Source organism: Myceligenerans indicum (assembly GCF_016742955.1).
Taxonomy (GTDB): domain Bacteria; phylum Actinomycetota; class Actinomycetes; order Actinomycetales; family Cellulomonadaceae; genus Myceligenerans; species Myceligenerans indicum.
In genome coordinates this window covers 1-57671 of record NZ_JABBYC010000001.1, presented here as the reverse complement: position 1 = coordinate 57671, position 57671 = coordinate 1, and the positions used below count along the sequence as shown (strand labels likewise).

49 protein-coding genes (1 of these 49 running past the window's edge) are annotated in these 57671 nt (G+C 72.4%); 20 read left to right on the top strand and 29 right to left on the bottom strand.

The features are described from left to right. The 5 genes in view from HGK34_RS00245 to HGK34_RS00225 are tightly spaced (each overlapping or abutting the next) and all read right to left on the bottom strand, a layout consistent with a single transcriptional unit that may run on beyond the window. Positions 1–1001, bottom strand: partial view of a hypothetical protein gene (locus HGK34_RS00245; protein WP_201844559.1) — the 5' portion only. Its footprint begins 436 nt before the window's first position; the window shows 1001 of its 1437 coding nt (coding positions 1–1001); it begins with the start codon at positions 999–1001; the stop codon falls past the left edge of the window. Then, positions 998–2002 (bottom strand): glycosyltransferase, encoded by a 1005-nt coding sequence (locus HGK34_RS00240; protein WP_201844558.1) that lies wholly within the window; start codon positions 2000–2002, stop codon positions 998–1000. The genes HGK34_RS00245 and HGK34_RS00240 overlap by 4 nt, the downstream gene beginning before the upstream one ends. Continuing rightward, positions 1999–2952 carry a glycosyltransferase family 2 protein gene (locus HGK34_RS00235; protein ID WP_201844557.1) on the bottom strand — a complete coding sequence of 318 codons (954 nt, stop codon included), beginning with the start codon at positions 2950–2952 and terminating at the stop codon, positions 1999–2001. The genes HGK34_RS00240 and HGK34_RS00235 overlap by 4 nt, the downstream gene beginning before the upstream one ends. Next, positions 2949–4685: a hypothetical protein gene (locus HGK34_RS00230; RefSeq protein WP_201844556.1), complete on the bottom strand. Its 1737-nt coding sequence runs from the start codon at positions 4683–4685 to the stop codon at positions 2949–2951. Before HGK34_RS00230 ends, HGK34_RS00235 begins: the two co-directional genes overlap by 4 nt. Next, on the bottom strand, positions 4682–5392 hold the full coding sequence (locus HGK34_RS00225; protein WP_201844555.1) for a hypothetical protein: 711 nt from the start codon (positions 5390–5392) through the stop codon (positions 4682–4684). The genes HGK34_RS00230 and HGK34_RS00225 overlap by 4 nt, the downstream gene beginning before the upstream one ends. Before the next feature lie 103 nt (positions 5393–5495). Here HGK34_RS00225 and HGK34_RS00220 point away from each other — a divergent pair, with 103 nt between their 5' ends. The 4 genes from HGK34_RS00220 to HGK34_RS00205 are packed head-to-tail and all read left to right on the top strand — an operon-like array spanning position 5496 to position 10324. Further along, the gene (locus HGK34_RS00220; RefSeq protein WP_201844554.1) at positions 5496–6488 is read left to right on the top strand and encodes a glycosyltransferase family 2 protein; all 993 of its coding nucleotides are present in this window, start codon (positions 5496–5498) and stop codon (positions 6486–6488) included. Further along, on the top strand, positions 6475–7836 hold the full coding sequence (locus tag HGK34_RS00215; RefSeq protein WP_201844553.1) for a tyrosine-protein kinase domain-containing protein: 1362 nt from the start codon (positions 6475–6477) through the stop codon (positions 7834–7836). Before HGK34_RS00220 ends, HGK34_RS00215 begins: the two co-directional genes overlap by 14 nt. Further along, positions 7833–9338: a lipopolysaccharide biosynthesis protein gene (locus HGK34_RS00210; RefSeq protein WP_201844552.1), complete on the top strand. Its 1506-nt coding sequence runs from the start codon at positions 7833–7835 to the stop codon at positions 9336–9338. The genes HGK34_RS00215 and HGK34_RS00210 overlap by 4 nt, the downstream gene beginning before the upstream one ends. Next, positions 9335–10324 (top strand): phosphotransferase family protein, encoded by a 990-nt coding sequence (locus tag HGK34_RS00205; RefSeq protein ID WP_201844551.1) that lies wholly within the window; start codon positions 9335–9337, stop codon positions 10322–10324. Before HGK34_RS00210 ends, HGK34_RS00205 begins: the two co-directional genes overlap by 4 nt. A gap of 4 nt (positions 10325–10328) precedes the next feature. Here the strand turns inward: HGK34_RS00205 and HGK34_RS00200 are convergent, their stop codons facing one another. The 5 genes from HGK34_RS00200 to HGK34_RS00180 form a co-directional block, all read right to left on the bottom strand. Next, the gene (locus HGK34_RS00200; RefSeq protein ID WP_201844550.1) at positions 10329–11210 is read right to left on the bottom strand and encodes a sulfotransferase domain-containing protein; all 882 of its coding nucleotides are present in this window, start codon (positions 11208–11210) and stop codon (positions 10329–10331) included. Beyond that, entirely contained in the window at positions 11207–12355 is a 1149-nt protein-coding gene (locus HGK34_RS00195; protein WP_201844896.1) for a DUF1972 domain-containing protein, read from the bottom strand. Before HGK34_RS00195 ends, HGK34_RS00200 begins: the two co-directional genes overlap by 4 nt. A 230-nt stretch (positions 12356–12585) precedes the next feature. Further along, positions 12586–13968, bottom strand: a complete 1383-nt coding sequence (gene cobA, locus HGK34_RS00190; protein ID WP_201844549.1) for a uroporphyrinogen-III C-methyltransferase — start codon at positions 13966–13968, stop codon at positions 12586–12588. Beyond that, positions 13961–14860 (bottom strand): phosphoadenylyl-sulfate reductase, encoded by a 900-nt coding sequence (locus tag HGK34_RS00185; RefSeq protein ID WP_201844548.1) that lies wholly within the window; start codon positions 14858–14860, stop codon positions 13961–13963. The genes cobA and HGK34_RS00185 overlap by 8 nt, the downstream gene beginning before the upstream one ends. After that, positions 14857–16557 carry a nitrite/sulfite reductase gene (locus tag HGK34_RS00180; protein ID WP_201844547.1) on the bottom strand — a complete coding sequence of 567 codons (1701 nt, stop codon included), beginning with the start codon at positions 16555–16557 and terminating at the stop codon, positions 14857–14859. Before HGK34_RS00180 ends, HGK34_RS00185 begins: the two co-directional genes overlap by 4 nt. 289 nt (positions 16558–16846) lie before the next feature. Here HGK34_RS00180 and HGK34_RS00175 point away from each other — a divergent pair, with 289 nt between their 5' ends. Next, on the top strand, positions 16847–17200 hold the full coding sequence (locus tag HGK34_RS00175; RefSeq protein WP_201844546.1) for a hypothetical protein: 354 nt from the start codon (positions 16847–16849) through the stop codon (positions 17198–17200). Positions 17201–17273: 73 nt separating this feature from the next. On the opposite strand, the gene HGK34_RS00170 is transcribed toward HGK34_RS00175, so the two are convergent. Together HGK34_RS00170 and HGK34_RS00165 are read right to left on the bottom strand one after the other, a co-directional pair. After that, positions 17274–18638, bottom strand: coding sequence for a serine hydrolase domain-containing protein (locus HGK34_RS00170; RefSeq protein ID WP_201844545.1), 1365 nt, complete (start codon positions 18636–18638; stop codon positions 17274–17276). Between the two features lie 142 nt (positions 18639–18780). Continuing rightward, positions 18781–20313, bottom strand: coding sequence for a sugar transferase (locus HGK34_RS00165; protein WP_307815588.1), 1533 nt, complete (start codon positions 20311–20313; stop codon positions 18781–18783). A 251-nt stretch (positions 20314–20564) separates the two neighbouring features. On the opposite strand from HGK34_RS00165, the gene HGK34_RS00160 reads away from it, so the two are divergent. Continuing rightward, a complete protein-coding gene (locus HGK34_RS00160) occupies positions 20565–21734 on the top strand; it encodes a glycosyltransferase family 4 protein (protein ID WP_201844544.1) in 1170 nt (389 codons plus the stop codon). A 37-nt stretch (positions 21735–21771) separates the two neighbouring features. Here the strand turns inward: HGK34_RS00160 and HGK34_RS00155 are convergent, their stop codons facing one another. The 4 genes from HGK34_RS00155 to HGK34_RS00140 form a co-directional block, all read right to left on the bottom strand. Next, positions 21772–22230, bottom strand: a complete 459-nt coding sequence (locus HGK34_RS00155) for a GNAT family N-acetyltransferase (RefSeq protein ID WP_201844543.1) — start codon at positions 22228–22230, stop codon at positions 21772–21774. Between the two features lie 115 nt (positions 22231–22345). Beyond that, positions 22346–22840 (bottom strand): DUF456 domain-containing protein, encoded by a 495-nt coding sequence (locus HGK34_RS00150; protein WP_201844542.1) that lies wholly within the window; start codon positions 22838–22840, stop codon positions 22346–22348. Positions 22841–22934: 94 nt separating this feature from the next. Continuing rightward, positions 22935–23624, bottom strand: a complete 690-nt coding sequence (locus tag HGK34_RS00145) for a LuxR C-terminal-related transcriptional regulator (protein ID WP_201844541.1) — start codon at positions 23622–23624, stop codon at positions 22935–22937. Next, a complete protein-coding gene (locus tag HGK34_RS00140; protein ID WP_201844540.1) occupies positions 23621–25075 on the bottom strand; it encodes an ATP-binding protein in 1455 nt (484 codons plus the stop codon). The genes HGK34_RS00145 and HGK34_RS00140 overlap by 4 nt, the downstream gene beginning before the upstream one ends. A gap of 135 nt (positions 25076–25210) precedes the next feature. On the opposite strand from HGK34_RS00140, the gene HGK34_RS00135 reads away from it, so the two are divergent. Both HGK34_RS00135 and HGK34_RS00130 read left to right on the top strand, forming a co-directional pair. Then, the gene (locus tag HGK34_RS00135; RefSeq protein ID WP_201844539.1) at positions 25211–26776 is read left to right on the top strand and encodes a PspC domain-containing protein; all 1566 of its coding nucleotides are present in this window, start codon (positions 25211–25213) and stop codon (positions 26774–26776) included. After that, on the top strand, positions 26773–27174 hold the full coding sequence (locus HGK34_RS00130) for a hypothetical protein (RefSeq protein ID WP_201844958.1): 402 nt from the start codon (positions 26773–26775) through the stop codon (positions 27172–27174). The genes HGK34_RS00135 and HGK34_RS00130 overlap by 4 nt, the downstream gene beginning before the upstream one ends. A gap of 125 nt (positions 27175–27299) precedes the next feature. On the opposite strand, the gene HGK34_RS00125 is transcribed toward HGK34_RS00130, so the two are convergent. The 4 genes from HGK34_RS00125 to HGK34_RS00110 all read right to left on the bottom strand — a co-directional run bounded on the left by HGK34_RS00125 (position 27300) and on the right by HGK34_RS00110 (position 30915). Then, positions 27300–27923, bottom strand: coding sequence for a prepilin peptidase (locus HGK34_RS00125; RefSeq protein ID WP_307815587.1), 624 nt, complete (start codon positions 27921–27923; stop codon positions 27300–27302). A gap of 42 nt (positions 27924–27965) precedes the next feature. Further along, on the bottom strand, positions 27966–29141 hold the full coding sequence (locus HGK34_RS00120) for a MalY/PatB family protein (RefSeq protein WP_201844893.1): 1176 nt from the start codon (positions 29139–29141) through the stop codon (positions 27966–27968). A 75-nt stretch (positions 29142–29216) separates the two neighbouring features. Further along, positions 29217–30368 (bottom strand): hypothetical protein, encoded by a 1152-nt coding sequence (locus HGK34_RS00115; RefSeq protein WP_201844538.1) that lies wholly within the window; start codon positions 30366–30368, stop codon positions 29217–29219. A gap of 133 nt (positions 30369–30501) precedes the next feature. Beyond that, positions 30502–30915: a DUF3817 domain-containing protein gene (locus tag HGK34_RS00110; protein WP_201844537.1), complete on the bottom strand. Its 414-nt coding sequence runs from the start codon at positions 30913–30915 to the stop codon at positions 30502–30504. Positions 30916–31173: 258 nt separating this feature from the next. On the opposite strand from HGK34_RS00110, the gene guaA reads away from it, so the two are divergent. From guaA to HGK34_RS00095, 3 genes are read left to right on the top strand one after another with little or no spacing between them, the layout of a single operon-like run. Beyond that, positions 31174–32775, top strand: coding sequence for a glutamine-hydrolyzing GMP synthase (guaA, locus tag HGK34_RS00105; RefSeq protein WP_307815585.1), 1602 nt, complete (start codon positions 31174–31176; stop codon positions 32773–32775). Positions 32776–32806: 31 nt separating this feature from the next. Then, positions 32807–33100, top strand: coding sequence for a hypothetical protein (locus HGK34_RS00100; RefSeq protein WP_201844536.1), 294 nt, complete (start codon positions 32807–32809; stop codon positions 33098–33100). A 24-nt stretch (positions 33101–33124) separates the two neighbouring features. Then, positions 33125–34411, top strand: a complete 1287-nt coding sequence (locus HGK34_RS00095; protein ID WP_201844535.1) for a glycosyltransferase family 4 protein — start codon at positions 33125–33127, stop codon at positions 34409–34411. Between the two features lie 10 nt (positions 34412–34421). Here the strand turns inward: HGK34_RS00095 and HGK34_RS00090 are convergent, their stop codons facing one another. After that, positions 34422–35279 (bottom strand): SURF1 family protein, encoded by an 858-nt coding sequence (locus HGK34_RS00090; protein ID WP_307815584.1) that lies wholly within the window; start codon positions 35277–35279, stop codon positions 34422–34424. 379 nt (positions 35280–35658) lie between these two features. Between HGK34_RS00090 and HGK34_RS00085 the strand changes: the two genes are divergently transcribed. The 3 genes from HGK34_RS00085 (at position 35659) to HGK34_RS00075 (ending at position 41782) form a co-directional block, all read left to right on the top strand. Next, positions 35659–38067 (top strand): phosphoketolase family protein, encoded by a 2409-nt coding sequence (locus HGK34_RS00085; protein WP_201844890.1) that lies wholly within the window; start codon positions 35659–35661, stop codon positions 38065–38067. A gap of 177 nt (positions 38068–38244) precedes the next feature. Further along, complete coding sequence (gene pta, locus HGK34_RS00080) at positions 38245–40356, top strand: phosphate acetyltransferase (RefSeq protein ID WP_201844534.1); 2112 nt, start codon at positions 38245–38247, stop codon at positions 40354–40356. A 166-nt stretch (positions 40357–40522) separates the two neighbouring features. Next, positions 40523–41782 (top strand): acetate/propionate family kinase, encoded by a 1260-nt coding sequence (locus HGK34_RS00075; RefSeq protein WP_201844533.1) that lies wholly within the window; start codon positions 40523–40525, stop codon positions 41780–41782. Positions 41783–42239: 457 nt separating this feature from the next. Here the strand turns inward: HGK34_RS00075 and HGK34_RS00070 are convergent, their stop codons facing one another. Beyond that, a complete protein-coding gene (locus HGK34_RS00070) occupies positions 42240–42881 on the bottom strand; it encodes a SanA/YdcF family protein (protein ID WP_307815583.1) in 642 nt (213 codons plus the stop codon). A 50-nt stretch (positions 42882–42931) separates the two neighbouring features. Here HGK34_RS00070 and HGK34_RS00065 point away from each other — a divergent pair, with 50 nt between their 5' ends. Further along, a complete protein-coding gene (locus tag HGK34_RS00065) occupies positions 42932–43843 on the top strand; it encodes a DUF4031 domain-containing protein (protein WP_201844532.1) in 912 nt (303 codons plus the stop codon). Positions 43844–44109: 266 nt separating this feature from the next. Here the strand turns inward: HGK34_RS00065 and HGK34_RS00060 are convergent, their stop codons facing one another. The 4 genes from HGK34_RS00060 to HGK34_RS00045 form a co-directional block, all read right to left on the bottom strand. Beyond that, complete coding sequence (locus tag HGK34_RS00060) at positions 44110–45732, bottom strand: succinic semialdehyde dehydrogenase (RefSeq protein WP_201844531.1); 1623 nt, start codon at positions 45730–45732, stop codon at positions 44110–44112. Between the two features lie 120 nt (positions 45733–45852). Next, positions 45853–47133 carry an MFS transporter gene (locus HGK34_RS00055; RefSeq protein WP_201844530.1) on the bottom strand — a complete coding sequence of 427 codons (1281 nt, stop codon included), beginning with the start codon at positions 47131–47133 and terminating at the stop codon, positions 45853–45855. After that, complete coding sequence (locus HGK34_RS00050) at positions 47130–47942, bottom strand: ArsR/SmtB family transcription factor (protein ID WP_201844529.1); 813 nt, start codon at positions 47940–47942, stop codon at positions 47130–47132. Before HGK34_RS00050 ends, HGK34_RS00055 begins: the two co-directional genes overlap by 4 nt. 222 nt (positions 47943–48164) lie before the next feature. Beyond that, entirely contained in the window at positions 48165–49289 is a 1125-nt protein-coding gene (locus tag HGK34_RS00045) for a GuaB3 family IMP dehydrogenase-related protein (RefSeq protein ID WP_201844528.1), read from the bottom strand. A gap of 268 nt (positions 49290–49557) precedes the next feature. Here HGK34_RS00045 and HGK34_RS00040 point away from each other — a divergent pair, with 268 nt between their 5' ends. Both HGK34_RS00040 and HGK34_RS00035 read left to right on the top strand, forming a co-directional pair. After that, positions 49558–50280: an exonuclease domain-containing protein gene (locus tag HGK34_RS00040; RefSeq protein WP_201844527.1), complete on the top strand. Its 723-nt coding sequence runs from the start codon at positions 49558–49560 to the stop codon at positions 50278–50280. 27 nt (positions 50281–50307) lie between these two features. Then, on the top strand, positions 50308–50751 hold the full coding sequence (locus tag HGK34_RS00035; RefSeq protein ID WP_201844526.1) for a GNAT family acetyltransferase: 444 nt from the start codon (positions 50308–50310) through the stop codon (positions 50749–50751). A 60-nt stretch (positions 50752–50811) separates the two neighbouring features. On the opposite strand, the gene guaB is transcribed toward HGK34_RS00035, so the two are convergent. Further along, positions 50812–52329 carry an IMP dehydrogenase gene (gene guaB, locus HGK34_RS00030; protein WP_201844525.1) on the bottom strand — a complete coding sequence of 506 codons (1518 nt, stop codon included), beginning with the start codon at positions 52327–52329 and terminating at the stop codon, positions 50812–50814. Positions 52330–52493: 164 nt separating this feature from the next. Beyond that, the gene (locus HGK34_RS00025; protein ID WP_244666273.1) at positions 52494–53681 is read right to left on the bottom strand and encodes a MerR family transcriptional regulator; all 1188 of its coding nucleotides are present in this window, start codon (positions 53679–53681) and stop codon (positions 52494–52496) included. 200 nt (positions 53682–53881) lie between these two features. Here HGK34_RS00025 and HGK34_RS00020 point away from each other — a divergent pair, with 200 nt between their 5' ends. Continuing rightward, positions 53882–54169: a WhiB family transcriptional regulator gene (locus tag HGK34_RS00020; RefSeq protein WP_201844523.1), complete on the top strand. Its 288-nt coding sequence runs from the start codon at positions 53882–53884 to the stop codon at positions 54167–54169. Between the two features lie 269 nt (positions 54170–54438). On the opposite strand, the gene groES is transcribed toward HGK34_RS00020, so the two are convergent. Further along, the gene (gene groES / locus HGK34_RS00015; RefSeq protein WP_201844522.1) at positions 54439–54735 is read right to left on the bottom strand and encodes a co-chaperone GroES; all 297 of its coding nucleotides are present in this window, start codon (positions 54733–54735) and stop codon (positions 54439–54441) included. Positions 54736–55064: 329 nt separating this feature from the next. On the opposite strand from groES, the gene HGK34_RS00010 reads away from it, so the two are divergent. Both HGK34_RS00010 and HGK34_RS00005 read left to right on the top strand, forming a co-directional pair. Then, positions 55065–56357 carry a class I SAM-dependent methyltransferase gene (locus HGK34_RS00010; protein WP_201844521.1) on the top strand — a complete coding sequence of 431 codons (1293 nt, stop codon included), beginning with the start codon at positions 55065–55067 and terminating at the stop codon, positions 56355–56357. Next, complete coding sequence (locus HGK34_RS00005; RefSeq protein WP_201844520.1) at positions 56354–57517, top strand: glutamate--cysteine ligase; 1164 nt, start codon at positions 56354–56356, stop codon at positions 57515–57517. The genes HGK34_RS00010 and HGK34_RS00005 overlap by 4 nt, the downstream gene beginning before the upstream one ends. Positions 57518–57671: the final 154 nt, after the last annotated feature.

The window sequence follows — 57671 nt, the reverse complement described above, 5'->3', positions numbered from 1 at the left end:
GGCCTGTGTGCGATCAGCGCCGCCGTCGCCCCCATCTCGGGACGCCCTGCCGCCAGGAGGTTCCCGCTCACCTCGATCTGCGCCGCGGTGCGCTGCGCCATCGCCGTCCCGAACGCCCCGTCGAGGATCAGGGACCTCGCACCGCCGTACGCCGCGAGCCCGGCGGCCACGACGGCGCCCACCGTCACGGCCGCGGAGCGGCGCAGCGACCGCTCGTCGATCCGTACCTGCCAGAGCACCACCGCGGCGGTGAGCAGCAGCATCGCGAAGGCGGAGCGTCCGTCGTCGAGTGCGAACAGCACTCCGAGGCCCACGCACGCGGCGGCCTGCGTCGTGCGTGGCACGCGCCGCCACACGCCCCGGCCTGGTCGCAGGCCCGGGATCAGCCACCCGAGCACGAGGACCGACACGCCGAGCCCCGCACCGAACTTGAAGCTCGCCTCCCCGCGCTGCACGACGTCGACGAGCATTCCCACGCCGTAGGCGACGGCGAGCCAGCGGACGCCCAGGTGCAGCCGCGCCCAGAGCAGCGCCCCGGCGCCGAGCACCAGCTCGGCCAGCCGTACGTAGTTCTCGCGCTCCAGCAACGGGTCGACGGCATGGCCGTGGCCGGCCAGCTCGGTCAGGACCGGGGCCGTGACCGCGCACAGCGCGCCCAGCCCCAGGAACGTCCCCGCCCAGCGGTACTTGGCCGCCGCAGAGAGCCACACGGGCGCGAGCACGATCGCGAGCAGCATGCCGACGGTCACGCCCGCCGCGACCACCAGACGCGAGCCCACGGCGACCGCCAGGATGAACGCGACGACGGTCGCGGCGCTCTCCCACTCGGGCGAGGGAGCCGCGCTCCGCCTGCGGCGGTGGACGGTCTCCCTGGTTTCTCCGGCGTCGGTCCTTCCGGCGTCGCCGACGGCGCCCACGTCCGCGATGGGGATGGGCTCCGTCACGGCGGCCCGGGCGGCGGCCCGGGCCGCACGAGCTCGCGCGGTGTTTTCTGTCGTCAAGCTGACACCCGTCGGTACACCTCGGCGTGGGCCGTTCCGATCTCGGACCACGTCCGGCCCCGGAACCGTACCGGATCCGACGGGACGGGCTCTGCCAGCGCCGCGGCGAGCGCCTCGGTGCCGAGCTCGCCCTGGTAGGTCCGGACCCAGCCCGGACCGGTCTCGTCCGCCAGATCACGGTTGACCGGGTTGTCGGGCACGAGTACGGGCCGTCCGAGGGACAGCGCCAGCAGGGCCGCGCCCGAGTTGTGCATGCGCCGGTAGGGCAGCACCACGACGTGCGCCTCGCAGATCTCGCGCACGAGGGCGTCGTCGGGCAGGAATCCGGGGCGCAGCACGATCCGGTCGTCGCGGTCGGCGACGTCGCGGACCTCGTCGAGCACGCGGTCGTCCTTCGCCGGGCCGACGACGTGCAGCGCGGCGGCGGGGTCGGTCAGGCCGCGGAAGGCCCGCACCAGGGTGTCGATGCCCTTGTACGGCCGGATCAGGCCGAAGTGCAGGGCGCGTCCCGGCTTTCCGGCGGGCATCGGGAGCCCTGCGTACGTCGAGGCGTGCTCCCCGAGCGGGATCACGGTGGTGTTCAGGTCGCGGCCGAACCTGGTGTGGCGGTTGAGCAGGACCAGTTCGTCGGTCCACCGCTCCATGAGTCGCAGCAGCCACCCTTCGGCGCCGGTGGCCGGTTCGTGCGGGGACTCGTTGTGCACGGTGCGGACGGTCCGCACGCCCCGCAGCCGCATCGCGGTGAGCGAGACGACCAGCAGTGCGGAGGCGCCGGCGGTCCGCAACGCGTTCCGGCGCCGGAACAGGGTCTCGGGCCAGTGCACGTGCAGCACGTCGACCTGCCCGAACAGCGCCCGGCGGCGGGAGAAGGTCACGGCCTCGACGTCGTCCGGGAGAGCCGCCATGAGTTCGGTGATGTACGGGTTGGTGGTGGCGCGGATCGCCTCGGCGGAGAACATCACGGTCTTCCGGCGGGAGGGACGACGGCGTGCGGCGGTCACGACAGCGTCCTGAGGGCCCTGGGCCTCCTCGCCGCCCGGGTGTATTCCGTGTACACGAGGCCGACGGCGCCGGTGATCATCCCCGCGCCGCGCGCCGTGGTGCGGATCCCGTGGGCCGGGCCCCGGCCGTCGATCACTCCGGCGGCGGCCCGCGCGAGCCCGCCCGCCACACGGATGATGCCCGCTCCCGCTCCGCGGGCCCGGGCGGCGAAGCGGCCGGGCGCGGTCTCGGCGAGCTGGACCTCGGCCCGGATGGTGCAGTTCCCGACCCGGTACGCCCGGCGTACCACCCACTTGCGGGTGAACCGCTGGACCGGCACCGGGTCCATCACCACGGCCTCGTCGCACCAGTACAGGGCGCCACCACGGGCGGTGATCCGGAGGGTCAGCTCGGTGTCCGAGCCACCTGTGAGCCCGAACGCCTCGTCGAACCGCAGACCCTGGTGGGCGAGCCAGCGCACGTCGAGCAGCAGGTTGTTGCTCGCCGCCACCTCGATGCGGCTTCCGCTGGGGTACCGCGGGCGGGTGAAGAAGCCGCCGGACTCGATCCACCTGTCCCTCCCCGGAAGGCTGGGGACCGCCGGCCCGGCGACGCCCGTCCCGCCGTAGCGTTCGTGCGCGGCCAGGAGGGTGGCGAGCCATCGTTCCCCCGGGGTCTCGTCGTCGTCCACGAAGACGATCAGTTCCGACCCGGAGGCGGCGACCTCGTCGAGCGCGCGGTTGCGCGCCGCCGCGATGCCCGGGGTCGGCTCGTGGACGTACCGCGCCGCCGCGCGGCCGTCGGTGGCGCGTTCGAACACGGGGCGTGCGGACTCCGTGACGTCGTTGTCGACCACCAGCAGCCCGGCACCGGCCGCCGACACGTGGGGCAGGAGCGCGGCGAGGGCGGTGGCGAGGCGGTCCGGGCGCCGGTATGTGAGGACCGCCACGGTCGCACGTGGCGCGGTCATCGGCCGCTCACCGCGACGTCGCTCCACCGGGACCATGCCTCGTTCCCCCACGGGTCGCGGGCGACGACGATGTACCGCTGGGTCGTGCCGGGCTCGGCCTCCGTGTCGGTGAAGGACATGGTTCCTCCCTCCCAGAAGCTGCCTGAGCGCTGCTGGACGCTGATGGCCGCGTCCGAGGTGGTCCCTCGGTAGAGCGAGTACGTGAGTGTCAGGTCGTCGCGGTCGTAGTTGGACGGCCAGGTCGCCTCGACCGTGCCGCTCCGGGGGGACCGCAGCGTCAGCGGGAACTTGGCTCCGCCGAGCCGGGGACCGTCGGCGTTGGCCGCGACGTCCCGCACGGCGAAGCGCACGAGCCCCTGCTGCGGATGGTTGTTGACGCTGGTGAACTCACCGCCGTACAGCAGGTAGTCACCGGCCGCCGTGACGCTCCACGGTCCCTGGCCCTGGCCCGTGTACGTGCCCGGGGTGAAATCCGGGAACCAGTTCAGGAGCTCGGGTCGCGGCGTGCCCGGGCTGTCCGGGTAACCGTGCTCGTCGTCGGCGACGTTCTCTCCCTCGACGGTCCGCGTGGTCGCCGTGCCGCGGTGGAACGTCTGCGGCTCCGTCTCGGGGAAGGCGCCGCTCGTGGCGCAGTCGTGCTTGTGGCTCGCCGTGAAGATCGCGCCCCGGAAGGGGACGATCGAGTACGTGTCGCCGTGGCAGTCCTCCAGCCACACGAGCCGGCCGGTGTCCCAGTCCGCCGCGAACGACCCTTCCGTGGAGCCCTTCTTCGACCAGTGGTAGGCCGTGCCGTAGAGGTAGTCGTCGTCGGTCGCCAGGGACAGCACGGCGGCGTAGGTGCCGGCGTTGCGCACGACATCGTTCAGGGGAAGCGGCAGCATCTCGCCGGTCGTGGCATCGAGCCGGGCCAGCCCGTAGCCCGGGTTCTGCGACCTGTTCACCGAGGTGAAGTTCCCGGAGATGACCACCTGGTCGCCGTCGGGCGAGAGGATCAGGTCCTGCACCGAGTGGTCGGCGACCCGCGCCTGGAACGGGCGCGTGGTCGCGCCGCTCGCCGCGTCGACGGCGGCCACCCGAACGCGCTCCTTGTTGTTCACCGAGGTGAAGGTGCCCCCGAGGTAGACGTCGTCGCCTGCCACGTCGATGGCGTTGACCAGGGCGTTCACGGACGGCCGGAATCCGGTGAGTGCTCCTGTGCCCGTGTTGAACGCCGCGGCGCGGTATCGCGTGGCGCCGTCGACCGACGTGAACCGGCCGGCGATGTACAGCCGGTTGCCGTCCGGCGATGCCGCCAGGTCCCTGACCTCTCCGTTGACCTGCGGAGCCCAGCCGTCGATCAGCTCCCCCGAGTCGAGGTCGTAGGCCAGCAGGTTGGTGCGCGGCACCTCCTGCGTACCCCGCGCCGCGCCCGCAGGGCGGGCCGACGTGAAGTCACCGCCCACGTACACGACGTCACCGACGACCACCTGCGCCCACACGACGCCGTCGATCTGCACGGTGGGCAGCGCGTCACTGCTCACGGGCGCGGCCTGCGCCGCTGCCACCGCGAGTCCCTGGTCCCGCATCGACCTCGACGGGGAGACCAGGCCGTCGAGTACCGATCCAAGGCCCACCAGCGAGCTGGAGATCGTGTCGTCGTCCGTATCCGCGGCGGCGGAAGCACCCACCCCCACGGACATGACGGCGAGGACGCCGGCCGCGACGGCGGCCAGCGCGGTGGGCGCGATTCTCATGGACTTACCTCTCCCTCGAACAGTGCGACATGCAGCTGCGGGTCCACGTCGATCTCGACGAGCACCTCCAGGGTCCTGTCGTCCGGGACGGCGAACTCGTAGGTCCCTGTCGTGGCTTCCCCTGCTGGCACGGAATCCGGGAGTTTGTTCTCCCCAGAACCGGAGAGTGAACTCGCCGGTATGCGATCGGGACCGTAGTACAGGTTCACGACGCTCGCACCAAGAGCGTGATATACGCCGGAATTGACCACTGTGACCTGAATACGGATCGCGGAGCCGGCGACCTCGCCCGGCATGGTCGCCTCCGCGACGGTCCGCTCGACGGTGGTGAGCTCCACGGCGAGGTCCTCGCCCACGCCGACGGCGTCGGCGGTGAGGGGAACGACCTCCGTGGTGGCCCGGCCTGCGACGACGGTGTCGTGCGCGTCGCCGCGCGCCGTGCCGCCGGAGGTCTGCTCGCCGGCATCGTCCGCATCGCGCTCGCCGCCCGAGGAACCGGGGTCGCCGGACTCCGGCGTGGCCGACGTGCCCGGCGAACCGCTCGCGGAGGACGAGGGCTCCGCACCGACCGGCGGCGCGGCGGGGCCGCAGGCCGTCAGCGCGGGTGAAAGCAGGAGCGACACCGCGAGAAGAACCGCGGCCTTTCCGGAGACCGTCCCGGTCCCGATTCCCGACCGTGGGCCTTTCGTCCGCCTCAAGGGTGTCATACGCCAAAGGTTATGGGCATGAGCGACGATATTCTCTCCACTGTCCCCCATTTCACCCGACCTACCACTCGCTCTCTCCCAGCGGTTCCGGCAGGATGCAACGGTGCCCACCACCCCCAGGCCTGCTGTCGTCGTGGTGAACTACGGATCGGTGCATCTCGCCGCCGCAGCCCTGCGACCGTTCGCGGGCACCCGCTGGACCCGCGTGCTCGTCGACTGCTGGAGCTCGGCGGCAGAACGCGACCGTGTCGTGGCCGCCGGCTCCGCCGACGGCTGGACCCTGGTGCTGCCCGAGACCAACCTGGGATTCGGCGCGGGAGCAGACGCCGGGATCCGTGCGGCCCTGGATGCGGGATGCGACCTCAGCCTGGTGCTCAACCCGGACGCCTCCGTCGGCCTCACCGCTGCCGAGGCCCTCGTGGCCGATGTGGCCGCCGACGACAGCCTGCTCGTCGCCCCGGCGGTCCGCACCCCGCAGGGCGGGGACTGGTTCACTGGCGCCGCCCTGGACCTGCGCCACGGCCGCACGCGAAACGGCCCGCCCGCAGGACCCGACGACGTCCCGTGGGTCTCCGGCGCCTGTTTCGCCGCGTCGGCCAGCCGGCTGATCGACGTCGGCGGGTTCAGCGGCGAGTACTTCCTGTACTGGGAGGACGTCGACCTCAGCGTGCGCTGGACGCGGTCCGGGGGACGACTCGCGGTGCGCGACGACCTCACCTGCGTGCACGACGTCGGCGGCACGCAGGACGGCACCACGCGCGCCGCGGACGCGGCGTCGACGAGCCGGGGCAAGTCACCGCTGTACCACTACTACAACACCCGCAACCGGCTGCTCTTCGCCGCACGGAACGTCGCCCGCGACCAATGGGGCGGCTGGCTTCGCGCCACGCCGGCGCACACGCGGGAGGTCCTGCTCCGCGGCGGACGCCGCGCCGTCGTGCGCCATCCGCTGCGTACGCTGTGGCCGGCTCTCCGCGGCACCGCGGCAGGACTCACATGTCTCCTGGCGGCCCGCCGTACGGCCCCTGGGGCCAGAAACGCGGCCGCCGTCCCGGCGTCCGCCGACAGGAAAGGCTTGATGGATGGAGCTCGCTGACTACGCAGCCACCCTGCGCAAGCACTGGGTGGTCCTCGTCGCGGCGATCCTGGTCGGCGGCCTCGCCGGCCTCGGATTCGCGCAGACCGTCGCGCCCCAGTACCGGGCGACCACGAGCGTCTTCGTGAGCCTGGAGCGCGGCGACACGGTCTCGGAGCTCATGCAGGGTGCGAACTACACGCAGAACCTGGTGACCTCCTACGCGTCGCTCGCCACGATGCCCACGGTGCTGAACCCCGTGATCACCGAGCTCGGTCTCGACACGACGCCGGGCGACCTGTCCGAACAGGTCGAGTCGATGGTCCCGCTGGACACCGCGATCATCGAGATCTCCGCCGAGGCGGCCGACCCGGTGCAGGCGGCGCAGGTGGCCAACGCCGTGGCCGAACACCTCTCGGAGACGGTGTCGGAGGTGTCGCCGTCGAACGCGAACGGGCGCAGCGCGGTCCGGCTGACGGAGGTCGCGACGGCCGAGCCTCCCGAGTACCCGTTCGCCCCGGACACCAGGCTCCTGACCGCGGGCGGAGCGGCGGCCGGGCTGGCGGTCGGAGCGCTGATCGCCGTGGGCCTGGCCTTGTTCGACACCCGCATCAGGACGGCGAAGGACCTCCCGGCGGACGAGGACCTGGCCGTTCTCGGCACGGTGCCACAGATCCGCAAGGGCGCCCCGGACCCGCACCTGATGGCCGAGTCGTACCGCCGCGTGCGGACCAACCTGGAGTTCCTCGACGTCGGGGCGCCGGTCCGGTCGTTCGTCGTGACGTCCTCGGTTCCCGACGAGGGCAAGACGACGACGGCGATCGGCCTGGCCCACGCCCTCGCCGAGCGCGGCTCACGGGTCCTGCTCGTCGACGCGGACCTGCGCCGGCCCTCGCTGGCCGACCGCCTCGGGCTCGAGGGCGCCGTCGGCCTGTCGACCGTCCTCATCGGCCGGGCCGACCTGGAGGACGTGGTCCAGCAGGTCGGACCGCCCCGCTTCGCCGTGCTCACGGCCGGCGACCTGCCGCCCAACCCCGGCCGGCTCATCGAGGCGGACTCCATGGAGCAACTCGTCCGCCAGGCCCGGTCCGCCTACGACGTGGTCATCTTCGACGTCCCGCCGCTGCTCCCCGTCACCGACGGTGCGCTGCTGGCTCGCCGCACCCAGGGCGCCGTCGTCGTCGCACGGGCGAGACGGGTACGCCGTGCCCAGCTGCACGACGCCCTCGCGTCGCTGGACGCGATCGGCGCGACCTGCCTGGGCCTGATCGCCACGGGCGTCTCCCGCAAGGACCACGACTTCGACTCCTACGCCGGCTACGGCGACGGCGGAGCCGTCAACCTCCAGTCCCGGTGGCACCGGACGTGACCGAGCAAGGCGTACGGAGACAGGAAGAGGCTCGTCAGGGCCTCGGGCGCCGCGCCGCACGCGGCGCCACCGTCACGGCGGCTTCCCAGGGTGCGCGCATCCTGTTGCAGGTCGCCGCGGTCGCAGTGCTGGCCCGGCTGGTGCCACCCACCGAGTACGGGCTCGTCGCCATGGTCGCGGCGGTCGTCGGGATCGGGGAGATCCTGCGCGACGCCGGCCTGTCGTCGGCGGCGATGCGCGCCCCCGACCTGACGAGGCAGCAGCGGGACAACCTGTTCTGGGTGAACGTCGCGATCGGAGCCGTGCTGTGCGTCGCCGGCATCACCGCGGCGCCGCTGATCGCCCGCCTGTTCGACGAGCCCGCACTGGTCGGCATCTGCCGGGCGCTGGCGTTCGTGTTCCTGATCAACGGCCTGGCCACGCAGCACAAGGCGGGGCTCGTGCGCGACATGCGATTCCGGACGCTCGCGATCGTGGAGGTGGCGGCACCGGTCGCAGCGCTGGGTGGCGCGATCGTGGTCGGGCTCGTCACGCACGACCACCGCGCGGTCGTGGTCCAGCAGGTGGCGACGGCCGGCGCGACACTCGTGGGCGTGTGGGTGGCGGGCGGCTGGCTGCCCGCACGGCCGCGGCGCGATGCGGGCATGCGGGGCTTCTTCCGCTTCGGCGGCGGCCTGCTGGCCTCCCAGCTCGTCGGCTACGGAGCCGACAACCTGGCCACGTTCGTCATCGGCCTCTCACTCGGCCCGGGCCCGCTCGGGCTGTACAACCGGGCGTACCAGCTCCTCATGCGTCCCTTGACCCAGCTCCGCCAGCCGTCCACGACGGTCGCGCTGCCGGTGCTCGCCCGGATCGCCGAGGACCGGTCCCGGTTCGACAGCATGCTGCTGCGCGGACAACAGGTGCTGGCACTACCCGTCGTCCTCGTGCTCGCCGTGGTCGTCGGCGCGTCCGGGTCGGTGGTCGGCGTCTTCCTCGGACCCGGATGGGAGCCCGCCGCGCCCCTGCTCGCGGCCTTCGCCGTGGCCGGCGGCTGCCAGACACTCGCCTACGTCGGGTACTGGACCTACCTGGCCCGCGGCCTGAGCGGCGCGCTGCTCGCGTATTCCATGGTGACGGCCGTCCTGAAGATCGCGGGCGTGCTGATCGGGAGCCTCTGGGGCGTGAACGGGATCGCCGCGGGGTTCGCGGCGTCGGCGGCCCTCGAGTGGCCCCTGTCCTTCTGGTGGCTGTCCCGCATCACCGCCTACCCGGGCGGGCGGCTCGCGCTGGGCGGACTGCGGATCCTGGCCCAGGCGGTCCCCGTCGGGGTCGCCGCGTGGCTCGCCACGTGGCTGGTGAACGGCGCGGGGACGGCGGCCCCCGCGGCCACCGGACTCGCCGTCGCGGTGCTGAGCGGCCTGCTGGTGTGGGGCGTGTGCCTGATGCTGGCCCCTGCTCTGCGGCGCGACGCCGGGTTGCTGATCGAGGTGCTGCGAGCGGTCAAGGAGAGGGCACGATGACGGGGCGCAGGCCACTGCTGCACGGCCGGCGGCCGAGGACCGAGCCGAGCGCCGGGCTGACCGCGACCGGCCGGGCAAGCCTGATCCGGCCGGCCATCGCCACGCGGAACGTCCTGATCCCGGGCGAGTCACGGCGAGGTGCGGCCGCCGGGGTCTCGCTGATCACACGGTCCCGCTGGTACGCCGTCGCGGCGCAGTGGTCACTGTGGGGTGCGGCCGCGGCCTTCGGGCCGCGCGCGGTGCCCGGCGAACGGGTCGTCTGGGAGATCCCCGCCGGCCCCGAGATCTGGACGGAGCTGCGAAGGGCACTGCCCGCGTTCGACGAGCTCGCGGTCTACGCCCGCCCGCAGGTGTCCCGCAGCGGGCTCGCCATGCTGCTCCTCCGCGGCTCCCGGCCGGTCGGCTTCCTGAAGCTGCGCGACGACCCGGCCGAGCTCGATCGGGAGGAACGCGCCCTGTCGGCGTTCCCGGGCGGGCGCGCGGAGACCTTCCGGGTGCCCCAGGTACTGGACCGGGGGGAGACGGCCGGGCTGCACTGGCTGCTCATCAGCGCGATGCCGCCGCGCCCCGCCGCCCCCGCGCGACGCACACCGGTCGGCCCGCTGCTGGCCGACCTCCGGCGCCACCTGGGCGGCGTGTTCGACCGCCCGAAGGGCGTCCCGGAACACTGGGAACCGATGCACGGCGACCTGACCGCGTGGAACCTGCGGCGCAACGGACGTGGCCTGCCGTGGCTCATCGACTGGGAGGACGCGGGATGGGCGCCGCCCGGCGCCGACCTGTTCTACTACCGGGCGTCGAACGTCGCCGCGTTCGGACGCCCGCCAGGTCGCGCCTCGATGCGGGGCACGGCGGCCGAGCCGGTTCCCGACGACGCCGAGGTGGCCGAGTTCTGGCTGGACCGGCTGAGCGCCCGCTCGGCCACGGACCATGACGCCGGTTTCACCGCTCGCCTCGCGGCCACTCTCAGCACGATCGGCAGCTGACCCGTCACCAGCCGAGCTTGCGGTCCAGGAGGTCCTCCAGGTCCTTGTTGAACGGGGCGTAGTGGTCCGTCAGCTCGCTCCGCGTCGCCGGGAGCAGGTCGCGGGCCGGGGCCGCGTTCCACTGCCGGGAGGCGGCCGCCGGAAGTGGCGCCGCGCCGATTCCCAGGAAGTTCGCCACCGCGTCGCAGGCCCGCTGCGGGTCCGCGTAGAAGTCCTCCGCGACCAGGACGTGCACCTGCTCGGCGGGAAAGTACCGCATCCAGCGCCGCAGGTGGGGGGCGTACTCCCCCTGCGCGCGGTACGACAGGTGCTCGTGCGCGTAGCTGCGGTAGCGCGGATCGGCCAGGATCCGTTCCTCCTCGCCGTCAAGGCGCTCGTCCTCGACCGCGAGCGCCTCCTCGAAGGTCTCGAGCGGCTCGGCGTTCTCCCGGCGCCGTTCCCGGAAGTGGGAGAACGCACGCTCCACCGGGTTCCGCACGACCAGCAGGATCCTGGCGTCCGGGGCCTCGCGGGCCGCCCGCTCCGCGGCCAGCGGATGGAACAGGTAGTAGGGCGATCCGTCTCCCACCAGCTTGCCGTTGCGAAGCATGGACGCCGGGAAGTGCGAGCGGTACCAGGCGGTGCCCCGGTCGTGGTGGGAGTCGAAGTAGTGCACGCCCTTGGTGTGGTTGTTCTTGGGCAGCAGCCGCGCGCTGGGGAACAGGGGCAGGATCCGCGGATGCTCCAGCAGGGCGAAGTACAGCGAGGTGGAGCCGCACCGTTTGCCCCCGACGAGCAGGAAGTCAGGGCCGCCGCGCAGCCACGACGTGGCTATCCCGTAGCCGCGGATCGCCGAGCGTCCCGCGTCGATCACGGGCCGGGGCAACGAGGTGGCGTCGAGCCTCATGATCCGAACACCGCCCTCCGCCGACGGCGCGCGAAGGGGCGAGGTCCCGGGGTCTTCCGCGCCGCCAGGTCCCGTGCGAGCTGTTCGTAGCCGTCGACGACGACGTCCCAGTCGTAGTCCTTCGCCCGCCGGGCCAGCTCCGCTCCGCGTGACGCCGTGTCGTGCGGGTTGGCCTCGGCCGTGAGGACCTGCTCCGCCAGGTCCACGGGCGTACGGAAGTAGCGGCCGGGGTCCTGCAGCACCTCGCGGTTGAACGGCACGTCGTACGCGATGGTGGCGGTGCCGCCGCCGATCGCGCGCAGCAGGGACGGGTTGGTGCCGCCCACGGAATGCCCGTGCAGGTAGGTGAACGCGTTGGCGTAGAGCTGGTCGAGGAGTTCCTGGTCCCACACCCCGCCGAGCAGCCGCACGCGCGCGTCGCCGTCGGCGAGCTCTTCGATGCGGCCCGTGTACCGGGCCGAGTACGGTGCGGAGCCGACGACGACCAGCGGGAGCTCCGCGTCGTTGGCGGCGTATCCCTCGACGATGACGTCGACGTGGTTCTCCGGTTCGAAGCGTGCCACGACCAGGTGGTAGCCGCCTGGTACCAGGTCCAGCTCGGGCAGGCGGTCGCTGCCGGCCGCGGAGAGGTCGGGAGCCCCGTAGCTGAGCAGCCTGCTGCCGACGTCGTACTGGGTGGCGTAGTAGTCCGCGATGCCCTGGGCGTCGGCGATCAGCGCGTCGGAGAGGCGGACGGAGGCCGTCTCCATCTCCCGGTAGTAGCGCTTGCCGAGGCGGCCCCACTTGGACCGCCGCCACTCCAGCCCGTCGACGTGCGTGGCGACCGGGACGCGCGCCGCGCGCAGCACCGGGAGCAGCGGGGCGTTGGCGGCGTTGAACACGATCGCGGCGTCGGTACGGTGCGCGACGAGGTGCCCGACCGACAGCGCGGTGTGACTCAGCGTCTCCAGCGAGCGCCGGCGCATCGCGGGCAGCACGACGCGTTCCATGCCGAGGTACTCCGGGGGGTCGGCGTCGTCCTGGTCCGCGGGCCGCCGGCAGTACACCCGCACCTTGTGACCGCGCGCGGCGAGTCGCGACCCGATCTCCTCGACGGCCGTCTCGAAGCCGCCGTACCGCGCGGGCACACCTCGGGTTCCGATCATCGCGATACGCAGCGGCTTCGTGGACACGATCTTCAGAGTAGAGGTCTTGATCCTCGCGGCATATCACGAAAGCGGGTGAATCCGATGCCGATGTGTGGTTCGGGATGCGGCTCCCGGAGCCGCTGGGCACCGCGGGTCGCCGAACGGCAGGAATCACTGAGCGCCGTCCCCCACCGCCGATGGGCCTTCGGTGCGGTGGGAGCCGGCGCTCAGCTGTCTGTGGGGCCGGCTCAGCCGGCCGGATGGTCGCGCCAGGCGGGCGCGAGGCGCACGACGTCGCCGACGACGACGACGGCGGGCGGGCGCACGCCTGCCGCCGCGGCGCGTTCCGCGATGTCGGCGAGCGTGCCGACCGTGACCCGCCGGCGCGGGCCGTAGCCGTCCTCGACGACCGCGACCGGCGTGCCGGCGGGACGCTCGGGGGTGGTCAGCGCCGCCGCGGTCTCGGCGAGCCGTGAGACGCCCATGAGCAGGATCAGCGTGTGGTCCGAGCCGCCCGTGACGGAGACGGCATGGCCCGCCGCCGCGTCCCCGGCCTCCGCCCGCCGCGCGTCCTGCAGGGCGTCGTGACCGGTCAGCACGCTGAAGCCGCGGGCGACCCCCCGGTGCGTGACCGGGATGCCCACGGCCGCCGGGACGGAGACCGCGCTCGTGACGCCCGGCACCACCTCGGTCTCGATGCCGGCGTCGCGGCACACGGCCAGCTCCTCGCCGCCGCGCCCGAACACGTACGGGTCGCCGCCCTTGAGCCGCACCACGTTGCGGCCCGCCATGGCGTGCTGCACGAGGATGCGGTTGATCTCGTCCTGCGGCACGGGGTGGTTGCCGGCGGTCTTGCCGACCTCGACCACCTGGACGTCCGGGGCGAGCTCGTCGAGCAGCGACCGCGGCCCGAGGCGGTCGGCCACCACCACGTCGGCACGCGCGACCAGCGACCTGCCCCGCACGCTGATGAGTCCGGGATCTCCCGGCCCTCCGCCGACGAGCGCGACCCAGCCGTGGTCCCGGACGGCAGGACCGGACGACGTCGCCGGCTGCGCCGTCCTGTCGGCGCCGGGACGGGGACGGACCCGGCGGATCGGCAGCGTGCCCGATTCCAGCTGCGCCTGGACCTCGGAGCGGATCGCCCGGGCCCGGCGCGGGTCGCCGCCTGCGTGCACGGAGACGATGATCTCCTCACCGGTCTGTCCGGACCTCCCGCCCGCGTCCCCCGGATCCGGGGGCCCGGGAGAGTCGAGGCGGACTCGCGCCACGGCCGGGGTCCATGCCGTGGCGGCCTCCGCGTCGCCGGCGGTGACGCAGAAGATCCGGAGCGCCTCGGCGTCGTCGGCCACCTGACGGTCGACGGACGGGTCGCCGGTCGCGGTGTGCGCCAGCCAGGCCTCGTCGAGGTCGCCGGTGCGGTACTCCCTCCGGATCCACTCGACCTCGCCGGCCGCCGCCAGCTCCTCGCAGACCTCCGGCGCGACCACCCGCACCCGCGCCCCGGCGTCGGCCAGGCCACGCGCACGGCGCGCCGCCACCGGCCCGCCGCCGACCACGACGACGAGCCGGCCTGTCACGCGCAGGCCCAGCGGGTACGGCGCCCCGGGAGCCGCCGGGTTCTCAGGCATGCAGACCGCACTCCACCTTGTCGCGCCCGGCCCAGCGACCCGAGCGCTTGTCCGCCCCGGCCTCCACGCGCTGGGTGCAGGGAGCGCAGCCGATCGACGGATAGCCGTCGTCCAGCAGCGGGTTCACGATCAGGCCGTTGGCGGCCGCGTAGGCGTCGACCTGCTCGTCGGTCCACCCGGCGAGCGGGTTGATCTTCACCACCTGGTTCTTCTCGTCCCAGGTGATCAGGGGCGCGTTCCGCCGGGTCGACGCCTCGCCCCGGCGCAGGCCGGTCGCCCAGGCCTCGTAGTTGCGCAGCGCCTTGCGCATCGGCGCGACCTTCCGCATCGCGCAGCACTGCTCCGGGTCCCGCTCGTACAGGCGCGCGCCGTGCTTCGCGTCCTGCTCGGCGACCGTCAGCTCGGGCCTCACGTCCACGACGTTCACGTCCAGCGACAGCTCGGCGGCGTCCCGCGTGCCGATCGTCTCGGCGAAGTGGTACCCGGTGTCCCCGAACAGCACGTCCACCCATGGCAGCTGCTTCGCCACGAGGTGGGCCAGCACCGTGTCCTGCATCGAGGACGCCACGGCCATCCACGGCCCGAACTCCCGCACCGCCCAGGCGATCACGGCTTCCGCCGACGCCTCGCGCTGCGTGTCCGGCCCGCCCGGCAGCGACGTCCCGTGCAGCAGGGCCTGCCCCCGCTCGACGACGTTCTTCAGCTCCTCGTGCGTCCGGCGGCGGCGGATGCCACCCGCGCGGATGTGCGCGTGCGCCTCGCGAGCGGCCGCGCGGGCCTGCTCCCGGGCCTTCGCCCGCGCCCGCACCTGCTCCAGCCGGGACGTGCTCCCGCCCAGGCTGGTCGCGACTCCGTCGGCCACGGCCGTCGAGCCGGAATGAGGATCACTCATCGCAAAGCCTCCTCGTCCGCGCGATGCGCCCACTGCGCGAAGGTCTCGTCGCCGTCACGGTCCTTCTCGAACTGGCGTGTGACGCGCTCGACGTAGTCGGCGATGCCGTCGGCGGTCACCTTCAGGCCGCGCACGGTCCGGCCCAGGCCGGCCTCGTCCCGGTCCTTCGAGGCGAGGCCGCCGCCCAGGTGCACCTGGTAGCCGGGCACCTGGTTGCCGTCGTCGTCCATCACGAGCTGGCCCTTGAGGCCGATGTCGGCCGTCTGGATGCGCGCGCAGGAGTTGGGGCACCCGTTGACGTTCAGGCTGATCGGCTTGAGGCGCGACGTGTCGCCCAGACGCTCCTCGAGCTGGTCGATGGCGGCGGCCGCGTTCTGCTTGGTCTCGACGATCGCCAGCTTGCAGTACTCGATGCCGGTGCACGCGATGGTGCGGCGGCGGAACTCGCTCGGCCGCGTGTGCAGGCCGATGGCGCGCAGCTCCTTGGACAGGGCCTTGACCTCCTCGCCCGGCACGTCCAGCACCAGCAGCTTCTGGTGCGGGGTGAGCCGGACCCGCTCGCTGCCGTGGGTCTCGGCGAGGTCGGCGACGCGGGCGAGGAGGTCGCCCGAGACCCGGCCCACGGTCGGTGCGACGCCCACGAAGAACCGTCCGCCCTTCTGCGGGTGCACGCCGACGTGGTCGTTGTTCGCCGACGCCGGCGGGGGCTCGATGCCGTCCGGCAGTGCGTACCCGAGGTACTCGTCCTGCAGCACCTGGCGGAACTTCTCGGTGCCCCAGTCCTTGAGCAGGAACTTCAGGCGGGCCTTGTTGCGCAGCCGGCGGTATCCGTAGTCGCGGAAGATCTGCACCACGCCGTGCCACACGTCGGGCGCCTGCTCCTGCGTGACGAACACGCCCAGGCGCTCGGCCAGGCGCGGCGCGGTCGAGAGGCCGCCGCCCACCCACAGGTCGTAACCGATGCCGAGCTCGGGGTGCTCGACGGCGACGAACGAGATGTCGTTGATCTCGTGCACGACGTCCTGGCTCGGGTGCCCGGTGATCGCGGACTTGAACTTGCGGGGCAGGTTGGACAGCGACGGGTCGCCGATGAAGCGTTCCTGGATCTGCTCGATCACCGGGGTCGGGTCGATGAGCTCGTCGGTCGCGATCCCCGCGACCGGGCTGCCGAGGATGACGCGTGGGCAGTCGCCGCACGCCTCGGTGGTGGACAGGCCCACCGCTTCCAGGCGCCGCCAGATCTCCGGGACGTTCTCCACCTCGATCCAGTGCAGCTGGATGTTCTGCCGGTCGGTGATGTCCGCCGACCCCCGGCCGAAGTCCTTGCTGATCTGCGCGATCGTGCGCAGCTGCTCCGTGCTGAGGGCGCCGCCGTCGACCCGGACCCGCAGCATGAAGTAGCGGTCCTCGAGCTCGTGCGGCTCGAGTGTGGCGGTCCGGCCGCCGTCGATCCCGGGCTTGCGCTGGGTGTACAGGCCCCACCAGCGGAAGCGGCCGTGCAGGTCGTCGTCGGTGATGGCGTCGAAGCCCTCGCGGGCGTACACCTGCTCGATGCGCTCGCGCACCTGGAGCGGGTCCGACTCCTGCTTGAACTCCTCGTTGTGGTTCAGCGGGGTGGTGCCGTCGATCTTCCACTGACCGTTGGGGCGGGCCTTGCGGGGCGGGCGTACGGGAGCGTGCTCGGGTGCCTGAGTCATGAGAATGTGATCCTCGTCCGTCGTTCGCTGGTTTGTCGGGGCGGCGTACGACGGCAGGAGATCAGCCGTCCCGATGGGGGCGTCGATCGCCGGCGTACGCCGAGAGACACGGGCACATTCGCGTGCCACGCGTCACTTCGAGGCGCATCGACCGGATCACGTCGACGACAGTAACCACCTGGGCGGTCGTTGGTAATCCCCTTCTCACATCGTGGATACCGATACGAACGATCGACGACATCGATGTCTCGCGCTTCGCCTGCCTCCCGGCGGGGCTAGGCTGCCGGACATGGAGTTTCTCTACGACGTCTTCGTCTTCGTGCACTTCGCGAGCTGGGCCCTGGTTTTCGGCGGCACCATCGCCTCGATGCGCACCAAGGCGCTCTACAAGGCGGTCGCGCACGGGGCCTGGGGCGCCGTCGGGGCCGGCATCATCATGGTGGGCATCGCCGAGATGGCCGACCTCTGGGCGGACGGCGGCCCGTCCATGGCCAAGATCGGCGTCAAGCTGGTCGTGGCGCTCGGGGTCGCGGTCACCGCGCAGATCGCGGTGCGCAAGGGAGAGTCGGTGACGTCCGGCCTCAAGGGCGCGGTCCTGGGCCTGACGCTGTTGAACATCCTGGTCGCGGTCTTCTGGCACTGAGACCCACCCGGCCAGGCGCGGGCACGGACGGCGCGTTCGCCGACACGTTCGGGCGCCCGGCCGGGCGGGGTCCTCAGCAGGTCGCCAGCAGCATCGGCGTCAGGAGCTCACCGAGGTCGTAGGCCGGGGTCTCACCACCGGTGACGTCGCGGGCATTCACTCCCAGAGTGATCTGCCGCTCGCCGTCGAGCGAGGACCAGTTGACGCTGACCGTGCCGAACGCACCGCCGTCGTGCCCGTACAGGTACTCGCCCTCGGCACACGGGTCCGGGACGCGGTAGACACCCAGGCCGTACTCGATCGTGCCGCCGAACAGGGTGCCGCGTGGGGTGAGCATGTCCTCGACCGTGTCCGGCGCGACCAGGCGACCCGAGAACAGGGCCTCGTTCAGCCGGTTCAGGTCGCGCGTGGTGCCCGTGGCCGCGCCCGCCGCGGCGAACATCATCGGGTCGAACTCGTCCAGCGACCACCAGCCGACGTCACCGGCGTACACCGTACCCACCATGAACGGACCGCGGACGCCCGGCTCGGTGGGGTAGCTCGCATGCCACATCCCGGCGGGCAGGAAGACCCGGAACCGCAGCAGCGTGTCGAGCGGCCACCCGGTCTGTTCCTCGAGCATGAGCCCGAGCAGGACGTACCCCGCGTTCGAGTAGCTTCCATCCGTACCGGGTTCGAACTCCCAGGGAAGAGCGTTGATCGTGGCCAGGTGGTCGCTGATCGTGTATCGCTGCTCCAGCGCGTCGACGAAGTCCGACCACGACTCCGGGTCGGCCATGCGGTCGGCGATCATCTGCTGGACATGGCGCGATGGCGCACCAGAACGGTGGCTCATCAGCTGCTCGATGGTCACGACACGCCCGACCTCGGCCGGCAGGACCCCGGGGAGCACCTCCTGCACCGTGGTGTCCAGCGTCCACGCCCCTCGCTCGACCTCCTGCATCGCGAGCGTGGCGATCATCGTCTTGGTGTTGCTCGCGACACGGAACCGGTCGTGCGTGGTGGCGCGCCGGGCCTGGCCGAGCTCACGCAGCCCGGCGGCGCCTGCCCAGTCCACGCCAGGCGCCTCGACCCGGGCCGTGGCACCCAGAGCGCCGTCCTCGACGACGGCGGCCACCGCGTCGTCAAGGGCCTCCGTGACCTCGGCCGACGACGCTCCGGGCCTCGCGCCGCGTGTCCGGGGCCCGGTGGCGTTCCGGGCGTCCTGGATGCGCTTCGCGTCGGTCACCGCCTCGTCGAGCTCCACCGCGAGCAGGTCCTGAGGGTCCGCATCCACCGGTCCCGCCACGGAACCGGCCGCCGGACGGTCGGGACCCGGGACCGACGACGCCGGAGCCGCCACCGCCACTCCCGCGGCGGGGACCGTCACGGCGAGCAGAGCGCCCGCGAGGGCCCTCGCACCGCGCCGCGATCGGAGCATCTTCACTGATCGGATCATGTATTCCTCCTTCGCTCACGCTCATCGTCACGGCGCCCGAGCAGCTCGTGGATCCGCCGCCGGGAGGACATCGGCGGGGAGATCGGGGTGGGCGGTTCCTCCCTGGGGAGGAAGCCCGCCGCGTATGCCTGAGGCGCGGGGGTCAGTACGCGCCCCTCGCGCTGACCACGGCGCGGACGGTATCGACGAGGATGAGCAGGTCCAGCTGCGGCGTCCAGTTCTCGGCGTAGTACACGTCGCACCGCACCGTCTCGTCCCACGACAGGTCGGACCGGCCCCGGACCTGCCACAGGCCTGTCATGCCCGGCTTGACGAGGAGCCGGCGCCGCATCCGCTCCTCGTACTCGGCCGCCTCGTGAGGCAGCGGCGGGCGCGGCCCGACGAGGCTCATGTGCCCGGCCAGGACGTTGAAGAGCTGCGGCAGCTCGTCGAGCGAGTAGCGGCGCAGCACCCGGCCGATCGCGGTCACGCGCGGATCGTCGCGCAGCTTGAAGAGCACGCCCGCCCCCTCGTCCGTCGCGGAGAGCGTCGGGACGAGACGGTCGGCCCCCTGGTGCATCGTGCGGAGCTTGACCATACGGAAGACGCGCCCGCCCTGCCCCACACGCTCGGAGACGTAGAACGGCCATCCGCGGCTCGTGGCGGCGACCGCCAGCGCGAGGACCGCGATCAGCGGAGCCGCCAGCACCGTCAGGACAAGGGCGAGCGACCGGTCCATGACCTGCTTGACGGCGTACTTCGGACCGCTGAACCGCGGCAGGTCCACGTGCAGCAGCGACATCCCGGGAACAGGCGACACGCTGATCCGCGGCAGAGCCACGTCGGCCAGTTCGGCCGTGAGCATCAGCTCGATACCACGCGCCTCGAGGTTCCAGCTCAGCCGGCGGACGACGTCGGCGGTGATCTCGTGCGAGCCGCTGACGGCCACGGCGCCCGCGCCGACGCGTCCGGCGACCTCCCCGGCGCGGTCCGGGTCGCCGAGCACGGGCACGCCGGCGATGGTCTCGCCGATGCCCGCCTCCCCGGCCGGGACGCAGGCGCCGATCACGTGGAACCCGTGGTCCGGCGCGTCCGCCAGCCTCTCGACGAGCCGGGACACCTGAACCCGGTGCCCGACGGCGACGATTCCGGTGGTACAGGCCGCGTGCCGCTTGCGCAGACGCAGAATTCGACGGCGCCAGGCAAATCTCGCCGTGAGTAGACCGGCCACACCCAGCGGGAATGTCACCAGAAGCACATCACGCACCCCCGAGAGGGTCGCCAGCCACGCGATGATCACCACGACGCTGAACGTTTTCCAGGTGGCGCCGAGCACCCTGCGGTACTCCGACATCCCGCTTCCGAAGAGGTGCCAGTCATAGGCCTTGCTCGCCCCGAGGGCGAGCAGCCAGACGGCCGCCGCCGCCAGGAGCACCGGCACGGCCATCAGATCGACCTCACCGGCCGAGCGGGTCAGGTGCGCGGTGTAGGCGGCCGCCACCGCTGCCGTCACCACGAGGGCGTCGGTCGCCCGGACGAGCCCACGGTGGCGCGACTGCCAGGGCGCGCGGCCGGGCAGGATCCTGTCCGCGGTGGCCGCGGCCCTGGAGATGATGCTGGGCGACGTCGCTTCCTGGGGCGCTGTACTGCGGCTGGAAAGGGCTGGGGCCTTGGCCATCAGGGCCTCTGTGGTCACGCGCGATTCCCCTCAGATTTTGCTGTGATCGATGCCTGTCTCGGCCGTCCGTGCGAGGTGCGGAACGCCGGTGAAGATCGGGGTTGGGATCACGGTAAATCGGATAGTGCAGTCTTGCCTGTCGTTCATCGCAAGTTCACCCTCGATTTCATCCGATATCCCGCGTTTCGTGATTGGCGTGTCTCGGAATGGGCATTTGCTGCCGTGACCTCAACAAGCGCACCGCCGTGGCGGGATGGCACAGTTCAGCCATGACGACGGTGCTCCTCACCCATCCCTCCGCCGAGCTGTACGGGTCCGACCTCCAGCTGGTCGAGACCGCCATCGCCCTGCGGCAGGCCGGGGCGAGCGTCGTCGTCGCCCTTGCCCAGGACGGACCGCTCGTGACGGAACTGCACGACGCGGGCGCCGAGGTCGAGATCGTCGACGCGCCGGTGCTGCGCAAGGCCCATCTGACCCCTCGCGGGATCGCGGGGCTGTTCCTGCACACCGTCCGCGCGGCCCCGCGCATGGTAGGCATCGTCCGCCGCCACCGGCCACACGCCGTTGTGGTGAACACCGTGACCATCCCCGCCTGGCTCGGGATCTCCCGGTTCGCCGGGGTCGCTCCCGTGTGTCACGTGCACGAGGCCGAGGCCGACGCCGCGCTCCCCGTGCGCATCGGCCTCAACGCACCGCTGCTGCTGGCGCGGGACGTCGTGGTCAACTCGGCGACGGCGCGCGACGTCGTCGTCGGCGCCGTACCGCCGCTGCGACGCCGGACGCGGATCGTCTACAACGGTGTCCCGGGACCCGGCGACGGCCCGGCGGCGTCCGGGCGGCCGGATCCGGACAGCTCCCCCGGGGACCCGGCCGGGACGCCGGCCGGTACGGCGCGCCGGGTCGTGCTGGTCGGGCGGCTGTCCCCGCGCAAGGGGACGGACGTCGCGCTGGAGGCCGTCGGCAGGCTGCGGCAGGAGGGCCGCGACGTGCGCCTCACGCTGTGCGGCTCGGTCTTCGCGGGCTACGAGTGGTTCGAGGAGGAGCTGCGGGCGCGGGCGACCCGGCCCGACCTCGCAGGCGCCGTCGACTTCGCGGGATACGCCGATCCGTGGGAGTGGTTCGCCCGCGCCGACGTCGTCGTCGTGCCCTCTCGGGTCGAACCGTTCGGGAACGTCGCCGTCCAGGCCCTGCGGGCACAGCGGCCCCTCGTGGTGAGCCGCACCCAGGGCCTGGCCGAGATCGTGCGCGACGGCGAGACCGGGCGGAGTGTGCCGCCCGGTGACCCCGAGGCCCTGGCGGGAGCCGTCGCCGAACTGCTGGACGACCCGGAGCGCGCGGCCGCGCTCGCCACGACCGGCCGCAAGGACTCCGAGGAGCGCTTCGGCGTGGAGCGCTACCGCACCCAGATGGCCCGCGTGGTCCTGCCCCGGCACGCCTGACCGGCCGCCCGGCGCGCGCTGCCCGCCGCGGGACCGGTCAGGGACGCCACAGGCGCATCGGGATGTGGGGGATGCCGTCCTCGAGGAAGTCCTCGCCGTCCGGCAGGAAACCGAAGGTGGCGTACCAGCCCGCGAGGGGCGCCTGCGCGTCGAGGACGACGTCCCGGCTGTCCTCCGCCGCGTTGACGTGCGCCAGCGCGGCGCGCATGACGTCGTCGGCCAGGCCCTGCCCGCGCGCCGCGCGGTCCAGGCACACGCGGCCGATGCGCCAGAGATCGCCGTCGTCCAGCACGCGCGCGGTCCCGAGGACGCGGGGCCGGCCGTCGTCCGCGGAACCGAGCAGGACCACCTGCGTCGCGGCCGGTTCCAGGTCCCGGCCGTCCAGGTCCGGGTACGGGCACTCCTGTTCCACCACGAACACGTCCTGGCGCAAGCGCCACACGCCGTAGGCGACGTCCGGGTCGAGCTCGCTGAGATGGCTGACGATGATCTCCACCTGCCCATCCTCCCCCAGTCGGGAGCCCTCTCCGCGGTCCGGGACCGCATGGGTCGACGACGCCGCGGCAGGCGGCCGGGCCGCCCCGTCCGGGATCACGCCGGCCCGTCCGGGATCACACCAGGAAGAGCCCGATGATCCACGCCGTGGCCGCGGCGAGAGCCCCGAGGAGCTGGATGCCGATCGTCATCGCACTCGCCTGGAGGGCAGCGACCGTGGCGCGCCAGGCCGTCACCCGGTCCTGCCGCCGGACCAGCTCGACCAGGAACACCGCCACCGCGAAGAACAGGAACAGGCCCACCACCGGCACCACGAAGAAGCCGATCACACCGGCGACACCGCCGAGCACGATCGTCGACGTCGGCACCTCGGAGCGCTTCATGTGCCCGCCGGCCACGACGTACTGCAGGATCTCGGCGACCACGAGGAAGACCGCCGCGACCGCGAAGACCGTCCAGGCCACCGGGCCACCCGTGAGGAATGCCCACACCAGGATCGCCCCGCCGACCAGGATGCTGCCGGGCAGCACGGGGACGACGATCCCGATGAGCCCCACCAGGATCGCGAGGCCCACGAGGACCTCGGTCGTGCCATCGAAGTTGACGACCACAGTTCGGTACTTCCCGTCCGTCGGCGAGTGTGACGGGCCGAGCGTACCGGCGCGGCATCAGGACCAGGAAAAAGACGGCAACGCGCCCGAACCGCTACAGCAGCCGGCGCGCCGCCGCCCAGCGGGTCAGCTCGTACCGCGAGGAGAGCTGGAGCTTGCGCAGCACCGCCGAGACGTGCGTCTCGACGGTCTTGATCGAGATGAACAGCTCGCTCGCCACCTCCCGGTAGGAGTAGCCGCGGGCGATCAGCCGCATGACCTCCTGCTCACGCTTCGAGAGGCGGTCGAGCTCGTCGTCGGCGACCGCGATGTCCGCGGTGCCCGTGCCGAACGCGTCCAGCACGAACCCGGCGAGCCGGGGGGAGAACACCGCGTCCCCGCCCGCCACCCGGACCACCGCGGCCGACAGCTCCGGACCGGAGATGTTCTTGGTGACGTACCCGCGCGCACCCGCCCGGATGACGGCCACCACGTCCTCGGCCGCGTCGGACACGGACAGCGCCAGGAACCGCACGGGCACCCCGCCGTTCGGGCGCGCCAGGTCCGCGCAGCGCTGCACCACCTCGGCTCCCCCGCCCCCGTTCCCGCCGGGCAGGTGCACGTCGAGCAGCACCACCGGTGGCCGCTTCTCGTGCACGACGGCGACCGCGGAGTCGACGTTGTCCGCCTCGCCCAGGACGGCGACGCGCTCGTCGAGGGAGGCACGCACGCCGGTGCGGAACATGTGGTGGTCGTCGACGAGCACGACGGGTACACGTGTGGGGGTCCGGTCTTCCGTGGTCATGGGTTCTCCTCGGTCTTCACGGTGGTGGGGCTCGATGCGGCAGGTCCGGGTGCGCCACGGCCCGGGTCGCCGGCCCCGGTTCCGCCGGACCTCGACCTGCCCGACGGCGCCTCCTCGCGGGGCACCCGCATCCGCACCTCCGTGCCCCATCCTGGCCGACTCTGCACCTCGGCGACGCCGTCGCGCCGCCGGATGCGCCCGAGGATGGACTCCCGCACCCCGAACCTGTCCGGCGCGATCTCGTCGATGTCGAAGCCGTCCCCGCGGTCGCGGACGAACGTCTCCACGGAGTCCTCGCCCACCTCGAGGTACACCGAGACCGGCGGACGGCCGTGGGTGGCGGCATTGACCAGGGCCTCACGCGTGGCCTGCAGCAGCGCCGCCGTGCTCGCCCCGGGGACGCAGTCGCCCACCGCCACCGTGTCCACGGTCAGGGGCGCGAACGCGTCCTCGACCTGCCCCACGAGGTCGCGCAGTTCGGCGGCGAGGGACTCCCCGGGCGACGGCCGGTCGTCGTAGAGCCACTCGCGCAGCTCGCGTTCCTGGGCACGTGCCATGCGGGACACGGACTCGGAGTCGTCGGCGCGGGCACGGATGAGGGCGAGGGTCTGCAGCACCGAGTCGTGCAGGTGCGCGGCGATGTCGGCGCGCTCGGCCTCCCGGGCGCGGGCGGCCCGCTCGTCACCGAGCTCACGCACCAGTTTCAGCCACCACGGGGCGAGGACGAGGATCACGCCCGCCACCACCGCCACCGAGGCCACGGTGGCCCGCACCATCGTGCTGATCGCCGCCTCCTGACCCACCAGCATGAGCACGCCGACCATCGTCAGCAGGATCCCGCCGACCAGCCGCAGCATTCCGGCCCGCGTGCGCGGGCTGTCGCCGAGCCATCGCCCGCGCGTGGTCCCGTCGAGCTGGCTCCAGGCCAGGGCGATACCGCCCAGCACGATCAGGGCGGGCAGCAGCCAGGACGCCCACAGGTCCCAGCCTGCCTGGACGGCGAGCAGCAGAGCCGCACCGCTGAGCAGCACGACCCCGATGGTGATGTCGCGGGTGTTGAGCCGGGTGACCGGACCGGACAGGCGCAGACGGTCGGTGAGCGAGGCGGGCGCGGTGTCGCCGGACGCGTCGGCGCGGGCAAGGCGAGGCGCCAGCCGGGACCGTGCGGGGTCCGAACCGGAGACGGCTTCCGGACGTCCCGGGGGCACCGTCACCCACCAGAACACGTAGGCGAGAAGGCCCGCCCCGTTCAGGAACGTGGTCAGGACGAAGAGCAGGCGGACCAGCCAGACCGGCAGGCCCATGTGCGCCGCGAGCCCCGTGGCCACCCCCGCGATCCAGCGGCCCTCGCGAGGGCGCCGCAAGGTGAGGCGGGCGGGCGCGGTGGGGGCCGGGTCGCCGCTCGGGCCGGCGGGCGGACTGCCCGCCGTCGGCGCTGCTTGGTTCGTCACAGCACGATCGTGGCACGTCGCGACGCCCCTGAGGACCCGCCGGGGCACATCTCAGGGTGCCCGCGACGGCGAACCAGGGTCGGTTCAGGGCAGCACCGGATCCCGGCGGCGGACGCCGTCGACCACCATGGAGTCATGACCACAGACCCGACCGCAGGTGAGGGGCCGACGCCACCGGGCGAGCCCGAACCGAGCGCCCAGCAGACGTCCTTCGAGGAGCAGGCCCCGCCGCAGCAGCCGCCGGGGTCGCAGCCCCGCCCGGCCGGTTCCGGTTTCTTCGACTCGATCCGGCGCACCCGCCTCTACCGTGCCGACCGGCGCTGGGTCGGCGGTGTCGCGTCCGGCGTGGCCGACCGCCTCGGCTGGGACCCGCTGCTGGTGCGCGGCCTGTTCGTCATCACCGTCTTCCTGGGCGGCATCGGGCTCATCGCGTACGGCCTCGGCTGGGCCCTGCTGCCGGAGCAGTCCGACGGCCGCATCCACCTCGAGGAGGCGGTCCGCGGCAACTTCGACGTCGCCCTGCTCGGCGCGGCCACGATGTTCCTCTTCGGGTTCGCGTGGGGCGGCCCGTGGGGCTGGTGGGACGTGGACGCGGGGTGGCTCGCGGCACTGTTCTGGCTGGCCGTCGTCAGCGGGATCGTCTACCTCCTGGTCCAGGCGGCCCGGCGTCGGCCCTCCACGGAGGGTGAGCCGCACGCGCAGCCCTACCCGCCCGCACATCCGCAGCCGTACGCGCCCGCGCACCCCCCGACGACGCCGGCCGGTCCCGGGGCGGGCCCGGCCGGACCACCGGCGGCCAGCGAGACCGTCGGCCTGGCCGACCACACCTCCACCGGACCCGAGGCGCCGCCTGCCGCGCACGCACCGTACGCCGGGACGTCCGGCATGCCGCCCGGGACGCCCGCCGCGCCCTACACGGGGGCCCCGTACGCGCAGCCGCTGCCGCCACGCCCGCCGCGGCGCAAGGGTGGCGGCGCCGGGATCGTCCTCGGGCTGATCCTGCTCGCCGGTGCCGCGCTCCTGCTCGACGAGCTCGTCCTGGACGGCGCGATCCCCTACCTGTCCGACGGCGACGCGGGCCTCTGGGGTGCCTGGATCGGGATCTCCCTGGCGATCATCGGCGTCGCGATCGTCGTCGCGGGACTCCGCGGCCGATCGAGCGGCGGCCTGGGTGCGATGGCGATCATCGGCCTCGTCCTGGGTGTACCGACACTGGGATGGCTGCAGGTGGACGGTCCCGGGCGGATCGACGAGGGCCGCGACGTCGTCGGCGACGTCCTCGACTTCGACGGCCGCGTGGACGGCCACGAGCCCGGAGCCCCGATCTCCGACGGCACGTTCTCACCGAGCCGGATCGCCGAGGCGGAGCGCGGGTACGCGGTCAGCTGGGGCGAGCCCACCATCGACCTGACGGAGCTCGACCTGTCCGGCGTCGACCCGGCCGAGCCGGTCGAGGTGCCGATCGCCGTCGGCGCCGGCGCGGCGACGGTCGTCGTTCCCGCGGACGCCGCGGTGGAGGTCGACGGCCGGCTCTCCGCCGGGGCACTGGAGTGGTTCGTGGACGGCGACGACCGCACCTACAGCGGGGTCAACGACCAGCAGGTCGAGATCACCAGCGACGAGGTCGGCGACGACGGGGCGGAGCTCCGCCTGCTCGTCGAGGTCACCGCGGGCGATCTCATCATCGAGGAGGCACAGTGAACGAGAACACCCACGGGCCCGACGAGGCCCCGGAGAGCACCGGCTCGTCCCCCGGCATCCACGAGAACGGCATGGCCCCCCAGGAGGACACGGCCACCCAGGAGGGCACGCGCCCCGAGGAGGACACCGTCACGAAGCAGGACACGGTCACGTACGAGGCGCCGGACGCCGGCACCGCGAACCCGCCGGCGACACCTCCGGCGGCCTCGCAGGGGCCGCGGGTCGGGACGATCGTGTGGGGGCTGGTGGTCCTGGCGGTCGGGCTGGGCGTGCTCGCCGCCACGGCGGGCGCCCGCATCGATGTCAGCTTCGCGGCGATCCTGCTGCTCGGCGGCGCCGGCATCGCCCTGGTGGCGGGCTCGATCGTCTCGAGTTTCCGCCGCCGCAACGAACCCTGACCGCCCCCTCCCGAGGCCCTGACCCACCCGGCAGGTCACCGCCTCGCGACCACGCCGTCCGGCGTCGTGGCTGCCATGCCACCGCGCAGGACGGCGTGGTCGCGACCGGCCGTCCGGCTCCCGCGTCAGGACACCAGCCGGCCCCACGTGAGGGCCGCCACAACGCCCAGGAGCATGAACGGGCCGAAGGGGATGTACGACTTGCGTCCGGCGAGGCGGAACAGCAGGAGCACGACGGCCACCGCACCGCCCACCACGTAGGGTGCCGTCGCCCCCACCAGGAACGTGTCCCAGCCCCACCAGGCCGTGACCGCGCCGAGGATCCCGGCCAGCTTCACGTCGCCCAGACCGATCCCGCCCTGGAAGATCAGCCACATCAGCAGGTAGAAGCCCGCATGCGCGGCGAATCCCAGCGCGGCTCGGCCCAGCGCGTCCCAGGACGGCCCGCCGGTGAGTGCTCCGGCCACGGCAGCGAGCACCAGGAGCCCGCCCACGAGTGCCGTGGCCGGGTACACGATCGCGTTCGGCAGGCGGTGCGTCCGCGCGTCGATCACCCCGAGCGCCGCACCGGCCACGGCCAGCACCACGACGGCCGGGGCCGCCCACGACGCCCCCGCGGCCCACACCGCCCAGGCGACGGCCAGGACGGCGACCACCGCCACGGACCGGGCGAAGGGCCGGATCTCCGTGACGATCCTGGTGGGCAGAGGGCCGGACGGAGGTGCCGGGAGGGCTTCGGATGCAGTCACGGGACGAGCCTAGACACGGTCACCGGTTCGTGGACGGTGAGGTCAGCCGCGGGCGGCGGCCTCGCCCATCGCCGTGAGCGCGTCGGCCAGGACGGGGCGTGGCATGGCCAGGTTGAGACGGACGAAGCCCTTCCCGACCTCCCCGCACAGGGCACCGTCGGTCGTCGTGACACCCGCCCGGGTGCGGAAGAGCTCAGCGGGCGAGGACGCGTCACCGAGGTCGAGCTCGCGACAGTCCAGCCAGGAGAGATAGGTGCCCTCCAGCGGGGTGACGGTCACGCCGGGGAGGAGGCCGGCCACGTCGTCGACCAGTGCGGCGTAGTTGCCCCGCAGGTAGGCAAGGGTGTCGTCGAGCCAGGCGCGCGACTCGTCGTAGGCGGCCCGGGCGGCGACGACGCCGAGTGTCGCGGCCTGCATCTCGGCGTGGTGCCCCACCTCGTTCCAGGTGGCGATGTCCGCCGCGTTCGACAGCACCAGCTGGGCGCACTTCATGCCGGGAAGGTTCCATGCCTTCGACGCCGAGGTGGCCGTGACGGTGTGGCCTGCCGCCGTCTCGGACAGGGAGGCGTAGGGGACGTGGCGGTGCGGCTCGAAGGTCAGCGGCGCGTGGATCTCGTCGGCGAAGACCCGGCCGCCGTGACGGTCCACGACCTCGGCGATCTGGTTCATCTCGTCGGGCGTGAGGACGCGGCCGACGGGGTTGTGCGGGTTGCACAGCACCATGAGGTGCCCGCCGGCGGCGAACGCGGCGTCGAGCGCGTCGAGGTCGTAGGTGTACCGCGGGCCTCCGGGACCGTCGGCGACCGACATCGGTACCTGGATGATGTCGCGGCCCAGCGTGCGCGGAAGGGTGAGGAACGGCATGTAGGCGGGCGTCGGCAGGATGATCGGCGAGCCGGGCCGCGAGTAGTGGGTGATGACGAGTTCGAGCGCGGTCAGCACGTCGGACACCGGGCGCACGTGGGCCGGGTCGACCGCCCAGCCGTACCGGTCGGCGGCGAACCGGGCGTAGGACTCGGACATCTCGGTGGCCAGGGCCTTGGGCAGGTACCCGAGCACGGCGCGGTCGACGGCGTCGTGCACGGCCTTGGTGACCTCGGGCGACGTGCCGAAGTCCATCTCGGCCACCCACGCCCCGATCGTGCCAGGGAAGGCGGTCCACTTCGTGCTGCCGGCGTCGCGCAGCTGGTCGGCGGTGATGGTGTCGAAGGGGTGCATGGTCACGTGGGCATTCAACCAAACGGAGGCAGGGGCACGACAGGGTGTTCGGCCCTGTCCCTGCCGTGGCCTGGTCTACCCCTTGACCGTCTGGCCGGCCTGCCCCAGCTTCCGGCGCAGATAGCGAGGCATCCAGGCTGCTCCCGCCTTCTGCGGGTTGTCCGAGCGCAGCTCGGTGAGCGCCTGCGGCTCGGCACGGAGCGGGTTGTCGGCCTCGGCACCGTGCTCCGGGGTCAGGACGGCGGTCGGCGTCCACGGGTCGATGCCGTGCACGACGTGCAGGCGCGCGAGCTCCCACACCGAGATCGAGACCACGATCAGCGTTCCCGTGAGGCCGGGCATCGCGGCCGTCGCCAGGTACTCGGTGCCGGCCCCGCCCGCAGCGCCGGCAGCGCCGCCGTGCAGGAGGCCGGACACCGCGCCGGCGGCCGCGTCGTACCACTCCGGGGCCCGCTGCACGGCGTACAGCCCGACCAGAGCCAGCGACCAGAGCGCCGGGAGCGCGGGATGGCCGTCGGCGGCACGGGAGTGGAAGGTGATGGCCAGCGGCAGCCCGACGACGACGACACCGACGAGCAGGATCATCCCGATGATCCCGACGATCATCAGCACGGTCAGCAGCAGCAGGGGTCCCACCTCGGGCAGTTGCGCCTCGGGGAGCTCGGCTCCACCCTCCGGCCACAGCGGCGGCAGGATCATCGCGTAGGCGACGGTCAGGGCGCCGACGACCGCAAGGGTCACGGGGGCACGCAAGGCCAGGAACGGTGAGAGGACGGACCGCGCCCTGCCGTCCTCGGGCGTCACGGGCGGAGGGTAACGAACCTGCCTTTTGTACATCAAGAGAGACCCAAGAGACATTAAGAGCGCTACGACGACGAGCGAGCAGACCGCCCAGAGCGTCCCGTGGGCGAGAATCCCGATCCAGGACGGCAGCCCGGCATCCGGGATGGGGGCCGGCAGCGCGGTGGGTACCGCCCGGGACCGGATCAGCTCCGCCGCGACCAGCAGGACGACGCCGGCGATGCCCCGGACGGCGGAAAGCTGGTCGATGTCGTGGTCACGGACATATCGATGCTCGGGGATCACGCCCGTTCGAAGGGCTCCGAACCCCACGCGCAACAGCCCCGAGAAGCCCGACGCCACCGTCGCGATCGAGACCAGGATGGCTGCCGGGATCGCCAGCACGGCGGCCGCTACCGCCAGATAGAGGAGAGTCGTCCCACCCATAACCGCCCCCGCTTCGGGTGAAGTTCTACGTGGAACTATCTTTCCAAAGCTTGGCGATCTAGGTCAACGACCGTTACGTTGTTGAGATAGAAAATGCACGGACGTGACGGACATGGCCGATGCGTCCGAATACTCAGGCGGCGAAGCGCTCCGCGAGCGCCTCGAGCTTGGTCTCCGCCTCGGCGTGGATCTTGCGCTCCAGGACGAACGACATCACCGGCACGACGCCTGCCAGCACCATCGTCACCAGACGCCCGAAGCCCCAGCGCATCTTCGACCACAGGTCCGCGACCGTCACCAGATACACCACGTAGATCCAGCCGTGCGCGAAGGGGACCCACGCGATGAACGGCATCACCGGGCTTACGTCGACCACCGCCCCCAGGAGGTACTTGATCCCCAGCTCCACCACGAGGATCAGCAGCATCACCCCGGTCACGATCGCGAGGACGCGGTATCGCGCGAGGGAGCCGCGCGCCTTGCGGATCGCGGTGGCGGCGGCCTCGGCAGAGGGGACGGACGGGCTCTCGGGCTCGGCGGTGCTCACGTTCCGAGCCTAGGCGACGTCGCCGGGGGCGATGTACACGGCAGCGATGTACCCGGCAGCGATGTACCCGGCAGCGATGTACCCGGCAGCGATCCCCCGGCGCACCCCGACACCCCGCAGGTGCCGGCCCTCCCCCGGGGTCCGGACGGCCGGCGCGGCACGCCGCGGCGCCGGCTTCCCGGAAGGTGCGGGACACACCACACACCGGGCGCCACGGCCGCGGCACGAGCGAGCCGCGCGACCTCTTAGAATCTTCGGGTGACGTCCGCCGCCGAGAACCAGCCACTCGCCGAACCGCACCAGCACCGTCCCGTGCTGGTGGTCGACTTCGGCGCCCAGTACGCCCAGCTCATCGCCCGCCGCGTGCGCGAGGCGAAGGTGTACTCGGAGATCGTGCCGCACACGGCCACCGTCGACCAGCTGCTCGCCAAGGATCCCGCGGCGATCATCCTGTCCGGTGGCCCGTCGTCGGTGTACGCCGACGGTGCTCCCGCCGTCGACCCCAAGCTGTTCGACGCCGGGGTGCCCGTCATGGGCATCTGCTACGGCTTCCAGGCGATGGCCCAGGCGCTCGGCGGCGACGTCGCCCGGACCGGGCTGAGCGAGTTCGGCGGCACCGACGTCGACGTGTGCGCCACCGGCATCCTGCTCGACGGCACGCCCGCCCACCAGGTCACGTGGATGAGCCACGGCGACGCCGTGCGGGCCGCGCCTCCCGGCTTCGAGGTGCTGGCCACCAGCGCCGGCGCCCCGGTGGCCGCCTTCGAGGACCGTGAGCGGCGGCTGTACGGCGTGCAGTGGCATCCCGAGGTGAAGCACTCCGAGCACGGCCAGGCGGTCCTGGAGCACTTCCTGTACGACGGCGCGGGGCTGGCCCCCGACTGGACGGCGGACAACGTCGTGGCCGAGCAGGTGGAGGCCATCCGGGCCCAGATCGGGGACGCGCGGGTGATCTGCGCGCTGTCCGGCGGCGTCGACTCCGCCGTCGCGGCCGCGCTGGTGCAGAAGGCCGTGGGCGACCAGCTCACCTGCGTCCACGTGGACCACGGCCTCATGCGTGCCGGTGAGGTGGAGCAGATCGAGCGCGACTTCGTCGCCGCCACCGGCGTGAACCTCGTCATCCGGCACGAGAAGGAGCGGTTCCTCGGGGCACTCGCGGGCGTGACGGACCCGGAGCAGAAGCGCAAGATCATCGGGCGCGAGTTCATCCGCGTGTTCGAGGACGCCCAGCGGGACATCGTCGCCGAGGCCGGGGCGCACGGCGAGGAAGTGAAGTTCCTGGTCCAGGGCACGCTCTACCCCGATGTGGTGGAGTCCGGCGGCGGTGAGGGCGCCGCCAACATCAAGTCCCACCACAACGTGGGCGGGCTCCCGGACGACCTCACCTTCTCCCTGGTCGAGCCGCTGCGGACGCTGTTCAAGGACGAGGTGCGGGCCGTCGGGCGTGAGCTCGGCGTACCCGAGGAGATCGTCTCCCGGCAGCCGTTCCCCGGGCCGGGCCTGGGCATCCGCATCGTGGGCGAGGTGACCGAGCACAACCTGGAGATCCTGCGCCGCGCCGACGCGATCGCGCGCGAGGAGCTGACCCGGGCCGGGCTGGACGGCGAGATCTGGCAGTGCCCCGTGGTGCTGCTGGCGGACGTCCGGTCCGTGGGCGTGCAGGGCGACGGCCGCACCTACGGGCACCCGATCGTGCTGCGCCCGGTCAGCTCCGAGGACGCGATGACGGCGGACTGGACGCGCCTGCCGTACGACGTCCTGTCGGTCATCTCGACCCGCATCACCAACGAGGTGCGCGAGATCAACCGGGTCACCCTCGACGTCACGAGCAAGCCGCCGGGCACCATCGAGTGGGAGTGAGCGCGGCCGGGCGCGTTGCTACGGTGGTGCCATGGCCGAGCTCCCCGACCGGATGCGCCCTCCTCGTGAGGAGGGTTGGCTCGCCGAGGACCTGGACAGCCTTCCGGACGGTCACGCCGCACGGGTACGCCGAAGCAGGCGTCCGCAATTTCTGGCGGGTCGAGAGCGAGACGCGCGAGGGCAGGCCGGTCACCACCACGTCTACGAACTTGACGACGTCACCAGCACCTATGTCCCGATGGGCGTCTTCCGCGAGATCTTGAGGGTGGACCGCCCGTTCCCGATCGAGTTCGACGTCCAGGCGCTCTACCCGTTCGCCAAGTAGTCCACGCCACCGAGAGCAGGCGCCGTGCGGATCGTCCATGTCTCCGACACCTTCGCGCCGCTGATGGGCGGGATCGAGGCGCAGGTGGCGCGGCTCGCCGCACGGCAGGCCGCGGCCGGGCACCAGGTCGAGGTGATCACCACCACGCCCGCCGCGCCGGGCGATCACGGGGTGAGCACCGCGGTCGAACGGCTCGGGGCGCCGGGTACCGGCACCGGTACCGGCGGGTCCGGTACCCGTTCCGCCGCCCCCGCGGTGACGGTGCACCGGGTGGCCGCCCGCGTCCCCGGCCGCTGGCCGATCCACCCCCGGTCGACGGCGCACGTGGTCCGGCGGCTGCGGATGCTGACCGCGCAGGGAGCGCGGCCCGACGTCGTCCATCTGCACATGGGCGTCCTCGCGCCCACGGTCCAGGCGGCGCTGCGGCCCGTCACCCGGCTCGGCCTGCCCACCGTCCTGACGGTGCACAGCGTGTGGGGGCACGCCTGGCGCGCCTTCGCCGCGGCCGACGTGGCCACGGGATGGTCGCGCTGGCCCGTGCTGTGGTCGGCGGTGAGCGACCTGACGGCCGCGCCGCTGCGCCGGATCGTCGGCCCGCGCGGCGAGGTGGCGGTGCTGCCGAACGGGCTGGACCTGGCTCGGTGGCAGGCCGGGCGGCGCCCGCGTGACACGCCCCTTGGGGACACCCGGACGGCCGAGCTCCAGGTGGTCTCGGCCGCGCGGTTCGCGCCGCGCAAGCGGATGCTGCCGCTGCTGGCGGCGGTCGCCCGGGCGCACGCCGAACTGTCGAGCGGGCGGCCCCGCGTGCGCACCTCCGACGGTCCCGGGACCCCGGCCGACGGCGGTGCACGCCTCCGTGTCACGCTGGCCGGTGACGGTGCGGAGCTTCCCCGCGCCCGGCGGTTCGTCGTCGAGCACGGGCTGTCCGGCGTCGTCTCGCTCCCCGGCGCCCTCGACGCCGACCGGCTGCGCGCGCTCCACGCCGGCGCCGACGTGTTCGTCGCACCCGCCGTGGCCGAGGCGTTCGGCATCGCCGCGCTGGAAGCGCAGGCCACCGGCCTCCCGGTGCTGACCCGTGCCGGGTCAGGGGTGGCCGAACGCGTGACCGACGGCATCGACGGTCTGGTCGTGCCCGACGACGCCGCCCTCACCCGCGCGCTGGTCCGGCTGGCCACCGACGGGGACCTGCTGGCCGGTCTGCTGGAGCGGTCCGGCGACGCCGGCCGCCTGGCGGCCTACGACTGGCCCGGCGTCCTGGTGGAGGCCGAGAAGGTGTATGCCCGGGCCGCGGAACTGATCGGCGGGCGCTGACACGACGGTGTCAGGAGGCGGGCAGCCCCGCGATGCCCGTGTCCGGGTCCGTCGCCCGGCCTCCGCGCCTGCCGCCGGCCATCTCGTCGCGCACGAGCCGCACCCACAGCGCCACGGCGAAGCCGCCGAACACCCACCACTGCAGGGCGTAGAACGCGTTCTGCAGGTTGACGCCCGTGCCGCCCTCGATCACGGGCCGGGGCAGCTGTTCCAGCGCGCCGCCGGTGCCGGTGTCGGAGTCCACCACGTAGGCCGAGTAGATCGGCCCGCCCCAGTCCTGCACCAGGGAGCCGAGCGCGATGCCGTGCACGACCGGCCAGTGGCCGTCGCCGCCGGTCCTCGCCGCGGCCTCCTCGACCGCGGCGGCCTCGCTCGTCGCCTCTCCGACCTGCAACCAGCCCGTCACCGTCACGCTGCCCGACGGCGGATCGTCCGCCGCCGACGGTTCGGCAACCCACCCGCGGACGACGGCGAGCACGGGTGCCCCGGACAGTCCGGCCCAGGAGTCGCCACCGGTGCCGTCGTCGGACACCCGCAGCGGTGCCAGCACCAGGTAGCCCACCTCGCCGGAGTCCCCGACACGGCCGGCGACCAGCACCTGTTCGCCGGGCTCGAACTCCCCGGTCACCTCCACCTGCCGGCCGACCAGCTCACCGGGGAACGCCGCCTGCGGCTGAAGCACCTCGCCGATCCTGGCCGGCGCGGCGTCCGCCTGCTCCCGCGCCTCCTGGGCGGCCGCGAGCTCGGCCCGCTCGAAGGCCCGATCCAGCTGCCACTTGCCCAGCCAGCCGCAGCCTCCCGCGGCCAGCAGGAACACCAGCAGCAGCGCGATCATGCGCGGCTGCCGCGCAACGGCCCAGAAACTCACGCCCCCACGCTACCCGCACCCCCCGGCAGCCCCGGCACGCGCCTCCCGCACGGCCGGCCAGAGTTCGCTCTTATGTGCGCTTCCTCCGGAAAGTCAAGAGGCGTCGGGGTACCGAAGGTCCGTCGTTCACCCCTGGCGAGCACGAACGTCGTACGGTCGAATGAGGTCACGGCCATCCGGCCGCACCCCTGAGATGCGGACCTCCCGCGGCACCAAGGAGCGTGTGATGACGACCGTCCCGGCTACGACGTCCCCCGAGACCACCCCGCCGTCTCCCCCGGACTCCGCCCCGCCCGGGGACGCCGTGCTCCCGCACACCTGTCCCGTGCCCGGAGCGACGCCGTGGACCGCGACCGGCCTCACCCGCCCCGACGACGAGATGCTCGCCCGCCTGCACGCCTGGTGGCGCGCGGCGAACTACCTCTCGGTGGGGCAGATCTACCTCCTGGACAACCCTCTGCTGCGCGAGCCGCTCGACCGCGACCACGTCAAGCCCCGCCTGCTCGGCCACTGGGGCACCACACCCGGCCTCACCTTCCTCTACGCGCACCTGAACCGTGCGATCAAGGCCCGCAGCCAGCCCACGCTGTACGTCACGGGCCCGGGGCACGGTGGCCCGGGTCTGGTCGCGTCGGCATACCTGGACGGCACCTACTCGGAGACGTACTCCGACATCACCCAGGACGCCGAGGGTGTGAAGCGACTGTTCCGGCAGTTCAGCTTTCCCGGCGGCATTCCGAGCCACGTCGCGCCGGAGACGCCCGGATCCATCCACGAGGGCGGCGAGCTGGGCTACGCCCTGAGCCACGCGTACGGCGCCGTCTTCGACAACCCCGACCTGCTGGTGGCGGCCGTGGTGGGCGACGGTGAGGCCGAGACCGGCCCGCTGGCCACCTCCTGGCACTCGAACAAGTTCGTCAATCCGGTCAGCGACGGCGTGGTCCTGCCGATCCTGCACCTGAACGGGTACAAGATCGCGAACCCGACGGTCCTGGCCCGCATCGCCCAGGACGAGCTGGGCGCACTGCTGACCGGGTACGGCCACAAGCCGTACTTCTTCGAGGTGCCGGACGGCTCGGACGAGTCGCCGCTGGTCACGCACCGCCGGTTCGCCGAGCTGCTGGACGAGGTCCTGGACGACATCGCCGCGATCAAGGCGCGGGCCGCCGCCGGCGACGACACCCGTCCCGCCTGGCCGATGATCGTGTTCCGCACCCCGAAGGGCTGGACCGGCCCGGCCGAGATCGACGGGAAGAAGACCACCGGCTCCTGGCGGGCCCACCAGGTCCCGCTCGCGAGCGCCCGGGACACGGACGACCACCTGCACGTGCTGGAGCGCTGGCTGCAGTCCTACCGGCCGGAGGAGCTGTTCGACGACGACGGCGCGGTGCGGCCGGAGATCACGGGCCTGGCACCCGCCGGCGAGCTGCGCATGAGCGCCACCCCGTACGCGAACGGCGGGCTGCTGCTGCGAGACCTGCGACTGCCGGACTTCCGCGACTTCGCGGTGGACGTGCCCGCGCCGGGCGGTTCGACGTCCGAGGCGCCGCGGGTCCTCGGGACGTGGCTCACGGAGGTGATCCGGCGCAACCCGGACAACTTCCGGATCTTCGGGCCGGACGAGACGGCGTCGAACCGGCTGCAGGCCGTGTACGACGTCACGGGCAAGCAGTGGAACGCCGAGTACTACGGCCCCGAGGTGGACGAGCACCTGGTGCGGGTGGGGCGCGTGATGGAGATGCTCAGCGAGCACCAGTGCCAGGGCTGGCTGGAGGGCTACCTGCTGACCGGGCGCCACGGCCTGTTCACCAGCTACGAGGCGTTCATCCACATCGTCGACTCGATGTTCAACCAGCACGCCAAGTGGCTGAAGGTGACCGACGACATCCCGTGGCGGCGTCCCATCGCCTCCTTGAACTACCTGCTCTCCAGCCACGTGTGGCGGCAGGACCACAACGGGTTCAGCCACCAGGATCCCGGGTTCATCGATCACGTGGTGAACAAGAAGGCGGAGATCGTCCGCGTCTACCTGCCGCCGGACGCGAACACGCTGCTGTCCACCTACGACCACTGCCTGCGCGGCCGCCAGTACGTGAACGTCGTGGTGGCGGGCAAGCAGCCCGCACCGAACTGGCTGTCGATGGAGCAGGCCGTCGAGCACTGCACGCGCGGCCTCGGGATCTGGGAGTGGGCGGGGACGGAGGTGCCGGGCACGCAGCCGGACGTCGTCCTGGCGGCGGCGGGCGACGTCCCCACCCTGGAGGTGCTGGCCGCGGCCGACATCCTGCGCCGCGAGCTGCCCCACCTGAAGGTGCGGGTGATCAACGTGGTGGACCTGATGCGGCTGCAGGACTCGGCCGAGCACCCGCACGGCCTGACCCACTCCGAGTTCGACGGCCTGTTCACGAGCGACCGGCCGATCATCTTCGCCTACCACGGCTACCCGTGGCTGATCCACCGTCTCACCTATCGCCGCACCGGCCACGCCAACCTCCACGTGCGCGGCTACAAGGAGGAGGGCACCACGACGACGCCCTTCGACATGGTCATGCTCAACGACCTGGACCGGTACCACCTGGTGATCGACGTCATCGACCGGGTGCCGTCGCTCGGGGCCTCGCAGGCTGGCCTGCGCCAGCGCATGCAGGACGCCCGGCTGCGGGCCCGCGCCTGGACCCGCGAGCACGGCGAGGACATCCCGGAGGTCCGGGACTGGGTCTGGCCGGGTGCCGGGGAGGCGGCGGCCCAGGTCTCGGCCACGGCCGACACGGGAGGCGACAACGAGTAGGCGTGCCCTGACGAGCGGGCGTGCCGGTCAGGACGAGGCGTCGAAGGGCACACGAAGCTGACACCCGGTCCCGTCGATGTCACACCACCGCGCGCCGGTCGCGCCGTCGTCTGCCGCTAGGTTGGAGCCAGATGGTCCGAGACAGTCGTCTCCGTATCAGTCCCAGAGGAGCAGCACGTGACCGGCGCGACCCGCAGTATCGTCATCGCGTCACCGGAAGGTGAGAGCGGAAAGTCCACGGTGGCGCTGGGCGTCCTCGACCTGCTGGTGCGCCAGGGGCAGCGCGTCGGGGTCTACCGCCCGGTGTCCCGGGTCACGGGTGAGCCCGAACCGGAACGGGACTACGTGCTCGAGATGCTGCTCGAGCACGACGGCGTCGACGTCCCGTACGAGAACGCCGTCGGGGTCACCTACGCCGACCTGCATCTCGACCCCGACGAGGCCATGACGCGGATCGTGTCGCGGTTCCACGCCATGGCCGAGCAGTGTGACGCCGTCGTGGTCCTCGGCACCGACTACACCGATGTCGCGGGCGTGAACGAGCTCGCCTTCAACGCGAAGATCGCCGCGAACCTCGGCGCGCCCGTGCTTCTGGTGACCTCGGGCCGCGAACGTACCCCCGACGAGGTGGTCACGCTGACCGACGCCGCGCTCGCCGAGCTCGGCGCCTACTACGCTCACGCGGTCGGGCTGGTGGTGAACCGGTGCGACACGCTGAACGCCGTCGACGTGCGCAAGGCGGTCTCGGCGGCCCACCCGGACCTGCCCGTGTGGACCATCCCCGAGGAGCCGTTCCTCTCCGCGCCCACCGTGGGCCAGCTCGTGGAGGCCGTCGACGGCGAGCTGGCCCTCGGCGACCCCGAGCTGCTCGGGCGCGAGGCGCTGGAGGTCCTCGTCGGGGCGATGAGCCTCGAACACCTCCTCTCCCACCTGTCGGACGGCGCGGTCGTCATCACCCCGGGCGACCGCAACGACGTCGTCATCGGCCTGCTGGCCGCCCACGCCGCGCCGTCGTTCCCGTCGCTCGCCGGGATCGTGCTCAACGGTGGCTTCTTCCCCCAGGGCCGGGCCCGCGAGCTGCTGGAGGCCCTGAACCCCCGCGTCCCGATCATCCGCACCGGTCTGGACACCTACCACGCCACCCGGAACGCGTCGCAGGTCCGCGGCCGCGTCACCCGCAGGTCGCAGCGCAAGATCGACGTCGCCCGCGCCCTGTTCGAGCGGTGCGTCGACGGGGACCAGCTCGCCGCCCGGCTCGACCTGCCCCGGCCGAGCGTCGTCACGCCGCTCATGTTCGAGCACCAGCTCATCGAGCGGGCCCGGGCCCAGCGGCGGCACGTCGTCCTGCCCGAGGGCGACGACGACCGCATCCTGCGGGCCGCCTCCACCGTGCTGGCGCGGGAGATCGCGGACCTGACGATCCTCGGCGACGAGACGGCGATCCGGGCCCGCGCCGCCGAACTCGGCCTGAACCTGGACGCCGCCCGCGTCCTGACGCCGTCGGGCGGGACACCGGAGAGCGCCGAGCTCGTGGAGCGGTTCGCGCAGGAGTACAAGCGCCTGCGCGCCCACAAGGGCATGACCGCCGAGCGCGCCCGCGAGATCGTGACGGACGTGTCCTACTTCGGCACGATGATGGTGCACCTCGGCCTCGCCGACGGCATGGTCTCCGGCGCCGCGCACTCCACCGCTCACACGATCCGGCCGTCGTTCGAGATCATCAAGACCCGCCCGGACACCTCGTCGGTGTCGTCCGTGTTCCTCATGTGCCTCACCGACCGTGTCCTCGTGTACGGGGACTGCGCCGTCATCCCGGACCCGACGTCGGACGAGCTCGCCGACATCGCCGTCTCCTCGGCCGCCACCGCCGCGCAGTTCGGCGTCGAGCCGCGGATCGCGATGCTCTCCTACTCCACCGGCACGTCCGGCACCGGGGCCGACGTCGACAAGGTGCGTGCCGCCACCGAGGAGGTCCGGCGCCGCGCACCCGACCTCGTCGTCGAGGGCCCGATCCAGTACGACGCCGCCGTCGACGCCTCGGTCGCCGCGTCCAAGCTGCCCGGATCCGACGTCGCCGGCCGTGCCACCGTCTTCATCTTCCCGGACCTCAACACCGGCAACAACACGTACAAGGCCGTGCAGCGCTCGGCGGGCGCGATCGCCGTCGGCCCCGTGTTGCAGGGCCTGAACAAGCCCGTCAACGACCTCTCACGCGGTGCGCTCGTCCAGGACATCGTGAACACGGTCGCGATCACCGCCATCCAGGCCCAGACCACACCCGCCGGATGACCGTGCCCCGCGCAGGCCGGCTCGCACCGCTTCACCGCCCGGCGGCGACACGGGCGATGCCGCTGGTCACGGCGCGGGCCCCACGGCCTCCCGACCGCCCCGAACCTCCGGGCCTGAGCGCCCCGAGCCGACTACCCCGGCCGACCCGATCCAGGAGACTCCCCGCATGCCCACCGTCCTCGTGCTGAACTCCGGCTCGTCGTCGCTCAAGTACCAGCTCGTCGATCCGGGCTCCGGAACGGCACTCGCCGGAGGCATCGTCGAACGTATCGGCGAGGACACCGGCCGGGTCCGCCACGAGACACGTGGCCAGGAGGTGGTCCGCGAGCGACCGGTGGCGGACCACGGAACCGCGCTGCGGCTGGTCCTCGAACTCTTCGAGGAGGCCGGGCCGTCGCTGAGGGAGGCGGGCATCGTCGCCGTGGGGCACCGCGTGGTGCACGGCGGGACGTCGTTCTCGGCGCCCGTCGTGGTGGACGACGACGTCGTGGCCGCCGTCCGCGCCCTCATCCCCCTCGCGCCCCTGCACAACCCGGCCAACGTGACCGGGATCGAGGTGGCGCGCGAGCTGCTCGACGTGCCGCACGTCGCGGTGTTCGACACCGCGTTCTTCGCGGACCTGCCGCCCGCTGCCGCGACCTACGCGATCGACGCGAAGACTGCTGCCGAGCACGGGGTGCGGCGGTACGGCTTCCACGGGACGTCCCACCAGTTCGTGTCGTCGGCGGTCGCGATCCATCCGGCGGTGACGGCGAAGCTGGCCGCCGAGGGGCGGGACCCTCGGACCCTGCGGCAGGTGGTACTGCACCTGGGCAACGGCGCCTCCGCGTCGGCGGTGCTCGGCGGGCGCGCCGTGGAGACCTCCATGGGCCTGACCCCGCTCGAGGGCCTGGTGATGGGGACCCGGTCCGGCGACGTCGACCCCGGGATCGTGTTCCATCTGCTGCGCTCCGGCGGACTGACCGTGGACGACGTCGACACGCTGCTGAACAAGCGGTCCGGCCTGCTGGGGCTCGGCGGGGTCAACGACATGCGCGAGCTCACGCGGCTCGTCGCAGCGGGGGACGACGCCGCCCGGCTGGCACTGGACGTGTACCTGCACCGGCTGCGCAAGTACGTGGGTGCCTACGCGGCGGTGCTCGGCGGGATCGACGTGCTGACCTTCACTGCGGGCGTGGGGGAGAACGCGGCGGTGGTCCGCGCGGGGGCGGTGGACGGGCTGGGCTTCCTCGGCCTCGCGGTGGACCCGGCCCGCAACGCGGCCCGGTCCCGTGAGGCGCGGGTCATCTCACCCGGCCCGGACGCGGCCGACACGGCGGACACCGCCCGTCCCCGGCCCGGGGCCGCCGCACCTGCGCTGGTCATGGTGGTCCCCACCAACGAGGAGCTGGCGATCGCCCGACAGACGATCGCCCTGACCGGCTGAGCCAGGTCCGGCCACCGGCGGCCGGGACGCCGTCCGGCCGACCTGGGCGGCGCCCCGGGTGGCCACCCATGCTCGGGACGCCGGCCGGCACCCATGGTCGGTCAGTTTCCGTGAGGTCGGTCAGTTTCCGCGCGGTCGGTCCTTCTCCGCGTGGTCGGTTCCGTGAGGTCGGTCAGCTTCCGCGTGGTCGGTTCCGTGAGGTCGGTCAGCTTCCGCGTGGTCGGTCATTCGCCGTGAGGTCGTGCAATCACTTGACCGACCATGCGGAGAACGACCGACCACGCGGAAACTGACCGACCACGCGCGAACCGACCGACCAGCAGCCCGTGGCCCTCCCGACCAGCCAGGCACCGCCCTACCTCACAGGTACCCAATTGGCCACACCGCGACGCCCCGACCAGCGACGCCCCGACCAAGGACGCCCCGACCAGGCACGCCCCGACCAGGCCGGACGCTCTCAGCGCAGCAGTGACTCGGCGGCTGCCTTCCAGCTGGCGGGGATCTCGCGGAGCTTCCACGCGAGCAGCGCCTTGACGGGCGTGACGCTCTTGCTGCTCACGCCGACCCCGACGGCGTCGAGCCCGGCATATCCACAGGTGAACAGCGTCCTACGGAGGTGGAAGTCCTGGGTGACGACGACGGCGGTACGCACGCCGTACTCGTCGTGGACGCGGCGGCACGTGGCGTCCGTGTCGAACCCTTGACGGTCGAGGACGAGCGCGTCGTCGGGGACGCCGAGGGTGAGGGCGTAGGCGCGCATCGAACCGGGCTCGTCGTACAGCGCCCCGCCCGGGAGGGTGTGCGCGTCACCGGAGAGGATGACCTGGTCGGCTCGACCGGACCGGTAGAGCGCGGCTCCCGCCTCGACGCGCCGGCGGAGGTAGGTCGAGGGCGACCCGTCCGCCCGCAAGCCCGCGCCCAGCACGACGATCGCGTCCACCTCCGGCACGTCGCTGCTGGGAACCACGCGCGACTGGCCCATGGCCTGGACCCAGAAGACGGGAAGGGCGACGGGCAGGGTGACGACGCCGACCGCGATCGCGAAGACGTCGAACACCCGGCGCATGCGTCTCAGGCGAGGGTCGGCAGGAAGGGCCACGAGGGCAACCTACCTGCTCCCGGGGCCCCGTTCCTGCGTAGGCTCCCTACGTGACCATCCTCATCGACCCGCCCGCGTGGCCGGCGCACGGGACCGTGTTCTCCCACCTGGTGTCCGACACCTCCCTCGTCGAACTGCGTTCCTTCGCCCGGGCGGCCGGGGTCCCGGACCGGGCCTTCGATCTCGACCACTACGACGTCGCCGAGTACCGCCACGACGATCTGGTCGCCGCCGGCGCGGTCCCGGTCGAGGGAGGTGAGCTGGCCCGCCGGCTGGTCGCCTCCGGGCTCCGTGTCCGGGGATCGGAACGCGCCGGGAGCAAGCACGAGCCGCTGCTCGCCCGCTGGGACCGTCTGTGCCCGGCATCGTCCGGCGACTGGCACGCCGCCGGCATGGCACTGGACGCCCGGTGGCGCGAGCCGCACCGCACTTATCACACCGCGCTTCACCTGGCCTTCGCCCTCGACGCCCTGGACCTCCTGCTGTCCGACGCCGACTCGGCGGGTGAGCCGGTTCCCCGGCCGATCGCGTGGCGGTCGCGGGTCGCCCTGTGGTTCCACGACGCCGTGCACGACGGCGCCACCCCGGCCGACGAGGAGGCCTCGGCCGCGCTGGTCCACGAGCTGCTCGGCGCCTCGGACGAGGACGCGGAGGAGATCGCCCGCCTGGTGGTGGTGACCGCCGCGCACGCCCCCGACCCGGACGACCTGGCCGGCTGCCTGGTCAGCGACGCGGACCTGGCGGTGCTCGGCGGCGAGCCCGCCGACTACACGCGCTACACCCACCAGGTCCGCGCCGAGTACGCCCATGTTCCCGACGACCTGTTCCGCCGCGGCCGCGCCCAGGTCCTGACGTCCCTGCTCGCCGGCAACGCTCTCTTCCGCACACCCTGGGGCCGCGCCCGCTGGCAGGCCCGGGCCACGGCGAATCTTGCCGCGGAACTCACCACGCTCAACCGTTAGGCCGGCCTGGTGGCCCGGACCACCGCCTGCGTGCGGTCCCGGGCGCCCAGTTCCGACAACACCGGGGAGACGTGGGTGCGGACGGGCTCCACGCCGACCACGAGCGTCGATGTCGTCCATGGTCAGGGCCGGCCACGGCGCCGGCCAGGGAAGCCGCATCAGTGCGTACGGGAGCGGCCCGGTGGCCGCGACAACGGTGACGGCAGTCCGGTGGCGCAGCACGAACGCGGGGACCACTGCCCGGGGAACCTCACCCCGCCGCGGCGTCAGGGAATCCTGAGCTTGCGCATGCCCTCCAGTGCGGCGCTGAGGATCCTGCTGGGTGCCGCGCCATCGAGCGCGAACACGGACTCGATGCCGATGCCACGCCCCGCGCCCCGCGCCGTCACGACGGTCCGGGTCTGGGTCATCGCCTCGACCGACGACGCGCCGTGCCGGCGACCCAGTCCGGACGCCTTCCAGCCGCCGGTCGGTGCGCCGACGGATCCCCAGGTCAGCATGTATCCGTCGTTGATCGACACGGAGCCTGCCTCGAGCTGGTCCGCGACCTTGCGGGCACGCGAGGTGTCGCCGGACCAGACGGACATGTGCAGGCCGTACTCGGAGTCGTTCATCACGGCGACGGCCTCGTCGTCCGACCGCACGCGGGTCACCGAGACGACGGGACCGAACGTCTCCTCCCGCGCGACGCGCGCGTCCGGCGGCACGCTGTCGAGCACGGTCGGCGCGTAGAAGTAGGGGCCGAGATCAGAGCGGTGCACGCCGCCCGCGAGGACGACGGCGCCGCGCGCCAGGGCGTCGTCGACGTGATCAGTGACCTTGGCCAGCTGGACCTCGGAGGTGAGCGAGCCGACATCGGCCGAGTAGTCGAGGCCCGCACCGAGCCGAAGATTGCGCACGTCACGCACGAGCTTGGCGACGAACTCGTCGGCCACGGCCTCGTGCACGACGATCCGCTCGGCGGACAGGCACAGCTGGCCGGTGCTCGCGAAGCAGGCGCGCACGACGCCGGGCAGCGCCGTGGCGACGTCGACGTCGTCGGCGATGTAGATCGCGTTCTTGCCGCCGAGCTCCAGGGTGGCTCCGACGAGCCGCTCTCCGGCGCGGGCGGCGACCTTGCGCCCGGCAGCCGTGGAACCGGTGAACGCGACGTGGTCCACGCGATCGACCAGCGCCTCCCCGATCTCGCGCCCGCCCGCCACGACCTGGAACAGGCCGGCGGGCAGACCGGCCTCCTCCAGCACCCCGGCCGCCCACAGGGCGGTCAGGGTGGTCTGCGGATCCGGCTTGACGACGACGGCGTTGCCCGCCACGAGCGCGGGCAGCGCCTCCGAGAGCACGAGGGTGAGCGGGTAGTTCCAGGGAGCGATCGCCCCGACCACACCGACCGGACGACGCTGCACGCGCACGCCCGTGACGAGGGGGATCATGCCCGCCGGCCGGCTCGTGGCCAGGTAGCGCCGCGACTTCACCGCGTAGTGGCGGGCGACCTGCGCGACGTCGCCGACCTCTTCGAACGCGGATCGGCGGGCCTTTCCCGTCTCGAGCTGGATCAGGTCGAGGATCTCGGACTGGCGGACCAGAACGATTCGAGCGAGGTTGTCGAGCACCTGGCTCCGCTCGGACAGCCCGGTCCGCGCCCAGGAGCGCTGGGCGACCCGTCCGCGCTCGACGGCGGCGACGACGTCGGCCGGCGACGACACCGGGACCGCGGCGAGCGGGGCCCCGGTGAACGGGCAGGTCGACCGGTGCGTCCCGGCGCCCTGCGACGAGGCCACCCGAGCCACGAGCGGCGCGACGAGCTCCGGTTCGAGCACGTACGTGGACTCGGGGCTCTCGGGGTCGAAGACGAATCCGACAGCAGCGTCACCCGGTGTCTCGTCGATCATGCGGGACACCATACGCGTAAAACGACCCAGCACACAGGGGTGATGGGATGAAAATTCCCGCCAGAAATTCACCCACAAGCACCTGCATGCCTTGACGTTGCAGATCAGGGGAAGATGTTTTCAGCTCGCCGTGACCTCGACCCGCTCCTCCCGTCGCAGCGCCGGCAGGTAGCAGAGCGCCCCCAGCACACTCACCGCACCGGCGACCACCATGGCCGTCTGGGTGGACGTGGCGTCCGCCAGCCGCCCGAGCAGCAGCGCGCCGAGCGAGAAGGCGCCGAACGCGACCATCGAGTTCATCGACAGCACGGTGGCACGGTTGCGCGCCTCGGCCTCGCGGTGCAGCAGGGCGGCGTGCATCGGCCCGGCACTGCCGTGCAGGCCGTAGGTGACCAGGTAGGCGACGACGAGCGCGGCCGGGCCCGCCACGAGACCCATCACCACGGCCCCGGCCCCGTTGAGCACCCGCGAGACGACGGCCGTACGCGCCACGCCCATCCGGCCCGCGGCAAGGCCCGCGAGCGCGGACCCACCCGCGAAGACCGCCCAGCCCACGGCCGTCACCGGACCGTTCACCGCACCGGCGGCCTCTTCGCTGCCGAGCAGCTCGGCAAGCCGGATCGGCTGGAACGTCTCGAACACGATCATGGCGAAGGACCAGAAGACCTCGACCATGACGAGACCGAGCAGCACGCGGTTGGTGGCCAGCAGCCGCAGGCCGTCGCGGACGACGCCGGGAGCCGTCCGGACCCCGTCCGCGACGACGGCGAACGACGCCCGCACCCCTGCCGCGCGACGAGATGGGACGGTTTGCGCGGACCGCGGTTCCTTCATGAGGACCGCGACCGCCGCGAGGTGCACGCAGGCCAGCACGGCGTACGCCACGTACGGAAGCGTCAGGGCGTTCCACGCCACGACCGGGTGCCACCAGATCAGCCCACCCCCGACGAGCGCTCCGGCAGCGATCGAGACACCCAGCACGGTCCCCGCGGCGGAGAGCGTGCGGCCGACGTCGGCGCCGGGCTCGGTGCGGTGCACGGTGTCCACGTACCAGGCCTCCAGGGGCCCCGAGTCGAGGGCGCGGAACACCCCGAACGCGGCGGAGGCGACGAGGAATCCCCAGAACGTCTGCGCCCCCACGAACAGGATCGCCGCGCCGATCTGGGTCACCGCCGCGGTCAGCAGGACGGGCCGGCGGCCGAAGGCGTCGGCGAAACCGCTGGTGGGAAGCTCAAGGGCGAAGACGACGAACCCGGCCAGCGCGGCGGTGGTCAGGGTTTCGGCCACGGTGAGCCCGCGCTCGATCGGCAGGAGAGTGGTCACGCCCACGACGAGCCCGACCGGGAACCAGCGGGTGACCCCGAGCGTGAGCAGCACGTTGCGAGCCGCGGCGGGGCTCATGCCCGGCCCCCACGGTGCTCGCCGCCCGGGTTCGCGCCATCACCCGGGTTCGCGCCACCCGGGTTCACGCCACCGCCCGCGTCGGGGCGGGTTCCGTCCCCACCGGGAGCGTCGGCAGCAGCACTGTCGGCAGCAGCACGGTCGGGAGCAGCACGGTCGGGATCGGAGCCGTTGCCGTCGGAGCCGTCGTCGAGTCCGGGAACCTCGTCTGCCTCCATCGGATAGGCGAACTTCCAGACGTGGATGCGTCGCGCGCGCGGATCACCCGCGTCGATGTCGAGGTAGCGGCGCACGACGTCCTCGATCTCCTGGTTCAGCCGGGCAAGCCGCTCGGGTGTGACCACGACCCCGGCGTCGCCCATCACCGCCACGTCCTGCCACTCGCCGGGCCAGGCGTCGGCGACGTCGAGCCAGTGGGCGTACTCGGCGTCGAACAGCCGGTGGTAGTCGCGCTCCAGCCAGCCGATCGCCGAGGCGGCGTCATCGTCACCGGCCAGCTCCGACCGGGTCCAGCCATGACTCTGGGTCGAGGCGCGCCACAGGCGCCGCTTGCCCGCACCCTCACCGGTGTCCTCCACCAGGCCGACGGACTCCAGACGACGCAGGTGATAGCTGGTCGCGCCGGTGTTGGAGCGCAGACGGGCGGCCAGGTCCGTCGCGGTGGCGGGCCCGTTCCTGCGCAGGATGGACAGCATCCGGGAGCGGAGCGGATGCGCCAGCACCTTGACGGACTCGGTGGTCAGGTGGATGTGGGTGAGTCCGGCGGGCGCGGGATCAGCGGCGTCGGCGGACGGGTCTGCGTCGGTCATGCGTGCACAATAACTGTGCACACCTTCTGTGCACAATAGTTGTGCACAGTTTCTGTGCACACCTTGTTGCGTCGAGTTGCGCGGCCGCCCGCGGACATGACGAAAGGGGCGCACCCCGGGGTGCGCCCCTTTCCTGTGCCTCGCGCTCGACGGCACCGCCACGGGCTCGACGGCACCGCCATGGGCTCGACAGCCCTGCCTCCGGCTCGACGACCGGCGGCCTCAGCGCGGCTGGTAGGGCGAGACCACGACCTCGACCCGCTGGAACTCCTTGAGGTCGCTGTAGCCGGTGGTGGCCATCGCACGGCGCAGCGCCCCGACGAGGTTCAGCGTGCCGTCCGCCTGACGCCCCGGGCCGAAGAGGATCTCCCGCAGGGTGCCCACCGTCCCGACCTCGACCCGCTCGCCGCGCGGCAACTGAGCGTGGTGCGCCTCGGGCCCCCAGTGCCATCCCCGCCCCGGGGCGTCGCTGGAACGGGCGAGCGCCGCGCCCAGCATCACGGCGTCGGCCCCGCAGGCGACCGCCTTGACGATGTCGCCGGAGTGCCCCACGCCGCCGTCGGCGATGACGTGCACGTACCGGCCGCCGGACTCGTCCAGGTAGTCGCGGCGCGCCGCGGCGACGTCCGCCACGGCCGTGGCCATGGGGGCGTGGATGCCGAGCGACACGCGGGTGGTGTGGGCGGCGCCGCCGCCGAACCCGACGAGCACGCCGGCCGCGCCGGTGCGCATGAGGTGCAGGGCGGCGGTGTACGTCGAGGCACCGCCGACGACGACGGGGACGTCCAGCTCGTAGATGAACCGCTTGAGGTTCAGCGGCTCCGCGTTGCCCGAGACGTGCTCCGCCGAGACCGTGGTGCCGCGGATGACGAACAGGTCGACGCCGGCATCGACGACCGTCTTGTAGAACTCCTGCGTCCGCTGCGGCGACAGCGCTCCCGCGACGGTCACGCCCGCACGGCGGACCTCCTGCAGCCGCTCCGTGATCAGGTCCGGCTTGATCGGCTCGGCGTAGATCTCCTGCATGCGCGCGGTGGCGCGCTCCGGGGGCAGCTGCGCGATCTCCTCCAGCAGCGCCTCGGGCTTCTCGTACCGGGTCCAGAGCCCCTCGAGGTCGAGTACGCCGAGCCCGCCGTGCTCGCCGAGCGCGACCGCCGAGGCCGGGCTCATCACCGAGTCCATCGGTGCGGCCATGATGGGCAGGTCGAAGTGGTACGCGTCGATCTGCCAGCCGACGGACACGTCCTCCGGGTCACGCGTACGGCGGGAGGGCACCACGGCGATGTCGTCGAAGGAGAACGCGCGCCGCCCGCGCTTGCCGCGTCCGATCTCGGTCTCGTTGCTCACCCCGGCAGCCTAACCAACGCGGCCGGAACGAGGTGGTTCGCGACCGTCATGCGGCACGGCGACCCGGCGGCACGGTGCGATATGCCACACTTATCCGGTTCTGATCCACGCAGGTCACGCGCGAGTCCCGATCGGCTCCCGCCGCGTCCGGGACACCGCGTGCTCCATGCCCCGTGGCGGGCACGTGCGCGTCGTTCTGCGCCGCTGTCAGTCACCAGTGGCATGGTTCGTGGTGGACCTGGGACAGCACGAGTGGAGGGAGCGCACCATGGACATCGGACCTGGCTGGATCCGCCGGCCGCTGCTCGGCTTCGACACGGAGACCACCGGCGTCGACGTGACCGGTGACCGCGTCGTCACCGCCGCCCTCGTGCATCGCGTGCCCGGGGTGGGCACGGACGTGCGGACGTGGCTCGTCGACCCCGGCGTGGAGATCCCCGAGGAGGCAAGTGCCATCCACGGCATCACCACCGAGCACGCGCGCGAGCACGGCCGTCCTCCCGCGGAGGCCCTGGAGGAGATCGCCGCGGAACTCACCACGCACCTGGCCCAGGGGGTGCCCGTCGTCGCGTACAACGCGGCGTTCGACCTGTCCCTGCTGGACCACGAGCTCGTCCGGCACGGACTGCCCACGCTGCCGCAGCGGCTGGGCCACTCCGTGGGCCCGGTCATCGACCCGCTCGTCATCGACCGGTGGAAGGACCGGTACCGGGCCGGCAAGCGCCGCCTCGGCGACCTGTCGCAGGTGTACGGCATCACGTCGGACGGCGATCTGCACACCGCCGAGGTGGACGTCCTCGCCACGCTCGACCTCCTGGCGGCCCTGGTCGCCCGCTACCCCGAACTCGACGAGACGCATCTGATCGACCTGCACCAGTCGCAGGCCGGCGCCCATGCGGCCTGGGCCGACGGATTCAACTCCTGGCGCGCGGAGCAAGGCATGGAGGGCCCGGGCGCATCCCGCGCGTGGCCGGTCCAGGCAGCGGGATGAGCGCGGCGGCCCCGTACGATCCCCTGCATGAAGCAGACCGATGTGGCCGCCGACTTCACCGAGATCACGGACGACGACGTCGAGGGCGTCGTCGAGCTGTGGCACTCCTGCGGCCTGACCCGTCCGTGGAACGACCCGCACGTCGACATCACCGACGCCCGAGGCGGCCCCACGTCGACGGTCCTGGTCTTCCGCGAGCACGGCGTACCGGGGCACGAACGCGTCGTCGCCTCGGTGATGGCGGGGCTCGACGGCCACCGCGGGTGGTTGTACTACGTCGCGGTCGCGCCTGATCGCCAGGGCACCGGCCTGGGCCGGGCCGCCGTGCGCGCCGGCGAGGACTGGCTTCGTGCCGTCGGCGCGCGGAAGGTCCAGCTCATGGTCCGCTCCACGAACTCCGCCGTCGTCGACTTCTACGAGAAGCTCGGCTACGGCGACCAGGAGACCGTGGTCCTGGGACGCTGGTTCTGACGCGTACCGGCCGGCGCCGCGGCCGTGTGAGGCCCACGCCCCGGCGCCCGCCGTGACGCCTCAGCGGCCGGTGTAGTTCGGCGCCTCGACCGTCATCTGCACGTCGTGCGGGTGGCTCTCCTGCAGCGACGCGGACGTGATCCGAACGAACCGCCCCTTCGCCTGGAGCTCCGGCACGGTCCGGGCCCCGGTGTAGAACATCGTCTGGTGCAGCCCGCCGACGAGCTGGTGCGCCACGGTGGCGAGGGTGCCCTTGTACGGAACCCGCCCCTCGATCCCCTCGGGGACGATCATGTCGTCGCTGGTCACCTCGGCCTGGAAATACCGGTCCTTGGAGTAGGACTTCTTCCCCCGGGACGACATCGCGCCCATCGACCCCATGCCCCGGTAGGACTTGAACTGCTTGCCGCCCACCAGGATCGTCTGCCCCGGAGCCTCCTCGGTCCCGGCCAGCATCGAACCGAGCATCACGGCCTCGGCACCGGCCACGATGGCCTTGCCGATCTCGCCGGAGTGCCGCATCCCGCCGTCGGCGATGACCGGCACGCCCGCCGCACGCGCGGCCAGCGACGCCTCGTACACCGCGGTCACCTGGGGCACGCCCACGCCGGTGACGACCCGCGTGGTGCAGATCGAGCCGGGCCCGACACCCACCTTGATCGCGTCGGCCCCCGCCTCGACGAACGACTGCGCGCCCTCGCGCGTGGCCACGTTGCCGCCGATCACCTGCACGCCCTTCGTCGCCGGGTCGGTCTTGAGCCGCTTGACCATGTCCAGCAGCATCCGGACGTTCCCGTGCGCCGTGTCCGCGACGAGCACGTCGACGCCCGCCTCGATCAGCGTGGTGGCGCGGGTCCACGCGTCGCCGAAGTACCCGATCGCCGCCCCGACCAGCAGGCGGCCCTGCCCGTCCTTGGAGGCGTGGGGGAACTGCTCCGACTTCACGAAGTCCTTGACGGTGATGAGGCCGGTGAGCCGCCCGTCACCGTCGACCAGCGGGAGCCGTTCGACCTTGTTCTGCCGCAGCAGGGCCGTGGCGTCGTCCCGGCTGATCCCCTCCGGTCCGGTGACCAGGTTCCGCGACGTCATGACCTCGTTCACCTTGGTGGTCCCCCACTCGGCGACCGGGGTGAACCGCAGGTCGCGGTTGGTGACGATGCCGATCAGCCGGCTGTCCGTGTCCACGACGGGGAATCCCGAGATCCGGTACTCGCCCGCGAGCTGGTCGAGCTCCTCGAGGGTCGCGTCCGGGCCGATCGTCACCGGGTTGGAGATGATGCCGGTCTGCGTCCGCTTGACCATGTCCACCTGGAGCGCCTGGTCCTCGATGGACAGGTTGCGGTGCAGCACCCCGATGCCGCCCTGACGAGCCATCGCGATCGCCATCCGCGACTCGGTGACGGTGTCCATCGCCGCGGACACCAGCGGCACCCGGATGGAGATCTCCCTGGTCAGGCGAGAAGTCGTGTCGATCTCCGACGGGGCCAGGTCGGAGTGGCCGGGAAGCAGCAACACGTCGTCGTACGTGAGGCCGAGGAAACCGAAGGGGTCGTGCGCTTGGGGTGCAGTGGGCTCCATGTCACGAGTCTACGGTGCGAGCCCCCGCGATATTCCGCGGACCGTGGTCCGCGAGGCGTCGCCTCCGTCACCCTGCCGCGTCGGCCACGCCGAGCGCCGCACGCCGAGCGCCGCATGCCGGGGAACGCGGCGTGCGGCACGGCCGTCGCGCGGTTCACGAGGCATCAGCGGAGGACCGCCAGGACCTCGTGGAGCAGGCCGTTGAACGAACGAACCCGCTGGACGGTGGGGCCGAAGGGGACGTCTCCGGCCGCGGCGTCGGCCCGCATCCCGACCAGGATCGGCAGATCGGGGTACGCCTCGTGCACCGCGTGCACGACGTCGAGCGCCGGACGGGTCTGCGTGGTCGCCAGCACGACGGCGGCCGGGCGCACCATCGTCACCAGCTCCACGGATCGGTGGGTGCTCGCCGGGCCTGTGACGATCCGCGCCATCGTGCCCTTCGCCGCGAGCGACGCGGCCAGGGCGTGTGCGGGAAGCGGCACCAGCTCGTCCGGGGCCGCGAAGACCAGCACGATCTTGCGCATGCGGCTCGGGTGGTTCGCGGGCGGCCCGCCGGCCTCGACCAGCTCCCGCTCGTACTCCTCGGTGTAGTCGCGAAGGCTCGAGAGTGCCGCCGCGGCAAGCACCATCTCCGGCACCTCGCCCGGCCCGGCGAGCACGGTCCGTACGGCGACCTGGTCGAAGGCCGGCTCGACGAGTTCCGTCCACCACTCGGACGGGTCGTCCTCCGTGCTGAGACGCAGGAGGGCGTCGCATGCCGTGCGGCTGTACTTGATCGCGGCGTCCACCAGGGCAGACACTCTGCCCGACCACGCCGCGCCGCGCACCGGGCGCGGCCGTCCGGCATCGGGTTGCGCCCCGCCCCCGCCGGGCAGAGCACGTAGGTGGCCCCGGCGCGACCCCTCGTGCTCGGAGTGCTCCGGGACGCCCGCCACGGCCCCCCTGCCCGCCGTCGAGGAGCCTTCCGCCATCCCGGCCGCCCCGGGCCGGAGGCCCAGGCCTTCTTCGCCACCGGCGCTCTCGCTGTCGCCGCCGCCCTCGGAGAGTTCCGTGGACTCGTCGGACCGGACGGTGGCCAGCTCTTCGTCGCTCGCCTCGATGGCGGCCCGGGCGGCGTCGCCCGGCGCATGCCCCTCCAAGGTGAGCCGCCGCATGACCAGCAGTCTCGCGACATCGTCAGGTGTGTAGCGCCGATGTGAGCCAGCCGTGCGCCCTGACGGGCCCAGCCCGTAGCGACGGTCCCAGGTACGCAGAGTCGCGGGAGCGACCCCGAGGCGCTTGGCCACGGCTGCGACAGCAAGCCCGGGGCTCGACGGGCGGGGCCCGCCCTGACTCTGGGCAGGCCGCATCGATGTCATACATCTGATTCTGCCGAGCCGCGCAAACGTTCGCCACCGATCCGCCCGGTGTGCCGCTTATCTCCGCATGTTTCAGGGCGATCCTGACTAAACCTCGCCAGGCATGGCGCGGTTCGCCACGAAGCGAATCGTTAGCGCTGGCGCATAAACGCCTCTTGAACAACTTCTGCACAACTTGTAGGTTGTTCGCCATGACGGAGATCTCGAGACTCCCCGGCCCGGTCATGGAGCTGTGGGAGTGGCAGTACCAGGGGGCATGCCGCGACGCGGACGACACGCTGTTCTTCCACCCGGAGGGCGAGCGCGGGTCCACACGTCGACGTCGAGCCGAAGCAGCCAAGGCCATCTGCCGGTCGTGCCCGGTGATGATGCAGTGCCGCGAGCAGTCGCTCCGCGTGCGCGAGCCTTACGGAGTGTGGGGAGGTCTGAGCGAGGACGAGCGGTCCGCCATCCTCGCGGGCAAGACGCAGTCGGCCTGACGCGCTTCGCCGTAGAGGCGCACAGGCTTGCGGGAGCACGTGGATGGTGAATCCCGGGTCCGACACCATCGGTTCACGCGCTCAGGGCACGACGGTCGCCGCGGTGTTCCACCCCAGGCGCCCGTCTCGCCCACGGCCGGGCACTTCACGGCCGATCACCAGGGGGTGAGAGGGTCCGCGAGCACGCCGTGTGAGCGCCGGCGCGGACCCTCGACGTGAAGGGCCCCGCACACAGGTGCGGGGCCCTTCACGTCAGGTGCGGGACTGACTCAGCCCGCGACCACGGCGAGGATGTCGCGCGAGGAGAGGACCAGGAAGTCCTCACCCGCGTACTTCACCTCGGTGCCGCCGTACTTGGAGTACAGGACCTTGTCGCCCACGGCGACGTCCACCGGCACGCGGTTGCCGTTGTCGTTGACACGGCCCGGACCCACGGCCAGAACCTCGCCCTCCTGGGGCTTCTCCTTGGCGGTGTCCGGGATGACCAGGCCGGATGCGGTCGTGGTCTCAGCCTCGAGGGCCTTGACGACGATCCTGTCCTCGAGCGGCTTGATGGGGACCGACACGTCGGACCTCCTCTTTCTGCGAGCAGATCAAAGATCAGCTACGTTGACGGGTTTGCTCGAGCGTTCGGCGGGCCGCCGTCGTCGCGGGTGCCGGCGGGCACGGAACATCTCGCGACATCGCCGCGCCGACCCGCGGGCCGTGCGGCGATGACAACCCCAAATCTAGGTCGGGGCTAGCACTCGGTCAAGGCGAGTGCTAGAACCGCGGAGGCGGGGGCGGGAAATCCCCTTGCATGGCGCCCCGTGAAGAAGCAGCGAATATTGCGCAATTGAGAAAAATGTGATCCAGACTCTCGCCACGAGCAGGGCAAACGTGGAAAGATCTGCCCATGGATGCGGCGATTCTGAGCAAACTTCTCAGCCCTGATGGTCGGGCGCTGCTTGGTGCCCTCCCTCCCTATGACGAGCGTTCCGCCATGCGCACCTCCACGAAGCTTCGTGAGCAAGGTGTCGCCCCCGATCTCGCGGCGGCCGCTCTGACCCAGTCCCGCCTGCGCGGCAAGGCGCGGACCAAGTTCGGCGAGCTCGCCGAGCAGATGCTGTTCACGGCGGACGGCCTCGAGCAGGCCACGCGCCTGCGCGTGGCGTCGCTGCACGCCGATCGCTTCACGAAGGCGGGAGTCACCCACGTCGCGGACCTCACCAGCGGCATCGGCGCTGATGCCATGGCGTTCGCAGGGGCCGGCCTCCGTGTGCTGGCCACCGACATCGACGAGGTCACGGCCCGGATCGCGGCCTGGAACCTGCGGCAGTTTCCCGAGGCGGAGGCACGTCACACCGACGGGCTCGGACTCGACCTGCGCGCGGAACACGTCGACGGCGTCTTCGCCGACCCCGCGCGCCGCACGCGCGGACCGCGCGGGAGCCGCCGGATCTTCGACCCGAGCAGCTACGAACCACCCTTGGACAGCGTGTTCGCACTACGCCGGAGCGTCCCCGCCCTCGGGATCAAGGTGGGGCCCGGCATCCCCCACGAAGGCCTCCCGCACGATGCCGAGGTGCAGTGGGTCTCCGTCGACGGCGACGTCGTCGAGGCCGGCCTGTGGTTCGGAACGCTCGCACCGGGCGGTCCCGGCCGCAGCGCACTCGTGGTGCGCACCACCGTCGACGGCGACGGCAAGGAGCACACCCGCACGCGCGCGCTGCGCGCCTCGGACCACCCCGGCGGTGAGGCACTCGAGGCGGCCACGGGCCCCGTCGGCCAGTACCTCTACGAGCCCGACGGCGCCGTGATCCGCGCGGGACTCGTGGCGCACGCCGCCGCCGAGCTCGGCGGACGGCTCCTGGACCCGACGATCGCCTACGTCACCACCGACGACCTCGCTCCCCTACCCGGGGAGCACGGCCTCGCACTACCCGCGGACACCACCGGTGCCGCGCCCATCGCCACCGGCTATCGGGTGCTGGACACGCTCCCGTTCGGGCTCAAGCGCCTCAAGGCCTACCTGCGGGAGCGGAACGTGGGACGGCTCACGATCAAGAAGCGGGGTACCGCCGTCGTGCCCGAACAGTTGCGCAAGCAGCTCGTCCTGAGCGGGACCGAGGAGGCCACGATCGTGCTCACGCGAGTCGCCGGTGCCCAGACGGTCCTGCTGGTCGAACCGCTCCGGGGTGGAGCATGACCAGCCCCTCTCCGTTGCTGTTCGGCACGTCGCGGCGTTCCAGCATCGGTCTCGAATGGGAGGTCGGGCTGGTCGACGCGGGTTCCGGCGCGCTGTCACAGGTGGCGCCGCAGGTGATCGAGGAGCTGTCGCCGCAGGGGTCCGACCCGCGCATCAAACCCGAGCTGTTGCGGAACACGGTGGAGATCGCCACGGGAGTGTGCGGGGACGTCGGCGCGGCGGGCGCCGAGATCACCGACCTCCTCGGCCGTGTGGCCGACTCTGCGGGCAGGCACGGTGCCGCCGTGATCGGGGGCGCCATGCATCCGCTCGCGCGCTGGGAGGACCAGCTCGTCACCGACAAGGAACGCTACTCGCGGCTGGTGGACCGCATCCAGGTGTTCGTCCGGCAGCTCGTGACCTGGGGACTGCACGTGCACGTCGGGGTCGAGGACCGCGACAAGGTGCTCGCGCTCGTCCAGGGCATGCTCACCTACGCGCCGCATCTGCAGGCGCTGTCGGCGTCGTCCCCGTACTGGGGCGGGGTCGCCACGGGCTACGCCTCGACCCGCGCCATGCTGTTCCAGCAGATCCCGACGGCAGGGCTGCCGCACCCGTTCACCCGGTGGCACGAGGTGGAGGCGTACACGGAGGACATGCGCCGGGTGGGCGTGGCCACGGAGTTCAACGAGATCCACTGGGACGTCCGTCCGTCGCCGGCGTACGGGACGATCGAGGTCCGCGTCTGCGACGGGCCCACCAACGTCACCGAGGCCCTCGCCCTGGCCGCGCTGACCCACTGCCTGGTGGAGCACCTGTCCACCGAGCTGGACCACGGCAGGGAACTGCCGACGCTCCCGCTGTGGTTCGTCAAGGAGAACAAGTGGCGGGCGGCGCGGTACGGGATGGACGCGACGGTCATCACCTCGGCCGAGGGCGATCAGCTCCCGGTCGCCGACGCGGTCGAGAAGGTCCTGGTCGAGCTGGAGCCGACGGCGGAGCGGCTTGGCTGCCCGCAGCAGCTCGCCGCCGTCGCGGACATCGTCCGCGACGGGTCCTCGTACCAGCGCCAGCGTGCCGTCGCCGAGGCGGCGGACGGGGACCTGGAGGCGGTAGTCCGCGCCATGCTGGCCGAGATGAGGGCGGGCCGCCCCCTCCCCCACCACCCGACCCACCGCTGACCCCTTCCCGCGAACGGGCCGAGAACGACAAGAACGTTGTTACCGATCCGGGTAACAACGTTCTTGTCGTTCTCGTCGCCGAGGAAGGTCGCCGGAGGGAGGGAAGGAAGGAAGGAAGGAAGGAAGGAGGGAGGGCTGTCTCTTATACACATCT

What these genes read in the sequence shown, in the direction of transcription:
- HGK34_RS00235 (WP_201844557.1), bottom strand. Translation starts at nt 2,952, where the DNA reads ATGACCGCGCCACGTGCGACCGTGGCGGTCCTCACATACCGGCGCCCG.
- HGK34_RS00230 (WP_201844556.1), bottom strand. Translation starts at nt 4,685, where the DNA reads ATGAGAATCGCGCCCACCGCGCTGGCCGCCGTCGCGGCCGGCGTCCTC.
- HGK34_RS00225 (WP_201844555.1), bottom strand. Translation starts at nt 5,392, where the DNA reads ATGACACCCTTGAGGCGGACGAAAGGCCCACGGTCGGGAATCGGGACC.
- HGK34_RS00215 (WP_201844553.1), top strand. Translation starts at nt 6,475, where the DNA reads ATGGAGCTCGCTGACTACGCAGCCACCCTGCGCAAGCACTGGGTGGTC.
- HGK34_RS00205 (WP_201844551.1), top strand. Translation starts at nt 9,335, where the DNA reads ATGACGGGGCGCAGGCCACTGCTGCACGGCCGGCGGCCGAGGACCGAG.
- HGK34_RS00200 (WP_201844550.1), bottom strand. Translation starts at nt 11,210, where the DNA reads ATGAGGCTCGACGCCACCTCGTTGCCCCGGCCCGTGATCGACGCGGGA.
- HGK34_RS00195 (WP_201844896.1), bottom strand. Translation starts at nt 12,355, where the DNA reads ATGATCGGAACCCGAGGTGTGCCCGCGCGGTACGGCGGCTTCGAGACG.
- cobA (WP_201844549.1), bottom strand. Translation starts at nt 13,968, where the DNA reads ATGCCTGAGAACCCGGCGGCTCCCGGGGCGCCGTACCCGCTGGGCCTG.
- HGK34_RS00185 (WP_201844548.1), bottom strand. Translation starts at nt 14,860, where the DNA reads ATGAGTGATCCTCATTCCGGCTCGACGGCCGTGGCCGACGGAGTCGCG.
- HGK34_RS00180 (WP_201844547.1), bottom strand. Translation starts at nt 16,557, where the DNA reads ATGACTCAGGCACCCGAGCACGCTCCCGTACGCCCGCCCCGCAAGGCC.
- HGK34_RS00175 (WP_201844546.1), top strand. Translation starts at nt 16,847, where the DNA reads ATGGAGTTTCTCTACGACGTCTTCGTCTTCGTGCACTTCGCGAGCTGG.
- HGK34_RS00170 (WP_201844545.1), bottom strand. Translation starts at nt 18,638, where the DNA reads ATGATCCGATCAGTGAAGATGCTCCGATCGCGGCGCGGTGCGAGGGCC.
- HGK34_RS00160 (WP_201844544.1), top strand. Translation starts at nt 20,565, where the DNA reads ATGACGACGGTGCTCCTCACCCATCCCTCCGCCGAGCTGTACGGGTCC.
- HGK34_RS00145 (WP_201844541.1), bottom strand. Translation starts at nt 23,624, where the DNA reads ATGACCACGGAAGACCGGACCCCCACACGTGTACCCGTCGTGCTCGTC.
- HGK34_RS00135 (WP_201844539.1), top strand. Translation starts at nt 25,211, where the DNA reads ATGACCACAGACCCGACCGCAGGTGAGGGGCCGACGCCACCGGGCGAG.
- HGK34_RS00120 (WP_201844893.1), bottom strand. Translation starts at nt 29,141, where the DNA reads ATGCACCCCTTCGACACCATCACCGCCGACCAGCTGCGCGACGCCGGC.
- HGK34_RS00115 (WP_201844538.1), bottom strand. Translation starts at nt 30,368, where the DNA reads ATGGGTGGGACGACTCTCCTCTATCTGGCGGTAGCGGCCGCCGTGCTG.
- HGK34_RS00100 (WP_201844536.1), top strand. Translation starts at nt 32,807, where the DNA reads ATGGCCGAGCTCCCCGACCGGATGCGCCCTCCTCGTGAGGAGGGTTGG.
- HGK34_RS00085 (WP_201844890.1), top strand. Translation starts at nt 35,659, where the DNA reads ATGCTCGCCCGCCTGCACGCCTGGTGGCGCGCGGCGAACTACCTCTCG.
- HGK34_RS00075 (WP_201844533.1), top strand. Translation starts at nt 40,523, where the DNA reads ATGCCCACCGTCCTCGTGCTGAACTCCGGCTCGTCGTCGCTCAAGTAC.
- HGK34_RS00060 (WP_201844531.1), bottom strand. Translation starts at nt 45,732, where the DNA reads ATGATCGACGAGACACCGGGTGACGCTGCTGTCGGATTCGTCTTCGAC.
- HGK34_RS00055 (WP_201844530.1), bottom strand. Translation starts at nt 47,133, where the DNA reads ATGAGCCCCGCCGCGGCTCGCAACGTGCTGCTCACGCTCGGGGTCACC.
- HGK34_RS00050 (WP_201844529.1), bottom strand. Translation starts at nt 47,942, where the DNA reads ATGACCGACGCAGACCCGTCCGCCGACGCCGCTGATCCCGCGCCCGCC.
- HGK34_RS00040 (WP_201844527.1), top strand. Translation starts at nt 49,558, where the DNA reads ATGGACATCGGACCTGGCTGGATCCGCCGGCCGCTGCTCGGCTTCGAC.
- HGK34_RS00035 (WP_201844526.1), top strand. Translation starts at nt 50,308, where the DNA reads ATGAAGCAGACCGATGTGGCCGCCGACTTCACCGAGATCACGGACGAC.
- guaB (WP_201844525.1), bottom strand. Translation starts at nt 52,329, where the DNA reads ATGGAGCCCACTGCACCCCAAGCGCACGACCCCTTCGGTTTCCTCGGC.
- HGK34_RS00025 (WP_244666273.1), bottom strand. Translation starts at nt 53,681, where the DNA reads ATGCGGCCTGCCCAGAGTCAGGGCGGGCCCCGCCCGTCGAGCCCCGGG.
- HGK34_RS00020 (WP_201844523.1), top strand. Translation starts at nt 53,882, where the DNA reads ATGACGGAGATCTCGAGACTCCCCGGCCCGGTCATGGAGCTGTGGGAG.
- HGK34_RS00010 (WP_201844521.1), top strand. Translation starts at nt 55,065, where the DNA reads ATGGATGCGGCGATTCTGAGCAAACTTCTCAGCCCTGATGGTCGGGCG.
- HGK34_RS00005 (WP_201844520.1), top strand. Translation starts at nt 56,354, where the DNA reads ATGACCAGCCCCTCTCCGTTGCTGTTCGGCACGTCGCGGCGTTCCAGC.